Source organism: Bacteroidales bacterium (assembly GCA_041671145.1).
GTDB lineage: Bacteria > Bacteroidota > Bacteroidia > Bacteroidales > JAHJDW01 > JAQUPB01.
Map to the genome: position 1 here is coordinate 1 of JBAZBZ010000006.1, position 57,671 is coordinate 57,671.

Annotated in this window: 53 protein-coding genes (1 of these 53 running past the window's edge); 25 read left to right on the top strand and 28 right to left on the bottom strand. The window is 31.3% G+C overall.

Going from position 1 to position 57,671, the window contains the following annotated elements; all coding sequences use genetic code 11:
• On the bottom strand, positions 1-652 hold a 652-nt coding region (locus WC223_03335), incomplete at its 3' end, for a cytochrome c3 family protein (GenBank protein MFA6923265.1).
• A gap of 316 nt (positions 653-968) precedes the next feature.
• Here WC223_03335 and WC223_03340 point away from each other — a divergent pair.
• On the top strand, positions 969-2,474 hold the full coding sequence (locus WC223_03340; protein ID MFA6923266.1) for a NapC/NirT family cytochrome c: 1,506 nt from the start codon (positions 969-971) through the stop codon (positions 2,472-2,474).
• Positions 2,475-2,519: 45 nt separating this feature from the next.
• Here the strand turns inward: WC223_03340 and WC223_03345 are convergent, their stop codons facing one another.
• Positions 2,520-3,215 (bottom strand): Crp/Fnr family transcriptional regulator, encoded by a 696-nt coding sequence (locus WC223_03345; GenBank protein MFA6923267.1) that lies wholly within the window; start codon positions 3,213-3,215, stop codon positions 2,520-2,522.
• A gap of 381 nt (positions 3,216-3,596) precedes the next feature.
• Here WC223_03345 and WC223_03350 point away from each other — a divergent pair, with 381 nt between their 5' ends.
• Positions 3,597-4,895 carry a hypothetical protein gene (locus WC223_03350; GenBank protein MFA6923268.1) on the top strand — a complete coding sequence of 433 codons (1,299 nt, stop codon included), beginning with the start codon at positions 3,597-3,599 and terminating at the stop codon, positions 4,893-4,895.
• Positions 4,896-4,994: 99 nt separating this feature from the next.
• Positions 4,995-5,390 (top strand): response regulator, encoded by a 396-nt coding sequence (locus tag WC223_03355; GenBank protein MFA6923269.1) that lies wholly within the window; start codon positions 4,995-4,997, stop codon positions 5,388-5,390.
• 300 nt (positions 5,391-5,690) lie between these two features.
• Here WC223_03355 and WC223_03360 read toward each other — a convergent pair whose 3' ends face one another.
• The 4 genes from WC223_03360 to WC223_03375 all read right to left on the bottom strand — a co-directional run bounded on the left by WC223_03360 (position 5,691) and on the right by WC223_03375 (position 8,511).
• Positions 5,691-6,386, bottom strand: a complete 696-nt coding sequence (locus tag WC223_03360; protein MFA6923270.1) for a Crp/Fnr family transcriptional regulator — start codon at positions 6,384-6,386, stop codon at positions 5,691-5,693.
• Between the two features lie 193 nt (positions 6,387-6,579).
• On the bottom strand, positions 6,580-7,551 hold the full coding sequence (locus tag WC223_03365) for a DUF5777 family beta-barrel protein (protein MFA6923271.1): 972 nt from the start codon (positions 7,549-7,551) through the stop codon (positions 6,580-6,582).
• 53 nt (positions 7,552-7,604) lie between these two features.
• The gene (locus WC223_03370; protein ID MFA6923272.1) at positions 7,605-7,985 is read right to left on the bottom strand and encodes a hypothetical protein; all 381 of its coding nucleotides are present in this window, start codon (positions 7,983-7,985) and stop codon (positions 7,605-7,607) included.
• A gap of 136 nt (positions 7,986-8,121) precedes the next feature.
• Positions 8,122-8,511: a cytochrome c gene (locus WC223_03375; GenBank protein MFA6923273.1), complete on the bottom strand. Its 390-nt coding sequence runs from the start codon at positions 8,509-8,511 to the stop codon at positions 8,122-8,124.
• Between the two features lie 389 nt (positions 8,512-8,900).
• Between WC223_03375 and WC223_03380 the strand changes: the two genes are divergently transcribed.
• From WC223_03380 to WC223_03395, 4 genes are all read left to right on the top strand, one after another.
• A complete protein-coding gene (locus tag WC223_03380; GenBank protein MFA6923274.1) occupies positions 8,901-9,359 on the top strand; it encodes an Rrf2 family transcriptional regulator in 459 nt (152 codons plus the stop codon).
• Positions 9,360-9,615: 256 nt separating this feature from the next.
• Positions 9,616-10,923, top strand: coding sequence for a glutamyl-tRNA reductase (gene hemA, locus WC223_03385; protein ID MFA6923275.1), 1,308 nt, complete (start codon positions 9,616-9,618; stop codon positions 10,921-10,923).
• The gene (gene hemC / locus WC223_03390; protein ID MFA6923276.1) at positions 10,883-11,815 is read left to right on the top strand and encodes a hydroxymethylbilane synthase; all 933 of its coding nucleotides are present in this window, start codon (positions 10,883-10,885) and stop codon (positions 11,813-11,815) included. The genes hemA and hemC overlap by 41 nt, the downstream gene beginning before the upstream one ends.
• Positions 11,816-11,874: 59 nt before the next feature.
• On the top strand, positions 11,875-12,642 hold the full coding sequence (locus WC223_03395) for a uroporphyrinogen-III synthase (protein ID MFA6923277.1): 768 nt from the start codon (positions 11,875-11,877) through the stop codon (positions 12,640-12,642).
• 74 nt (positions 12,643-12,716) lie between these two features.
• On the opposite strand, the gene WC223_03400 is transcribed toward WC223_03395, so the two are convergent.
• From WC223_03400 to WC223_03415, 4 genes are all read right to left on the bottom strand, one after another.
• Positions 12,717-14,723, bottom strand: a complete 2,007-nt coding sequence (locus WC223_03400; protein MFA6923278.1) for a (Fe-S)-binding protein — start codon at positions 14,721-14,723, stop codon at positions 12,717-12,719.
• 30 nt (positions 14,724-14,753) lie between these two features.
• A complete protein-coding gene (locus tag WC223_03405; GenBank protein ID MFA6923279.1) occupies positions 14,754-16,079 on the bottom strand; it encodes an FAD-binding protein in 1,326 nt (441 codons plus the stop codon).
• A 12-nt stretch (positions 16,080-16,091) separates the two neighbouring features.
• Positions 16,092-16,880, bottom strand: a complete 789-nt coding sequence (locus WC223_03410; GenBank protein MFA6923280.1) for an electron transfer flavoprotein subunit beta/FixA family protein — start codon at positions 16,878-16,880, stop codon at positions 16,092-16,094.
• Positions 16,881-16,958: 78 nt separating this feature from the next.
• A complete protein-coding gene (locus WC223_03415; protein ID MFA6923281.1) occupies positions 16,959-17,411 on the bottom strand; it encodes a CBS domain-containing protein in 453 nt (150 codons plus the stop codon).
• Positions 17,412-17,630: 219 nt separating this feature from the next.
• Between WC223_03415 and WC223_03420 the strand changes: the two genes are divergently transcribed.
• From WC223_03420 to hemH, 9 genes are all read left to right on the top strand, one after another.
• Positions 17,631-18,086, top strand: a complete 456-nt coding sequence (locus tag WC223_03420) for an Rrf2 family transcriptional regulator (GenBank protein MFA6923282.1) — start codon at positions 17,631-17,633, stop codon at positions 18,084-18,086.
• Positions 18,087-18,159: 73 nt separating this feature from the next.
• A complete protein-coding gene (gene hemB / locus WC223_03425; GenBank protein MFA6923283.1) occupies positions 18,160-19,143 on the top strand; it encodes a porphobilinogen synthase in 984 nt (327 codons plus the stop codon).
• A 171-nt stretch (positions 19,144-19,314) separates the two neighbouring features.
• A complete protein-coding gene (locus WC223_03430) occupies positions 19,315-20,484 on the top strand; it encodes an ATP-binding protein (GenBank protein ID MFA6923284.1) in 1,170 nt (389 codons plus the stop codon).
• 90 nt (positions 20,485-20,574) lie between these two features.
• Complete coding sequence (gene hemL / locus WC223_03435; GenBank protein ID MFA6923285.1) at positions 20,575-21,864, top strand: glutamate-1-semialdehyde 2,1-aminomutase; 1,290 nt, start codon at positions 20,575-20,577, stop codon at positions 21,862-21,864.
• Positions 21,865-21,943: 79 nt separating this feature from the next.
• Positions 21,944-22,390 carry an IS200/IS605 family transposase gene (tnpA, locus tag WC223_03440; GenBank protein MFA6923286.1) on the top strand — a complete coding sequence of 149 codons (447 nt, stop codon included), beginning with the start codon at positions 21,944-21,946 and terminating at the stop codon, positions 22,388-22,390.
• A gap of 133 nt (positions 22,391-22,523) precedes the next feature.
• A complete protein-coding gene (gene hemE, locus WC223_03445; protein MFA6923287.1) occupies positions 22,524-23,561 on the top strand; it encodes a uroporphyrinogen decarboxylase in 1,038 nt (345 codons plus the stop codon).
• A gap of 77 nt (positions 23,562-23,638) precedes the next feature.
• Positions 23,639-26,908 carry a TaqI-like C-terminal specificity domain-containing protein gene (locus tag WC223_03450; GenBank protein MFA6923288.1) on the top strand — a complete coding sequence of 1,090 codons (3,270 nt, stop codon included), beginning with the start codon at positions 23,639-23,641 and terminating at the stop codon, positions 26,906-26,908.
• Positions 26,909-26,996: 88 nt separating this feature from the next.
• A complete protein-coding gene (gene hemN, locus WC223_03455; GenBank protein ID MFA6923289.1) occupies positions 26,997-28,373 on the top strand; it encodes an oxygen-independent coproporphyrinogen III oxidase in 1,377 nt (458 codons plus the stop codon).
• Complete coding sequence (gene hemH / locus WC223_03460) at positions 28,370-29,296, top strand: ferrochelatase (protein MFA6923290.1); 927 nt, start codon at positions 28,370-28,372, stop codon at positions 29,294-29,296. The genes hemN and hemH overlap by 4 nt, the downstream gene beginning before the upstream one ends.
• 145 nt (positions 29,297-29,441) lie before the next feature.
• Here hemH and WC223_03465 read toward each other — a convergent pair whose 3' ends face one another.
• The 10 genes from WC223_03465 to WC223_03510 all read right to left on the bottom strand — a co-directional run bounded on the left by WC223_03465 (position 29,442) and on the right by WC223_03510 (position 37,205).
• Complete coding sequence (locus tag WC223_03465) at positions 29,442-30,005, bottom strand: UbiX family flavin prenyltransferase (GenBank protein MFA6923291.1); 564 nt, start codon at positions 30,003-30,005, stop codon at positions 29,442-29,444.
• A gap of 213 nt (positions 30,006-30,218) precedes the next feature.
• Complete coding sequence (locus WC223_03470) at positions 30,219-30,971, bottom strand: response regulator (protein ID MFA6923292.1); 753 nt, start codon at positions 30,969-30,971, stop codon at positions 30,219-30,221.
• Between the two features lie 224 nt (positions 30,972-31,195).
• Entirely contained in the window at positions 31,196-31,540 is a 345-nt protein-coding gene (locus tag WC223_03475; protein ID MFA6923293.1) for a DUF5011 domain-containing protein, read from the bottom strand.
• A gap of 132 nt (positions 31,541-31,672) precedes the next feature.
• The gene (locus WC223_03480) at positions 31,673-32,017 is read right to left on the bottom strand and encodes a HepT-like ribonuclease domain-containing protein (GenBank protein MFA6923294.1); all 345 of its coding nucleotides are present in this window, start codon (positions 32,015-32,017) and stop codon (positions 31,673-31,675) included.
• The gene (locus WC223_03485; GenBank protein ID MFA6923295.1) at positions 31,995-32,297 is read right to left on the bottom strand and encodes a nucleotidyltransferase domain-containing protein; all 303 of its coding nucleotides are present in this window, start codon (positions 32,295-32,297) and stop codon (positions 31,995-31,997) included. Before WC223_03485 ends, WC223_03480 begins: the two co-directional genes overlap by 23 nt.
• Before the next feature lie 263 nt (positions 32,298-32,560).
• Entirely contained in the window at positions 32,561-32,980 is a 420-nt protein-coding gene (locus WC223_03490) for a PIN domain-containing protein (protein ID MFA6923296.1), read from the bottom strand.
• Entirely contained in the window at positions 32,961-33,194 is a 234-nt protein-coding gene (locus WC223_03495) for a hypothetical protein (protein ID MFA6923297.1), read from the bottom strand. Before WC223_03495 ends, WC223_03490 begins: the two co-directional genes overlap by 20 nt.
• Positions 33,195-33,329: 135 nt before the next feature.
• Positions 33,330-34,808 carry a family 16 glycosylhydrolase gene (locus tag WC223_03500; protein MFA6923298.1) on the bottom strand — a complete coding sequence of 493 codons (1,479 nt, stop codon included), beginning with the start codon at positions 34,806-34,808 and terminating at the stop codon, positions 33,330-33,332.
• Positions 34,809-34,841: 33 nt separating this feature from the next.
• Positions 34,842-36,032 (bottom strand): hypothetical protein, encoded by a 1,191-nt coding sequence (locus WC223_03505; GenBank protein ID MFA6923299.1) that lies wholly within the window; start codon positions 36,030-36,032, stop codon positions 34,842-34,844.
• 480 nt (positions 36,033-36,512) lie between these two features.
• Positions 36,513-37,205 carry a DUF5011 domain-containing protein gene (locus WC223_03510; protein MFA6923300.1) on the bottom strand — a complete coding sequence of 231 codons (693 nt, stop codon included), beginning with the start codon at positions 37,203-37,205 and terminating at the stop codon, positions 36,513-36,515.
• 185 nt (positions 37,206-37,390) lie between these two features.
• On the opposite strand from WC223_03510, the gene WC223_03515 reads away from it, so the two are divergent.
• The 5 genes from WC223_03515 (at position 37,391) to WC223_03535 (ending at position 42,220) form a co-directional block, all read left to right on the top strand.
• A complete protein-coding gene (locus tag WC223_03515) occupies positions 37,391-37,717 on the top strand; it encodes a hypothetical protein (protein MFA6923301.1) in 327 nt (108 codons plus the stop codon).
• A gap of 223 nt (positions 37,718-37,940) precedes the next feature.
• Complete coding sequence (locus tag WC223_03520) at positions 37,941-38,204, top strand: hypothetical protein (protein MFA6923302.1); 264 nt, start codon at positions 37,941-37,943, stop codon at positions 38,202-38,204.
• Between the two features lie 218 nt (positions 38,205-38,422).
• A complete protein-coding gene (locus WC223_03525) occupies positions 38,423-39,631 on the top strand; it encodes an aldolase/citrate lyase family protein (protein MFA6923303.1) in 1,209 nt (402 codons plus the stop codon).
• Positions 39,632-39,653: 22 nt separating this feature from the next.
• Positions 39,654-41,207 carry a citrate lyase subunit alpha gene (gene citF / locus WC223_03530; protein MFA6923304.1) on the top strand — a complete coding sequence of 518 codons (1,554 nt, stop codon included), beginning with the start codon at positions 39,654-39,656 and terminating at the stop codon, positions 41,205-41,207.
• A gap of 215 nt (positions 41,208-41,422) precedes the next feature.
• Positions 41,423-42,220: a succinate dehydrogenase/fumarate reductase iron-sulfur subunit gene (locus tag WC223_03535; GenBank protein ID MFA6923305.1), complete on the top strand. Its 798-nt coding sequence runs from the start codon at positions 41,423-41,425 to the stop codon at positions 42,218-42,220.
• A 30-nt stretch (positions 42,221-42,250) separates the two neighbouring features.
• Here the strand turns inward: WC223_03535 and atpG are convergent, their stop codons facing one another.
• The 4 genes from atpG to WC223_03555 form a co-directional block, all read right to left on the bottom strand.
• Positions 42,251-43,135, bottom strand: a complete 885-nt coding sequence (gene atpG / locus WC223_03540; protein MFA6923306.1) for an ATP synthase F1 subunit gamma — start codon at positions 43,133-43,135, stop codon at positions 42,251-42,253.
• 77 nt (positions 43,136-43,212) lie between these two features.
• Positions 43,213-44,793, bottom strand: a complete 1,581-nt coding sequence (gene atpA, locus WC223_03545) for a F0F1 ATP synthase subunit alpha (GenBank protein ID MFA6923307.1) — start codon at positions 44,791-44,793, stop codon at positions 43,213-43,215.
• A gap of 189 nt (positions 44,794-44,982) precedes the next feature.
• Complete coding sequence (locus WC223_03550) at positions 44,983-46,683, bottom strand: M2 family metallopeptidase (GenBank protein ID MFA6923308.1); 1,701 nt, start codon at positions 46,681-46,683, stop codon at positions 44,983-44,985.
• Positions 46,684-46,866: 183 nt separating this feature from the next.
• Positions 46,867-47,586 carry a 3'-5' exonuclease gene (locus WC223_03555; GenBank protein ID MFA6923309.1) on the bottom strand — a complete coding sequence of 240 codons (720 nt, stop codon included), beginning with the start codon at positions 47,584-47,586 and terminating at the stop codon, positions 46,867-46,869.
• A gap of 175 nt (positions 47,587-47,761) precedes the next feature.
• On the opposite strand from WC223_03555, the gene mnmD reads away from it, so the two are divergent.
• From mnmD to WC223_03575, 4 genes are all read left to right on the top strand, one after another.
• Positions 47,762-48,451: a tRNA (5-methylaminomethyl-2-thiouridine)(34)-methyltransferase MnmD gene (gene mnmD / locus WC223_03560; protein ID MFA6923310.1), complete on the top strand. Its 690-nt coding sequence runs from the start codon at positions 47,762-47,764 to the stop codon at positions 48,449-48,451.
• Positions 48,452-48,469: 18 nt separating this feature from the next.
• Complete coding sequence (locus WC223_03565) at positions 48,470-49,372, top strand: DMT family transporter (GenBank protein ID MFA6923311.1); 903 nt, start codon at positions 48,470-48,472, stop codon at positions 49,370-49,372.
• A gap of 64 nt (positions 49,373-49,436) precedes the next feature.
• Positions 49,437-51,041, top strand: coding sequence for a thiamine pyrophosphate-dependent enzyme (locus WC223_03570; GenBank protein MFA6923312.1), 1,605 nt, complete (start codon positions 49,437-49,439; stop codon positions 51,039-51,041).
• A gap of 3 nt (positions 51,042-51,044) precedes the next feature.
• The gene (locus WC223_03575) at positions 51,045-51,626 is read left to right on the top strand and encodes an indolepyruvate oxidoreductase subunit beta (GenBank protein ID MFA6923313.1); all 582 of its coding nucleotides are present in this window, start codon (positions 51,045-51,047) and stop codon (positions 51,624-51,626) included.
• Positions 51,627-51,664: 38 nt separating this feature from the next.
• On the opposite strand, the gene WC223_03580 is transcribed toward WC223_03575, so the two are convergent.
• The 4 genes from WC223_03580 to WC223_03595 form a co-directional block, all read right to left on the bottom strand.
• The gene (locus WC223_03580; GenBank protein MFA6923314.1) at positions 51,665-52,582 is read right to left on the bottom strand and encodes a PfkB family carbohydrate kinase; all 918 of its coding nucleotides are present in this window, start codon (positions 52,580-52,582) and stop codon (positions 51,665-51,667) included.
• A 289-nt stretch (positions 52,583-52,871) separates the two neighbouring features.
• Positions 52,872-54,677 carry an aconitase/3-isopropylmalate dehydratase large subunit family protein gene (locus WC223_03585; protein MFA6923315.1) on the bottom strand — a complete coding sequence of 602 codons (1,806 nt, stop codon included), beginning with the start codon at positions 54,675-54,677 and terminating at the stop codon, positions 52,872-52,874.
• A 71-nt stretch (positions 54,678-54,748) separates the two neighbouring features.
• Positions 54,749-56,821 carry an OmpA family protein gene (locus WC223_03590; protein MFA6923316.1) on the bottom strand — a complete coding sequence of 691 codons (2,073 nt, stop codon included), beginning with the start codon at positions 56,819-56,821 and terminating at the stop codon, positions 54,749-54,751.
• Positions 56,808-57,671, bottom strand: the 3' portion of a protein-coding gene (locus WC223_03595; GenBank protein MFA6923317.1) for a PorP/SprF family type IX secretion system membrane protein. The gene runs 156 nt beyond the window's last position; the window shows 864 of its 1,020 coding nt (coding positions 157-1,020); its start codon lies beyond the right edge, outside the window — the gene reads right to left on this strand; the stop codon is at positions 56,808-56,810. The genes WC223_03590 and WC223_03595 overlap by 14 nt, the downstream gene beginning before the upstream one ends.

Here is a 57,671-nt window from a genome sequence, read left to right on the forward strand (position 1 = left end):
AAATGGATGAATTAGGGCTCGAACGAGGCAATATCAAATGATTACCATGACAATCGTTGCAGGTCGCAGTAACAATAAGACCGCTTTTGAATAATCCTTTTCCATGAATACCTTCACTATAATTTTCAAGAATATTATGTTCATTAATATTATATGTAAGTGCAACCGGAGCTCCTTCCTTATGGCACTTTCCGCATAAAAACGGAATGTTCATTTTATAAGTAAGCGATTTAGGAGATGAGGATGGTAAAATATCATGTGCTCCGTGACATTCTTTGCAATTAGGAGCATAAGGTGCATTTAATTTCAGTGCTTGTCCATGTATGCCGGCAAAAAATTGTTTCTGAGCCGCCGAATGACAATTACTGCAATTTACGGGATTGAGCTTTTCGGGGTGAGGAAAATCTTTTACTGCAGCATCTTTATGACAAGAAGCACATGTTACATTTTTATGAACAGATTTATTTAAGGTTATATTGTTAACATATAAAGATTTGGTTTTTCCATCTCTTACTGTTTTTAAACTTGGTTCTTCATGACAGGTAAGACAATCACTATTGGATTGAGCAGGCAGTTTGTTCAAAAGTAAAAACAAGCAAACTGAAAAAAGAAATATTCTTTTATATAGAGAAATATTTATTGCTTCATTCATTCGTATAATAGCTGTGCATTTTTGTTGATTACAACATTACAAATAATAAATTATAATCTCACCCTTTCGGTTATACATCTTAATTATTTACGATGTATTCCATTTTTTAATATCATTTTTATCGTATATTATTTGGAATACTCATACGAAAAACAAGCTTCTACAAAGCTTTGCAGGTTAGTATATGGTTTTTATTAATTCTATTTTTGCATACTATATAATAAGAAATAAAAAATCTTTGATAGCTATAAACATATTTTATAAATATTTTTTTCTTTTTAAAATTATTTTTCAAAACATTTAAAAAACCTATGCAATGAAAAAAATAAAACTACCGCAATCTTACTTCAATTACATTTCTTTTCTGGGTACTATCATTGCTTTGATTGCATGGATATCATTTATATTTTTAATTGTTATGGTGGATGTATTTAATTCGGGAAATGTTTATTCCGAATTGTTTACTTATCTCGTTGTTCCCGTATTTCTGGTTTTAGGATTTATTTTGATTTTTTTTGGAATGTTTTTAAAAAGAAGAAGAGACAGAAGAGGACTCAAAGGAACTGATGATAAACTAATAATAAATTTAAAAGATAACAGAAAAAGAAATGCAATATTAATTTTTACAAGCATAACTGTATTATTTGTAATGTCAACTATTGTTAGTACTTATGAAGGGTTTCATTATACTGAATCTGTTGCATTTTGCGGAAAGCTTTGCCATAAAGTAATGAATCCAGAATTTGTTGCATATCAGAATTCTCCTCATGCAAGAATTAAATGTGCCGAGTGCCATGTGGGAGAGGGTGTTAGTTGGCTTGTGAAATCAAAAATATCGGGATTTCGTCAGGTTTTTAAATATTTGAATGAATCGTATCCAAGACCAATTTCAACGCCAATTGAAAATTTACGTCCTGCAAGAGAAACATGTGAAAAGTGCCATTGGCCTCAGAAATTTTATACCGACAAACTGCATCAGGAAAAATATTACCTCGCAGATTCATGCAATACCGAATGGAATGTAATATTAAATATGAAAATTGGTTCAAGCCACGAAGCTTTGGGTCTAAATCAGGGAATTCACTGGCATATAAATCCTGATATAAAAATGGCATATAAAGCAGATAAGAAACGCGAAACTATTTACTGGGTAGAACTAACAAATACTAAAACAGGAAAAAAAACAATTTATAAAGACGAAGAAAATACAATAAATGCAGATTCTCTTAAAAAATTACCTGCAAGGACAATGGATTGTATGGACTGTCACAACCGTCCTTCGCACGAATTCAGGTCTCCGTCTTATTATATAAATAATTTGTTTACATCTGATAAAATATCCACATCAATACCCTGGCTAAAGAAAATTGTGATGGATGCATTAAATGTTACATATCCAACAAAAGAAGCTGCTGCTGCGGGTATAAAAAAACAAATTACGAATTTTTATAAAGAAAAATATCCTTCTGTTTATAAAAAATATGATAAACAAATAGCAAATGCAATTTCCGAAATCCAAAATTCCTATTTTCAAAATGCATTTCCAGAAATGAAAGTAACCTATAAAGAATATCCGCGACATATAGGTCATCTCGAAACAAATGGATGTTTCAGATGTCATAACGACAAGCATAAATCACCTGAAGGAAAAACCATATCTAAGAATTGTTATCTGTGTCATTCAATTTTGGGACAAGGGAAAAAAGACAGTATTGTATTTTCTGATGTTAATAAATCCGTTAAATTTATTCATCCTGTTGATATCGGAAATGCTTGGAAAGAATCAAATTGCATGGATTGCCATTTTGATTTGTATAAATAAATTTCTGAAAAAACTCAAAAAAATTTGTATTACTTTAGGGCATCTTTAACCTTTTTGGCTGATAGTTTCAAGTTGCTTTTGGTTCAGAATTTTGACAGTATTATCAGCAAACTCGATAACTTTTGATTCATGGAGGGAATTTAATATTCGACTGACACTATCTTTACTTAATGCTGTAAGCTCAGCAATGTCGCCTCTATAAAGGGGAAATCCACTTGAATGATTAGGATATACAATGTCTTTATAATATAACAATGCTTCTGCTATACGACCGTGCATTTGTTTTTGTGTTAAACTTATAAATCTATTGAAATTGTATATTCCCTTTTTACTAATATCTTCAATATAACCAAATGCAAATTCAATATTTTTATGCATTAAATTTTTGAAAATTTCTACACTTATCAGACAAGCTGTTGTTTCTTCCATGGCTGCAACAGAGTAATGATGTATTTTATCTGTAAATGCTCCAGGTCCGCCAAGAAATTCGTTTGAGCGTACATATTGCAGGAGCAGGTTTTTTTTACCAAATCCTTCAATATAAATTTTAGCAAGACCTTTTGTGATAGAAACAATATGTGTAATCGGAGTTCCTTGTTTAAAAATAGTTTCTCCTTCGTTATAAATAACTTCTAACCTGTTTTCGTTAACAAGCAACAATTCCTCTTCGGTTAAACGATTGAAAATTTCATGCTTGAACTTACAATCAACACATGTATTTTTTTTGTCTTCCAGTAACATACTTAATATTATTTTTTACAAATTTATATAAAAATCACTATCAATTTCAGATTTGCAGCCAATATTTTTTTCTCTTAAAATCATTGTCCTGTCTTAATTGCCGATAGACATTAATTTTAACGCAAGACATTTATCTGGTTTTTATATGGTATAATCCCACATATTTTATTACAAACATTCATAAAATTAAAGATGTTTTTATTAAGGAAACCTGCTGCTTTCATTGGCTATTAAACTAATCCGTTAATTTCATATTTATATATTTGCCAAAAATAATTTAAACATATTTTTATTAAATATTCATACAAACAAAAAAATTAAATATTAAAACTATAAATAAAATAGAAACTAAATTTAATTAATTACTAAATTTTTAAACAGATGAAAAGAAAAATATTTTTACTAAGCATTCTTGCAATAGCGTTAGTAAGTTGCAAGAAAGTAGCAGGACCAGAAGGTCCCGCAGGAAAAGACGGAACTAATGGTTTAGATGCAAACGCAACCTGCAAACAATGCCACAATGCAACTGTTGTTGATGAAAAATCAACGGAATTCAAATTATCAAAACACTCTTATGGTACAGCTGCTTTTGAAGAAGCCGGAAGCACAGGTTGCGCTCCATGCCACGAATCAGAAGGATTTAAGTATGTATGTAAAAATAACATTCCTGCAACTTTTACTCTTTCCGGCAGTTCGTATGTAAATAATTATGCTGCTACATCTTCTACTTCTTATGGCGAAATTGGTTGTTTTACATGCCACAGCAGTTTACACACTACTTATGGTTATAGCGATATATCACCATTAACAACTACTGCAGCTGTCCCTATGACTATGTGGGGAGGAACAAAAACGATTAATATCACACAGAGCGGAGGTAAAAGTAATTTGTGTATAAAATGCCATCAGCCTAGACCAGTAACAAAATCAACTGATAAAAATGTTATTGACTATGCAGCATTATCCAGTAACCCAACAGCTGTTTTATATGATACAACAACGGGTGCTACAAATGTATTAAAGCCAAGTTACAGAACAGGCATACATTATGGTTCTGTTGGTGCAATTTATGCAGGAATAGGCGGTATTGAATTTTCAGGTTCCCTGAGCTACAGCAATTCTACTCATACAACAGTTGCTTCATGTCAGGATTGCCATACAGCAGCCATGACAGGCAAGGCAGGCGGACATACTTTTGTGGCAAAAGGAAACTTCAATGGTTGTAATGTTTCGGGTTGCCATTCAGCAAGTCCTATTACTGCAACTTCCACGAAATTTACTACTCCAAGAACCAATCATAAAACTTTACTTAACCAGCTGGCTGCAAAATTAAAACAGGATGGCATAGAAATTCTTAACAGAAATCCTGATACAGAAACAAACTTATGGGCAGGTTTAACTACAAATAATTATGATGGTTATTTGAACATTTATGACCCGGCTAGTAATCCCGATGGCGAAACAAATAATGCCGGTCAATTCAGGAATCCAAGCCCAGGTTCTTCGTGGACATCTGCACAAACAGCATATAATCTCACCTTACCTAAACTGAAATTGACAAATGCGCAAATGGGTGCAATCATAAATTTCCAGTTATGTTTGAGAGAATACAGTTTGGGTATTCATAATACTTCATACAGCGAAGCATTATTAACTAACTCAATAGCTGTATTGCCGTAAATACAATATTAATTAAAATAAATATTCTTACAAAAAGCCCGGCACAACTGTTCGGGCTTTTTTAAAAAAATAAGTTAAACTTTTTTAAAACTAATACAAATGCAAAAAAAGATATTAATAATAGATGATGACCATGACCTTGTCAGGTCTTTTCAGGTCATGTTGGAAAACAATGATTATTATGTTATCACTGCTTCAAACAGCAAAGAAGGGTTTGAAAAATTAAAAAATGAAAAACCTGACCTTTTAATTCTTGATGTAATGATGAATACAAACCTCGAAGGTTATAATATGTTGCATACAATAAAAAAAGAACCCGACATGAAAGACCTACCGATTATATTATTAACAGGTATGCTTGATACTATGGGAGTTAATCTGGTTTCAGGTGTTGATGATGAGAAAATGTTTCCTAATGTTACTTTTCATGATAAACCTATATATCCTGCAGTTCTTTTGGAATTGATAAAAGGATTAATTAGAGTTTGTCCATAATGTCCGATTTCTTCGTTATTCTCGTTTCAAAAATCAGTCATTTACTTTAGTAAACTCCTGATTTTTAAACCTCGAAAGCCTCGAACTCGAACATTCTGAACCAAACTCTCGACTTTATATACAGACACTAATTATACTTTAAATGACTACATTGTTAAATTGTTGTTTTAATAACTTACTTATTCTGTTGTTGGTTTATTTATAACAATTTAACAATTTTGTTTAAGCAAAAGCTAAATTTATAACTTCAATCTTCTATTTAAATGTCAACTTGCATTTGACCTGACATTACAATTTCAATTACCCTTTGATGCTGATTTTTTCTAGTTGTTTCCTGTTTAAAATTTTGATTGTACTTTCAGAAATTTCAATGATTTTGGACTCATGAAGGGAATTTAATATTCGGCTGGCACTGTCTTTGCTTAATGCTGTTAATTCAGCAATGTCCTTTCTGTAAAGAGGAAATCCATTTGAGTGGTCGGGATACACAGTATCCTTATAATATAATAATGCCTCTGCTATACGACCATGCATTTGTTTTTGTGTTAAACTGATAAATTTATTGAAATTATATATCCCTTTTTTACTGACATCTTCGATATAACCAAATGCAAATTCAATATTTTTATGCATTAAATCTTTGAAAATTTCCACACTTATAAGACAAGCTGTTGTTTCTTCCATAGCTATAACAGAATAATGATGTATTTTATCTGTAAATGCTCCCGGTCCGCCAAGGAATTCGGTTGGACGTACATATTGAAGTATGAGATTTTTTTTACTGACTCCTTCTATATAAATTTTGGCAAGTCCTTTTGTAACAGAAACTATATGAGTAATTGGTGTGCCTTGTTTAAAAATAACCTCACCTTCATTATAAACAACTTCTAATTTATTTTCATTAATAATCAATAATTCATCTTCTGTTAAATTATAAAAGATTTCGTGTTTGAATTTACATTCAACACATGTGGGACTTTTGTTTATTAATGCCATAGTTTGAAATGTTTTTGAACAAAATTTATTTCATAAGTATTACTAATTAGTGCCTGTCCATAAAGAGTTTGGTTCAGAATGTCCGAGTTCGAGGCTTTCGAAGTTTTAAAAATCAGGAGTTTACTAAAGTAAATGACTGATTTTTGAAACGAGAATAACGAAAAAATCGGACATTCTGGACAAACTCTTCTAATTAAAAGATTCTTGTAATATTAAATCCTATTACCAAATCACTTTTAAACCACCATTCTTTATCACCTTTTCCTATAAAAACATTCTGATTATAAACCATATTTCTTTGATAAGTTATTGCTTCGGCAGTGCTGACGAATAACTGAAATGAATGTGCCGCCGTTGCTTTTTCAAAACCAATAGCAATGTTTGGTTTAGGGTTTTTATAAACTTCAGTTTCTTTTATAAGTTTGGTAAAATTTTTATCATATTCAAACAAAAATGAAATAGTAGATGTAATATTAATTTTTCCCAAAACCGAAAGTCCGAAATTATCATTTCGCCTTATGCGATGAGCTAATGTATCTCCACTTGACGATTGAACAGAATTATTAGTTGTTTCGACTATATTGTAATGAGTGTACATTGGTGCAACCTGCAGATTAAAAAAATTACAGAATTTGTGTGAAACCAAAATTTCATGGAAGTATGAAAAGCGATGTGATTCTTTAAAATTGGGATAATCGAAGCTTTTCGTATCTCGGGCATCATACACAAGTGCTCCATAATATACCACTGAAACCGGAATTTTACCACTAATAGTTTGTTGTATCAGTCGCAATTTTACATTTGCATCCTGTTGTTTGTTGAATTTTGTGGTTCCAATACCAACCTGCAGATATTCAAGAATACTGTAATTTAATCCTATTCGTATGTTTGACGGAGAATAAATGCCCCATGCTTCTTTACTGCCTGTATTGATTTTACCGAATCTGTGATTAATCACTAATTCAAAAGATTTAGCATAATTCATCACGCAAGTTTGATTTTCCAGAAATACACCGCTGTTAAATGTATTATCCACAGATTTGTCAACTTTTTTACTTATTGAATCTTGACCAAATAAAAAGTTGATTCCAAAAATTAACAACATTGCTGCAAATATTACTCTGCTGCAAAAGAATTTACAAATTAATTTTATTAACAGTATCATTTTAAAAAAATTTAGAATTAAATTATTTATTAAACATTATTTTCTGAATTAAATTAATTGTTTTTTGCACCCTGATTGATCCAATTAAGTACTTTAGTTGCAAAACCGGAATTGGAATATGCTTCCATGCTGCCACCAACATTTATTTTTTTATATAATAAACTATTGGATGGAACAAGAGTGTCAATACAACTTTTTGTAAACAAATCATTGTAACAATTAGAAGTTGCCAAATCAACCCTTGCTCCGCCGGATTGGTGACAAATTGCACAATTGCTGGTAAAAAAAGGTTTTATATCATTAGCAAAACTAACTGGTGTAGCATTATTTTCAGGATAAATCACTTTCGGTTTCATTGTATCTTTTGTGCAACTCCCAATAAATCCAACAACAAATAATATAAAAATCAGGTTTTTAACTTTTATTTTTTTCATCCGTTCTTTAATTTTTTAATAAAAAATTTTTAATTTTAGTTTAAAATCATCAGATAAATTTTATTTACAAGAACTTTAAAATACCCTTGGATGCAGCGATGTCCAAGGGTATAATTATATTACAAAATAAAATGAATTAAAGCGAACGCATATAATTTACTAAATTCCATCTGTCATTGTCTCCTTTTATTTTATTTTTATAAGCAGGCATTTTACCAAAACCTTCGGTAGTATAATAAAAAATTTCGCCATCTGTAAAAGCTTTAAATTCTTTGCTTGTAAAATCGGATTTACCTGCCATTTTTCCGCCTTTACCTTCAGCACCATGACACATTTTGCAGTTTTTTGTATATAATTCTTTACCGGAAGCGATAGATTCTTTTTCCGACTTAACCGGATTCTTCATGTTTTTGTATTTTTCAGGTACACCATCTCCTTGATTAATGACTAAAGACATCATAAAAAAAGCAATCACCGGCAATACGGTAATAACAGTAATTTTTTTTACTTTTGAAATTGATTTCATAAGAGTTCCTCCTTTTTAGTTTAATTATTTTAAGACAAATTAGATACCAAAATTATTCTTTTCAAAGCTTTGGTGCAATATTTTGAAGCTTGTTTATGTCAGAAAAAACAAGATATTTAACATAAAAAAAGATGGTTTATATCAAATTGTCATTTTTTTATTAAACTAAAATATTGTTTATAATCATCCCGAAAGAGAAGCAGATAAAGGGAGAAACAAAGTTTTATTCTTCCTTTTTTTAATAATTCCTGAAAATAACCAAAATAATAAAAGAAAAATTTAATAATATATATAATATAGTATTTATAGGATATATTTAAAATTATATTAATTTTGAATTGAAGATTATCATCTGTTTCTGTTTTTTGCCTGCTTAATAATTTAACATAATGAAAATTAATACTAAAGTAAGATATGGTTTGCGTGTGATGATGGAGCTTGGGTTACATGATAATAAATCAGGTATGTATCAGAAAGAAATTGCACATAATCAAAAATTATCCGAAAAATACCTTGACCCCATTATAGCTGCGCTCAAAGTTTCAGGACTTATAATGAATTTCAGTGGCAAAAAAAGTGGTTATTTTATAGGTAAATCAAAGTCGGAAATTACAGTTTATGATATTTACCGAACATTTGAACCTGACTTTGAAATATCACATTGCCCAAAAATACCTGCAACCTGTTTTATTAAAAGAATGTGTGTTGCTAATGAAATTTGGATGGGACTTAACGATGTTATGTCAAATTACCTTAAAAAAATCACCCTGGACGATATTATTAAAAAACACAAAAAAATAAAACGATATATTGCTGAAGAAAACAGAGCTGTTGAGCATCTTAAATAATATCCACTATATAATTTTAGTATAGGTATAATTTATTGAACCATATTTTGATTTACGACTTACATCATAATTTTCCACGATATATTCCTTATTTTATTAAAACTCTTAACATAAAATTTGAGGAGTAATTATTGAAAAAACACACTGTTTACAACACATATTTAATTTATTAATAATTTATACTTGCGTATTTTTGTTAAACTTTTAATAGCACTTAAAGTACCCAATTTCATTTAATAATTTTAAAATCCGATTCATGCATTTTATAGTTGTAGGAATAAATTTTAAGACCGCAAAAGTTGATGTCAGGGAAAAATTTCATTTTGTAAATGAAAGTTTACCTGAGGCATTGGGCATACTTAATAGTTATAGCTCTGTCAAAGGCAGTGTTATACTTTCAACCTGCAATCGCGTTGAAATATATGCTTCAGTTAATAATATTGAAAACGGTTTTGCTGATATAATTGATTTCATAAGTAAATTTCATGAAATTCCTGTTGAACAGGTTTTACAATATATAATTAAAAAGAATTGTCAATCTGCGATTACGCATTTATTCAGGGTTATTGCAAGTTTAGAGTCAATGGTTATTGGTGAATATCAGATTCAGGGACAAGTTAAAAGTGCATACTTTACAGCAAAAGAAAACAATTCAACAAACAGTATGCTGAATAAGCTTTTTCAAACAGCAATTCAAATAGGGAAAAAAGTACGTTCAGAAACAAAAATCGGAGAAGGTTCGGTATCTGTTGCTACACTTGCCGTTGAAATGGTTAAACAAATATTTGAATATAAAAATAATTTAAATATTTTACTTATTGGTGCCGGAAAAATATCTACTCTGACTGCTTTAAATTTTCAGCAGCAATTTAAAAATTGCAATATTACCGTTACTAACCGCTCGGATATTAATAGTTTGGAATTAGCACAAAAATTCAACAGTAAAGTAATTGAATACGGAAAAAGATTCGAGTCAATTATTGATAATGATATAATAATTGCTTCAACAAGTGCTCCGAATTTTATAGTTTGCAAACATGAACTTTTAATGATGAAAGATGAATTAAAAGATAAAACCAGAATATTTATTGACTTATCAATACCAAGAAATATAGACCCTGAGATTAATTCAATAGAAAATTGTTTTGTATATTCTATTGATAATATTAATAAAATTATTGATTCAACTATTGATAAAAGAACCATAGAAATATCAAAAGCCGAAAAAATAATAAATGATATTTCAGAAGATTATTACGAATGGTATGCTAAACAATTTATTGTTCCAACAATGATAGAAATAAAAAAAGAATTAATTGTATTAAAACAAAACACATTATCTTCGTATGAAACTTTTTTAAATAATTTGGATGAAGAACAAAAAGATAATATAAATGAAATTCTTGATTCATATTCCGATAAAATTATTAAAGTTATTATGTTGAACTTTAGAAAAGCAAATTCTAAAGAGGATTTAATTGAAATCACAAAAACATTAAAGAACACATTTACTTTAGAAACTAATGAGCAAGAACAGAAAATACATTGTTGCCACACGTCCTAGCATTTTAGCTTTTACTCAAACACAACAAACAGTTGCGTTGCTTAAAGAAAAAAATCCCGATTTTGAATTTGAAATTATAAAATTTTCTACACACGGAGATAAGGTATCAGATAAACCACTAACAGAATTTGGAGGAACCGGTGTTTTTGTTAAAGAACTTGAAAATGCCATTTTACAAGGCAAAGCTGATTTTGCAATTCATAGTTTGAAAGATGTTCCTTCACTGCAGCCCGAAGAATTGCTCCTTGCTTCTTTTCCTAAAAGAGAAAATCCGCAGGATGTAGTTTTAACAAAAAATAATCTTAGTATTGAAGAAATTAAAGAAGATTGTATTATCGGCACAGGAAGTCCGCGAAGAATAGTTCAAATAGCTGCCATCAAACCAAAAGCAACTTTTAAAGATTTGCGTGGAAATATTGATACAAGAATAAAAAAACTTAACGAAGAACAATATGATGCAATTATTATAGCCGCTGCAGGACTTTTAAGGTTGGGAAAAACTATTCCTGAAAATGCATTTCTGCCAGTTGAAAAATGCTTACCGGCAATTGGACAGGGTACAATTGTTCTGGAATGTAAAAAGGATAATGAAGAATTAATAAAATTAATCAGAACAATAAATCATACTGAAACAGAAATTGCAGCAAAAGCCGAAAGAAGTTTTATGACCACAATTGGCGGTGGCTGCAAGTTTCCTTTAGCTGCTTATGCTGTAGTTAAAAATGATTTTATTTATTTGAGAGCAATGTTCGGAAATCATAAAACAAACAAAATTATCCGGTTATCAGATAAAGCGGATATGAATATGGCAGAAGAACTCGGAAAATATCTTGCAGAAAAAATAAAGGAAGAAGCAAAAAATGTTGGTATAGATTTTTTAACTGAAAATTGAGCGAAGCGAAATCGTTAACAACGAAGCTCGCCGGAACAGGAAACTTTAAACTCTTTTCAATGTCGTCATTAAAAAATAAAGTTATAATTTCCACACGACCGCTGTCTGAAAACGATGCAATGTCCGAATATTTGAAAACAAAAAGTGCGGTTATTCTTGAGTTTCCGATGCTCGAAATTATTCCTGCTGAAATAAATGATAAAATACAAAAATCAATAAATAATATTTCTAATTTCAATTGGCTTATATTTACGAGTAAAAATGGTGTAATTTATTTTTTTAATTTTCTTGAAAAAATAAAAGGAAATAAAATTATTCCTGATGTAATAAAAACAGCAGTTATCGGAAATAAAACTGCAGAGGAACTGGAGAAAAACGGAATTAAACCTTTTTTTATTTCATCAGGAAATACTTCAGAAACTTTTTTAAATGAATTGTTGGAAAAGCATATAAAAACAAATGATAATATTTTACTTGTACTTGGTAAACTTGCCGGAAATACAATAGAAGAAGGATTAAACAAAATTGCTGACATAACAAGAATTGACGTTTATAGAACTATTGAAACTAAAATTTATTCAAAAAAAATTATCGGAAAAATAAAAAGTGATAATTATGATATTATCATTTTTACAAGTCCATCGGGCTTTAATAATTTTATCAGAATAATGAAAGAAAACAATTGTGTGAAAAATTTCAAAATTGCCTGTATAGGTAAAACTACAGAAAAAGAAATTTTAAAACATGGATACAAACCTTTGATTGTACCGTCAAAGCCCGATGGATTGAGTTTAGCTTTGGAAATTGAAAAATATTTTAAATTGTAAAATCAAAATCATAAATAAAATTGTGAATTTGTGAGAATGAAACCATAAATTATTTTACCCTTTTATCTTTTTTATTACCCCAAAGATTCCGCAACTATTTCCGCAATATCTCTTACCGATACTTTTTCAGATGCTTTTTCATCTTTCAAACCATCTTCAAACATAGTAAGACAATAAGGACAAGCAACTGCAACTGTTGATGCTCCTGTGTTAAGTGCTTGCTGAGTTCGTTCAATATTTATCCGTTTTCCGACAGATTCTTCCATCCACATTCTTCCGCCGCCGGCTCCGCAGCAAAAACTATTGGTTCCGAAATCTTTCATTTCCAATATATTTTTTTTGTCAGCACAAGATTTAAGAATATTTCTCGGCTCACTAAAAACATCATTGTAACGGCATAAATAACACGAATCATGAAATACTGTTTTTCCTTCAATTTTTTTCGAGAGTTTTATTTTTCCTTCATTTATTAAATTATTTATAAATTGTGTATGATGAATTACTTCAAGCTCCGCACCGAATTGTCTGTAATCGTTTTTTAATGTTGAAAAACAGTGTGGGCAAGAAGTTATTATTTTTTTTATTCCATATTTATTAAATGTATTGATATTATCGTTAACTAATTTATCAAAAACAAACTCATTCCCAAGTCGTCTGAGCGAATCACCACAACATTTTTCTTCGTTCCCCAAAATAGCCCACGAAATTCCTGCATTATTTAATATTTGTGAAATTGCAACAGTAACTTTACGCGAACGGGAATCGAATGCTCCGGCACAACCTACAAAAAATAAATATTCAACATTTTTATTATTTTGTATTGTCGGAATGTCAATGTCTGTAGTCCATTTATTTCTGTCTGTCGGCGGAAGTCCCCACGGATTAAAACGATTTTCTGCAGATTCGAAAAAGGAAGTAAGTTCTTTTGGAAACTCCGATTTTTCCATAACAAGATGTTGTCGCATCTTTATGATTTTTGGTGTATGTTCAATGAATACAGGACATGCCTGCATACAAGCACCACATGTTGTACATTCCCATAAAGCTTCAGCAGATACACTTTCTTTAGTTTCGCTAATTAATGGAATCGACATTTCAGCATCAGCAGGAGCAGAGGCAAGCATATCGGGAGGACGCGATGCTCGTATTACAGAACCGTTTTTTAAGATATTTTGTTTGCAATGAAGAATCAATTCTTTTGGATTTAATGGTTTGTTGGTTATCGTTGCCGGACATACCGACTGACAGCGTCCGCATTCGGTACAAGCCATAAAATCAAGCAAATCTTTCCATGAAAACTGAACTATTTTTGAAACCCCAAATTCTTCTCCTTTATTAAATTTCATACGATGAACAGTTGAAACAATCTTTGGACTTCTGAAAAAGCAGTTTGGTAAAGCCGTCAGAATATGCAGGTGTTTGCTATAAGGTAAATAATTAAGAAAATAAAGCATAATTAAAGCATGCATCCACCATGCAATTCGGGAAATTACATGAACATCTGATTTATTAATATCATTAAAAAGAAATGTCAACCGGCTTGAAATAGGCAGCCAGTGAATCATTGATAAATTATTTAAATTAGCTTCAGAAATATTTGAAGTAAAATAAGCAATCATCAAAACAGAAATAAGAGATAGAATAAAAAAAGCATCGAATTTTGCTTCAACATGTTTTGGACGGAAAAAAACTTTTCTCATAACTGCAATAAGAACGCATACTATTACAACGAAAGACATAATATCTGCCGTAAAAAGTAATACACCATAAGGTACAGCACCTATAAAACTTAAATTAAATTTTGGAAAAATTCCATTAATAAAAAATTCCAGATAAACACACATAAGAATCATAAATCCCCAGAAAAGAAAAAAATGATTAATTCCAAATTTTCTTCCCACAACACGTGTTTGTCCGAAACCGTATTTTAGCAGTCCTTTTAGTCGAAACCATAAATTATCAAATCTGTTTTCCCAGCGCCCTAAACAAATAATTGCAAATAATTTTGAAATATTATTTAAGAAAAATACGATTGCCGTGATGAAAACTATTGTAAATATTATATGTTCAGTATTGTTCAAGCGATACTCCTTTCTTATGTTTACTAATATTTAATGAACTATTTTTGTATCAGATTGCTTTATTTTTTTTATTAATTCCGGGATAACTTCAAACAAATCGCCTACTATTCCTAAGTTAGCAACACTAAAAATAGGTGCTGACTTGTCTTTGTTTATAGCTATAATATATTCTGAATCCTGCATCCCGACGAGATGCTGTATTGCTCCTGATATACCACAAGCAATATATAATTTCGGATGAACTGTTTTTCCGGTTTGTCCAACCTGTCGGGAATGTTCAAGCCAGCCGCTGTCAATAGCACATCTGGAACCCGAAACTACTCCTCCTATGTTTTCCGCAAATTCTTCAAGCAACTTGAAATTTTCTTTTGAGCGCATGCCTCTGCCGCCTGAAACTAAAATGTTTGCCGCTGAGATATTCACGTTATCATTCTGGACTAATGAAATAATTTCAAGAACTTTTGTAGATATATCAGCTTCAGACATTGAAAATAGTTCTTCAATAAATTCTCCTTTTCTTTCAATTATATATTCGGGTTTTGGCATAACATGAGGTCTGACAGATGCCATTTGCGGTCTTTTTATTTCAGTAAGAATTGTAGCCATGATGTTTCCGCCAAAAGCAGGACGGGTTTGCTCAAGCAGCCGTTTTTTCTTGTCAATAGCGAGAGCTGTACAATCGGCAGTTAATCCTGTCTTTAATTTGGTGGCAACAGCGCCGGCGAGGTCTCTCCCAAGTCCGGTTGCGCCCATTAATACAATTTCCGGTTTATATTTGTTTATAAGATTAACCGTTGCATCAACATAAGCTTTCGTTCTATAATATTTTAGAACAGGATTATCTGTAACGTATACCTTGTCGGCTCCATAACAAAAAGCTTCTTTTGCCAGATGTTTAATATTTTCACCAATAACAAATGCAGAAAGCTCAACATTAAGATTGCTTGCCAACTCTCTTCCTTTTCCCAAAAGTTCCCATGATACATCATGTGCATTTCCGCTCACCTGTTCTACAAAAATCCAAACGCCTTTCCATTCATTAGTTTCATTTGAACCTTCCACCAAAGATTTTTCTGTCTCAGAATTTTCAGGTTGCTCATTAGTTTTTGTTTCATATTCTTTAAGAATATTTTCTTCTTCCGGTGTATAAAAAACTTCTATCGCATCAGACGGACATACTTTAATACATTTTCTACACCCAAAACATTTTTCAATATCAAAAACCGGTTCGCCAAGTTCATTAATTTCAATTGCATCAACAGAACAAGATGTTTGGCATCTTGCACCGCAGGAAATACATTTGCCTTCAATTAGCCGAACCTTTCCTCTCGGTTTCTTTTTAGGTTTTGGACTCATTTATTTTCTCAATTAAGTAGTGATAATATTTTTTTCTATTAATTTATTAAACATAAAATCGGCAGCTTTATGTTTTTGTTCTCCTTCACCTGTGATAGTTTCACCTTTTTCTCTGACTGGTGCAAAAATTCTTCTAACTTGTGTCGGAGAACCAGAAAGTCCGATTTCTTTAACATCAAGCTTTAATATGTCATTTGACCATAGTTTTACGCAATAACTTTCGGCTTCCAATCTGCATGGAACAGTAGGATAACGGGGCATATTAATTTCCCGCTCTACTGTGAGCATCACAGGCATTGATGTTTCAACAATTTCAATATAATTTTCAAGCTTTCGTTTTACTTTAATTCTTTTCCTTTCCAAATCAACATCTAAAATTTCATTGACCAAAGTAAGTTGAGAAATATCTAATCTTTGAGCAATACCCGGTCCCACCTGAGCTGTATCACCATCAATAGTTTGTTTTCCGCAGAAAATTATATCAGCAGGACGGGTTTCATTTATTTTTTTAATTGCAAAACTTAATACCATGCTTGTTGCTAAAGTGTCGGCACCTCCGAAAACCCTGTCGCTTAATAAAATTGCTTCATCAGCACCTATTGAAATTGCTTTTTTTAATACTTTTTCTGCTGAGGGTGGTCCCATAGAAATAACTGTAACATAAGCACCGTATTTATCCTTGAAGCGGATTGCTTCTTCAACCGCATTAGTATCAAAAGGGTTAGTAATAAAGGGAACTCCTTCTCTTATTAATGTGTTGGTCTCGGGATTTATACTCACCTGAGTTGTGTCAGGTACCATTTTAACACATACTATTACATGCATAAATAAACTCCAATTCTATTAATTAGTACATTATTTTTTTCTTTTTGGAAATTTTTATATCGATTCTATATTTACATATCCACCAGTAATGTACTTTTCAAGGTCTTTTATAGTAGCTTCCTGATGATGAATAATGCTGTTTACTATATCGCCAATTGAAACAATTCCAATTATTTTATTCTCATCGAGAACTGGAAGATGACGTATTTTTCTTTTTGTCATTATTGACATACATTCAAAAATGTCTCCTTCCTGAGAAATAGTAACTATTTCTTTTGACATAAAATCCTCAACATAATTTTCTAATGAAAATGATTCTGATTGATAGCTTTTACGCGCATAATCTCTTTCCGAAAATATTCCCAGAATTTTATCATTTTCAATTACTAAAATTGCTCCTATGTTTTTTTCTGCCATTTTTTTTAATGCATCAATAATTTTAGTTTTAGGACCAATGCTATATATAGCATTTCCCTTTTCTTTTAGAATGTTTCTGATAGTTTTCATTTTTTTAGTTTTTTAAATTTAACGTAATTTTTTTATTTATCATATAAATCCTATTCATATTATAGGACAAATATACAACAATAAAAGAGCAAAACAAAATATTTTTATAAATTTTTTACAGGATATTTTTTTAAGAAATAATAGTTTTAACAAACATTTGTTAATTTTGCAGAAAAGCAGCTATAAATATTTAGAGTTTAATTTTTTAAAATAACTTTTATGAAAGTTAATACTAAAATAAGATATGGTTTAAGAACCATGATGGAATTGGGTTGTCCTGAAAATAAAAAAGGAATTCTTCAGAAAGATATTGCTATAAATCAGGAATTGTCCGAAAAATATCTTGACCCGATTATTTCTGCTTTAAAAGTTGCCGGTTTAATCAGCAATGTGGGCGGCAAGAAGAGTGGATATATTCTGAGTAAATCCAAATCAAAAGTTAAAATTCTGGATATATTTAAGGCATTTGAACATGGTCCTTTTATTGTACAATGTATTGATAACCCTTCGGTATGCAACAGGTCGGAAAATTGTGTTGCCAGAGAATTCTGGACAGGACTTAATAATGTCATCATTGAATATCTTAAAAACACATCACTTGAGGAACTTTGTTTACGATGCAAAAAACAAAATACACCCATTAAAAAAAATAAAATCAAGCGTGTTATTAAATAAATTTATATATGCATAGAGCGTTTTGATAAAACCTGTTAATTTTGAAAATTACTAATTATAAATATAAAAATATATGACTTTTCCAGTAACCAGATTAAGAAGATTAAGAAAAAATCCTATTTTAAGAAATATGATTTCCGAAACATCAATCAGTGTTGATGATTTGATAATGCCTTTGTTCGTTTGCCCCGGCAAAAAAGTAAATAACCCGATTTCATCAATGCCTGGGAACTCCCAATTATCAGTTGATTTGCTGGTGGAAGAATGTAAAAAAATATTGGATGCCGGAGTAAAATCGGTTTTACTTTTCGGAATTCCCGAAACAAAAGATGAACACGGACTTGTTGCATGCAGCGAAAATGGTATTGTTCAGCAGGCAATACGTGCAATAAAAGAAAAACTGCAAAATAATTTGCTTGTTGTTGCCGATGTTTGCAATTGCGAATACACAACTCACGGACACTGCGGCACAATTGTTGACGGTGATGTTGACAATGACTTGACTCTCGAAACACTTTCCAAACAATCATTATCGCTTACAAAAGCAGGAGCTGATATTATCGCTCCCAGCGATATGATGGATGGTAGAGTGAAAGCAATAAGAACTATTCTTGACGAAAATGGATTTTATAATACACCAATTTTATCTTATGCTGCTAAGTATGCTTCCGGATTTTATGGCCCTTTCAGAGAAGCCGCTGAGTCGGCACCAAAATTTGGTGACCGCAGGAGTTATCAGATGAACCCTGCAAATTCAAATGAAGCAATGCGCGAAATTCAACTCGACATCGAAGAAGGTGCCGATATTATAATGATAAAACCTGCATTGAGTTATCTTGATATTATTCGCAGAGCAAAAGATACTTTCAACATTCCAATTGCTGCATATAATGTCAGCGGTGAATTTTCAATGGTTAAGGCAGCAGCAGCAAACGGCTGGATTGATGAAGAAAGAATAATGCTCGAAATAATGACTTCTATTAAAAGAGCCGGTGCCGATATTATTATTACTTATTTTGCAAAGGAGGTTGCGAAAATATTAAATAAACAAAAATGACTTCAGAATATTCTTGTAATTATAAGTATTTTGTAAAATCATTTGTATTAACAAACCTTATTGCACAAACATTTTATTTGATTACAAATAGATGCAAATCAATATTATAAGTATTATTCATGTAATTATATAAATATTACATATATTTGCATGGATAATTTTAAATAACTTATGTTTAAAAGAAAAGATACCGATTTTATACTTCAATTATTGGAGATTTTGCCTTCAGTAGCTTTGTTAGGACCACGTCAGGTCGGAAAAACAACATTGGCAAAGCAATTAATGCACAACATGAATAAACCATCGGTTTATTTGGACTTAGAATCACCAGATGATTTAAGGAAATTAGAAAACCCGGAATTATATTTTAAAACAAATCAAAACAAATGTATTATTATAGATGAAATACAACGAATGTCCGAATTGTTTCCAATTCTTAGATCTGTAATAGATAAAAATCCTTTAAAAAAACAATTTATTTTATTAGGAAGCGCTAGTCCTGAATTATTACATCATTCATCCGAAACACTTGCTGGAAGAATAGTTTATCATGAATTAACTCCGCTTTTATTAGAAGAAATATCGAAAAAATATAATTATCAGGAACACCTTATCAGAGGAGGATTTCCGACACCTTTGCTTATTGAAAATTCTAAAATACGCAAAGAATGGTTTGCTTCATACATTAAAACTTATGTGGAAACTGAGCTTAGAATGCTTGGGATGAAAGGAACAAGTATTCAATTACAGCGGTTAATTTCCATGATTGCTCTTATGCAAGGCGGTATTCTTAATGTAGCATCGCTTTCTAAATCGTTAGGGGTTAATCAACAATTAGTAAGCACTTTTATTGATTATTTGGAACATGCTTTTATTATTAGAAGACTGCACCCATGGCTTAATAATGCAAAAAAACGCATTGTTAAATCACCAAAAATATATTTGAGAGATTCGGGACTTGCAAATTATTTGAACGGAATAGAAAACATGGATGATTTTTTATCTCATCCACTTGCAGGAACATTGTGGGAAAATTATGTTATAGAACAAATAGCATCGCAATTTAAAAGAGAATTGCAAGCATATTATTACAGAACAACTAATCAGGCAGAATGCGATTTGGTGTTAATCAAAAATAATATTCCTTTTATTAGTTTAGAAATTAAATTATCACAAAATCCTAAAACAACTAAAAGTATAACAATGTCTCTTCAAGATTTGAAAACACAATACAACTATATTGTAATTCCCGAATGTGATGAAATTTTTTATATTAATGAAAAGCTAAAAGTAGGCTCATTAGAATTAGTAATAGAAGAAATAAAAGGAATTATTAAATAAATACAATGACGTAAAAATTTATTTTATAGAAAAATAGAATATACCAAATTTGTTTAGAAATTTGCAAAATTAAGCTATAATCAAACAAGAATGACCACCGAAAAAAGCAACTCAGAATATTCAAAAGCATGCGGATTAATACCGGGTGGTGTTAATTCACCGGTCAGAGCTTTCAAAAGTGTAAATTGTAATCCTGTTTTTATCAGTCATGGAAAAGGTTCAAAAATAACAGATATTGACGGAAACACTTATATTGACTATGTTAGTTCTTGGGGACCTTTGCTTTTAGGTCATGCACACGAAAGCATTGTTGAAGCAATAAAAAAAGCTGCGGAAAAAGGGACAAGCTATGGTGCGCCTACAATTCAGGAAACTGAAATGACAGAATTAATAATTCAAATGGTTCCATCAATAGAAATGGTGCGAATGGTAAGTTCGGGAACAGAAGCGACAATGAGCGCAATACGTTTGGCAAGGGGCTACACAGGAAAAAATAAAATAATAAAATTTGCAGGTTGTTACCACGGACATAGCGATAGTTTTTTAATTAAAGCCGGCTCAGGTGCTGTTACTCTTGGTTTACCCGATAGTCCGGGAGTTACCGAAGGAACAGCAAAAGATACATTAATTGCCGAATACAACAATGTTTCTTCTGTTGAAAAATTATATAGCGAATCCGGAAAAGATATTGCTGCAATAATTGTAGAGCCAGTTGCAGGCAATATGGGCGTTGTGTTACCAAAAAATAATTTTCTTGAAGATTTAAGGAAAATCACTCAGAAAAATAATTCATTATTAATTTTTGATGAAGTAATCACCGGCTTTCGACTTGCAAAAGGTGGAGCACAGGAATATTTTAAGGTTATTCCGGATATTACAACACTCGGAAAAATTATTGGCGGTGGTTTACCTGTTGGTGCTTATGGTGGTAAAAAAGAAATAATGCAAAAACTTGCACCAGTTGGTCCGATTTATCAGGCAGGAACATTATCAGGAAATCCTTTGGCAATGGCTGCCGGAATTGCGATGCTGAAATTCATAAACGAAAATCCAAATTTTTATAATGTTTTGGAAAATAAAACTTCAAAACTTGTAAACGGATTAATAAATAATTTGCAGAAAACAGGTGTGAAAGCGGTTATAAACAGAATCGGTTCAATGTTCACTTTATTTTTTAATAATTCCGGAAATATTGAATCCTTTGATGCTGTTATGAAATCCGATAAAGAGAAATATGCAAAATATTTTAAACTTTCTCTTGAAGCGGGAATTTATCTTGCTCCTTCACAATTTGAAGCTGCATTTGTTTCTTATGCCCACACCGATGAAGATATTGAAAAAACTATAGAAGCAAGTTTTAATGGATTAAGTAAATTATAAAAATGACCCGAAGGGTCAAATATGAATAGAAAAAAATTAAAAATCCACTAAACCCTGAAAGGGTTTAATAAAAAAACAAATGAGCACATATACACAAATATTATATCAGATAGTTTTTTCGACATATTCTCGTGAAAGAACGCTTAACGAAAATAACAGAGAATTACTATTTAAATACATATATGGAATTTTAAAAAATAAAAATTGTCATCTTTATAGAATAAATGGAATCGAAGACCATTTGCATATTGTAACACATATTCATCCTACAATTGCCACTGCAAATCTTATTAAAGATATAAAGCTTGCCAGCTCTTCCTGGATTAAAGAGAATAAAATTTTTAAACATTTTAATGGATGGCAGGAAGGATATGGTGCTTTTACTTATTCAATAAAAGAAAAAGATAAATTAATTGAGTATGTTAAGAATCAGCAAAATCATCATAAAACAAAAACTTTTAAAGAAGAATTTATTGATTTGCTAAAAGAACATGGTGTGGAATTTGATGAAAAGTATTTGTTATAAATGTATATTATTCAACTCCTTTGGAGTTGTTTTCAATGTTCATATTTTTATCTATTCACATTTATCTGCCTTTGGCAGATTGAAAAAAGACAATTGATAACGAAAATCCTGAAAGAATTTAATAAAATAAAAAATGCAAAATTCAATTTTACTCGATACAATAAAAGGAACAAAAAGAGAACGTCCGCCTGTGTGGTTTATGCGACAAGCCGGAAGAGTCCTTCCTTCGTATAATAAATTAAGAGAAAAATACAGTTTCAGAGAATTAATGCTGAATCCCGAGTTGGCAGCACAGGTAACATTGCTTCCCGTAAATGATTTAGGTGTTGATGCTGCAATTTTATTTTCCGATATACTTGTTATTCCCGAAGCATTAGGAATGAAAATAAATTTTACCGATAAAGGTCCTGCTTTTGAAACTCCCTTATCTGATGCGATAAATCAAATTCCATATTTGAATCCCGATTCATCAAAACTTGAACATATTTATAAAACAATTGCTCTAATCAGAAAACAAAAACTCGCAAATATCCCGCTGATAGGATTTTGTGGTGCGCCATTTACAACTTTTTGTTACATGGTTCAGGGAAACAGTGCTAATCACAATTTTTCTGATGCAATAAAATTATTTTATAACGATAGGGAAACAGCAATAAAACTTCTCGAAATTATAACTGAACTTTCAGTTGAATATGCCGTTTCTCAGGCAAGACACAGAATTGATGTTTTTCAGCTATTTGAATCGCATGCCGGACTTTTACCTTCTGATTTATATATTGAAGTGATTTTGCCTTTTGTTAAAAGAATTACTTCTGCGGTAAAATCAAAAGAAGTTCCTGTAATATTTTTTCCGAAAGGATTGGGGCATGCAATTTCCCGCCTTCATCCCGATGTTGCCGATATCGTAAGTATTGACTGGCAGTTTTCAATTGTTGAAGCATGGGAAATTATCGACAGCAAAATTGGCTTGCAGGGAAATCTCGACCCGCGAATTCTTTCAGTTGACAATAAAGAAATAATCGTTAAGGAACTTGAAAAATTTGTTCCTTTCGGAAGAAACGAATATAAATGGATTTTCAATACAGGTCATGGTGTTTCGCCTGATAATACTTTTGAAAATGTAAAATTTGTTGTTGATTGGGTGAAGAATGCTAATTGGTACAGGAATTAAGAGATTACTTAGTAAAAATTTGTCTTTAAGCGTACAAAAAATATGTACATTTGGAGAGAAAAAATTTAATTTATTTTATGTTGCAACAAAATATATTCGGTGATAAGAATTTTAAACAAAAGTTAGCTTTATTCAACTTAAATGAAATTGAAAACCTCGAAGCAAAAACAAATACTATTACCAAATATATCAAATCTCTTGAAAGCGGACGCATTGAAAAAACAAAAGAAAAATCCATACAAGCTGATTTTCTGAATAATTTTTTTGGTGATGTTCTTGAATACAATTACAACGAACCTAAACTCTGGAACCTCGAAAAAGAATGTAAATCATTTACAGATGGCACTGTTCCCGATGGTGCATTGGGTTTCTTTTCAATGGATGACAAAAATATTAATTATGATGTTAGAGTTGTTATTGAATTAAAAGATGCTTTAACCGACCTTGATAAACCACAAAACCGTCTGGCTGATAAACGTACACCGGTTGAACAGGCGTTTACTTATTCATCAAAAGCAGGTGGACATTGCAAATGGGTAATCGTTTCAAATTTTAAAGAAATTCGATTATATCATGTATCAGACCAGAGCCGCTATGAAAATTTTATCGTACAGGAGTTATTAAATGCCGATAATCTTCATCGTTTTTTATTTTTATTACAAAAAAAACATTTAATTTCAAAAGAATCTGAATCGTTCGTTGATATTTTGTATCGCGAAAGACAGGAAGCTGAGCAAATAATATCAAAACAATTTTATAATCAGTATAAGAACCTTCGCATTGAGCTTTTTGAACATTTAAAGCAAAACAATTCCGATAAAGACGAACTTTTTCTTTTAACAAAATCGCAAAAATTACTCGACCGTTTTATTTTTATATGTTTTTGTGAAGACACAAACCTATTGCCTACCCACACTTTAAATAAAATAAAAGATATTTTAAAAAATGCTTTCGATTTTGAACCCAATAAACTTTGGCGTCAACTAAAAGGATTATTTTGCAGTATAGACATTGGGAATCCGCCTTTAGATATTAATAAATTCAATGGCGGATTGTTCTCAAAAGATGATGAACTCGACAATCTATTAATTAAAGATGATATTATTTTAAAGCTCATAGATTTGTCAGAATACGATTTTGATAGCGACCTTAACGTAAATATTCTTGGACATATATTTGAACAATCTCTTTCCGATATAGAAGAACTTCAAGCTAAAATAGGTAACGGGAACAAGTTATCTGAAGAAGAAAAAACTGAAGTACGCAAAAATGGCAAACGTAAAAAAGATGGAATTTTTTATACTCCCGAATACATTACGCGATATATAGTAAAAGAAGCTATTGGCGGATGGCTCGAAGAACAAAAAAAAGAATTAGGTTTTTATAATTTGCCTGAATTAAATTCAGAAGATTTTCAAAGTATAAAAACTGAAAAAAAACAAAATAAAACAACAAAGAAATACGAAAATGTTCTGACCTGCAACAGCAATGTTGAAACACATTTAACATTTTTGGAAGCATACAAAAATAAATTGCGAAACATAAAAATACTTGACCCTGCTTGTGGTTCGGGTGCATTTCTCAATCAAGCATTTGATTATTTATTCACCGAAGGACAAAAGGTAAACGATGAATTAAGTCGTTTGCGTTTAGGGCAGCGTGAAGTATTTGAACTCGACCGGCATATTTTAACAAACAACATTTTTGGCGTTGACCTAAATCCCGAATCAGTTGAAATTACAAAACTTTCGCTTTGGCTTAAAACTGCCAATCGCGGAAAAGAACTTACAGCACTTGATGAAAATATTAAATGCGGAAACTCATTAATTGACGACACCAATGTTGCAGGCGAAAAAGCTTTTAACTGGTTTTTAAATTTTCCGACAGTTTTTCCTAGTTATAGAAAACCTGTTGAACAGGATAAACAAAATGATTTTGTAGAAGAGCCAAGTTATAACTATGGCAACCCAAACAGCAAAGGATTTAGTAAACATGGTTTTGATATTATTATTGGAAATCCGCCGTATGGAACTACTTTTAATAAAATCGAAAAAGATTATTTGACTAAATTTGATTCGCTTGTTCCTGACTTTGAAATTTATATTTATTTTATTTCTAGAGGAATGAACTTACTTAAAAATAAAGGGGTTTTAAGTTATATTTTCCCAAATACATTTTTATCAATTCTTTACGGAAAATCCTATCGCCAGCATATTCTTGATAATTTTCAAATACTTTCAATAACTGATTTATCTAACGACCAAACATTTGAGGATGCTTCTGTTCGAACATGTATTTTTTCTGTCAAAAAAGAAACATCTGTTAATTATAATTTAGTTTTAAATGCAATTCAGCAAAAAACCAAAAATATTATTTCATTCACACAATCAACATTTGAGATACTTTCATCAAATGTTGATAATTGGCTAAAATTATTTCATTATTCAAAAGAGAAAGAAAGTATTCTTGATAAAATAAAAAATCATTTTTTATTAGAAGAATTATGTGAAGTTTCGCAAGGTTTAATACCTTATGATAAATATAGGGGGCATGATGAATATACTATTAAGAATCGTATTTGGCATTCCGATAAACAAAAAGACAATTCTTTTAAAAAAGAACTTAAAGGTGGAGATGTTAGCAGATATTCTATTAGTTGGAATGGTAACCTTTGGATAAGTTACGGCGATTGGCTTGCTGCTCCGAGAGAACAGAAGTATTTTACTCTGCCAAGAATTTTAATTCGTGAAATAGTAAACTCATATTTGTTTTGCTCCTACGTAGAAGAGGAATATTATAATACCCCTTCAATTATTAATGTAATTCAGAAAAATGTAGATTTTTCATTAAAATATCTTTTAGCTATTTTAAATTCAAAGCTTATTGTATGGTATCATTATCATACATCTCCTAAAGCAAAAAAAGGATTGTTTCCTAAAATATTAATAAATGATGTTCGTAATATTCCTATTCCAGCAGCCACAAAAAAACTACAGCAACCTTTCATCGAAAAAGCCGAAACTATGCTTTCTAAAAACAAGCAATTGCAGGAAATACGACAGGCATTTATTCAATTAATAAATAGCAAATGGTCAAATATTAAAATTACCGGTAAACTTGATGAATGGTATAAATTATCGTTTGAAAATTTTAGAAAAGAACTTGAAAAACAAAAAATAAAACTAACATTACAAGAACAAGCCGAATGGTTGAAGTATTTTAACGAGCAAAAACAAAATGCCGAAGAAATTTATAATACGATAACTAAAACAGACAAAGAAATTGATAATTTAGTTTATAAATTATATGAATTAACAGCTGAGGAAATAAAAATTATTGAAAGTTGAAAATTACAAGCAAATACAGGAAAATACAATTATTCGGATTGTAAACAAGGGGTTGCAACCCCTTGTTTTTAGAAAATTAAAATGTTCAATGAAAATCACAACTCAATTTCTCGAAAAATATAATAAACCCGGACCGCGATACACAAGTTATCCGCCTGCAACTTCATTTACAACTTCATTTACAAAAGATGATTATTTAAAATCTTTAATAAATTCGAATAAGCAAAAACCCGAAAATATTTCTATTTACATTCATATTCCTTTTTGTCCGCAGCGTTGTTTTTTTTGTGGTTGTAATACAAGTGCATTTGAGAGTGAAGAAAAAATAAAAAAATATGTTGAATGTATAATTAAAGAAATTGAAAAAGTTTCCGAACAAATTGTTAAAACGAGAAAAGTAACGCAAATTCATTTTGGCGGCGGAACTCCTAATTCAATAAAATTTGAATATTTAAAAAATATTATTGATAAAATAAAATCAATTTATATTTTAAGTTCAGATTGCGAGATGGCTATTGAATGTAATCCGGCATATCTGGAATTAAATGATATTGATGAACTGGCAAAAATCGGATTTAACAGAATAAGCCTGGGAATACAGGATTTTAATAATAAAGTTTTGAATGCGATAAATCGCAAGCCGTCAAAAGAGCCCATTGAACACTTGCTCGAAAGGGCAAGAAAAAATAATTTCAAAGGCATAAATTTTGATTTGATTTATGGACTGCCAATACAAACAATTGAAAGCTTTGAAAACACAATTAAAAAAGCAATCGAAATTTCTCCCGACAGAATTGTAACTTTTTCTTATGCCCATGTTCCATGGTTTAACGAAGAACAGAAAAAACTTGAAAAGTTCAAGCTTCCTTCACCTGAAGAAAAATTAACGATGCTGGTAAATTCTTTAAACATTCTTACACAAAACGGATATGAATTTATAGGCATGGACCATTATGCAAAACCAAGTGATGAACTTGCTGTTGCAAAAAAAGAAAAAAAACTCCATCGTAATTTTCAGGGATATTGTACAAAAGAAACTACAGGACAGGTTTTGGCTTTCGGAACTTCGGCAATAAGTCAGCTTGCTGATGCTTATTCACAGAACTTTAAAAATACTGCTCAATATATTTTTCTTATCGAAAATGATGATTTCGCAACTGAAAGAGGTTCTGCTCTCACAAACCAAGAAAAAATAATAAAAGAAGTTATAGATGAAATAATGTGCAATGGCTACCTTGATTTTACAGAAATTGCAGAACTTTTTAATACATCAATTGAAAAAATAAAAAATATTATCGAATTTAATCCTATTAAATTCAAAGAATTTGAAAATGACGGATTGGTCAGCATAAAAGAAAATATAATTCAGGTAAGTGAAACAGGAATGTTGGTTGTAAGAAATATTGCAATGGCATTCGACCCGTTCTTAAAAGTTGAAAACAACAAATTTTCAAAAACAGTATGAAAGGAATATTGCTTGTAAATATGGGTTCTCCGTCATCTCAAATAGAAATGAGAAAATTTTTATACAATATGTTTTCTGATTTTGCAATAATTCCGTTGCCCGAATTTACTAGAAAAACAGTTGCTTTTATAATCAGCAGAACAAGATTTAAAAAATCTTGGCAGAAATATGAGAAAATAGGCGGCTCACCAATGAAAAATTCTTCAAAAATTATTGAAGAAAATTTGCAAAATGAACTTGGGGAAAAATTTTTGGTTTATACATGTTCTTCTTATTTGTCGCCAAATATTAAAGAAGGAATTGAATATTTAAAAAACATTGGAGCAACGGAAATAAAGGTAATTCCTATGTATCCTCATTCAAGTTTTTCAACAACAGAAAGTATAAAAACAGAAATAAAAAAAAATAAAAACCTATATGAAAATATTTCTGTTAAAATAACCGGTGAATTTTATAAAAACAAATATTTTATTTTATTCTGGAAAAATTTAATAGAAGAAACGATTAAAAAAAACAATTTAAATAAACCCATTCTTCTTTTCAGCGCTCATTCAATTCCCAAATATCAGGTTATGTTCGGTGATACTTATGTTCTGGAAATCGAGGAATCGTCTCGATTTATAGCAGATAGCACAGGGCTGGAATATAAAGTATCATATCAGTCGAAAATGGGAAAAATGAAATGGGCAGAACCGGATACAAAATCAGTTCTTGCAGAATTAGCTAAAAAAAAGCATGAAGATATTATTATTGTTCCTATCAGTTTTATCAGCGAAAATCTGGAAACACTTTACGATTTGGATTTTGATATTATTCCTTATGCCAAAAATGAACTTAAAATAAAAAATATTTACAGGGTGAAAATACCAAACTCGCATCCTTTGTTAGTTCAAACATTAAAAGATATTATCATTTCTAATTAGAGTTTGTCCATAATGTCCGATTTCTTCGTTATTCTCGTTTTAAAAACCAGTCATTTACTACAGTAAACTCCTGATTTTTAAAACTTCGAAAGCCTCGAACTCGAACATTCTGAACGAAACTCTCGACTTTATGGACAGACACAAATTAGTTTTCCCATCGTTTTGACTTATTTTCAAGCAAAGCCAAATCAATTACTCTGTCAATAACTGTTGTAGCGAGTTCTTCTATTGTTCCGGGCTGGTTATAAAATGAAGGAGAAGCCGGGCAAATAATACCGCCGGCTTCGGTTACGGTTTTCATATTATTTATATGAATCAAGCTAATGGGCGATTCGCGGGTAACAAGAATCAATTTTCTTCTTTCTTTTAAAATAACATCAGCGGCTCTTGTGAGTAAATCGTTGGAAATGCCATTTGCAATTCTGCCGAGTGTTCCCATTGAGCAAGGACAAATGAGCATTGTATCAAACCGTGCAGAACCCGAAGCAGGTGAAGCAAAAAGATTATCATTTTCAAGAATTTCAAAAGAAATATTTTCGTAAGGTTCGCTTTGCAATTCGTACTTCCATACTTTTTTCCCCGTTTCGGAAAAAATAACAACAACCTTTTCTATTTGCTCTTTCAACAGAAAAAGTTTTTCGAGTAAAATTTTTGCATAAATAGAACCAGATGCTCCGGTAATTCCAACTATTATTTTCTTTTTTATCATTATTTTTTAAAAATTAATGTCAGATGTAATAATTTTTTCGTTCAGAGTTTAGTATTCAGCGATTTTTGCTTTATACCTTGTGCCTTATTTTTCTTATGACTTACGACTAAATTCTTATGACTTTTTTCGGGTTAGTGTTTTTGAGAATCCATTATTTGTGAAATAAAAAAGTCCCGAAAAAACGGGACTCTAAAAATATTTATTGCCCATTTATTAAATAAAATTCAAACGGTTGTACAATTCTTTTTTATATAATCCGCCGATAGGAAGAACTTTCTTTTTATCTTCTATAACCAAATCGGGGTATTTTATTGAGAAAATTTTATCCAAACGAACAATGAAAGACCTGTGAACTCTGGAAAAATCTTTTGGCGGAAGAATTCCTAATATTTCTTTCATTGTTGTATGTGTTGTGTAACTATTGTCTGTAGTATTTATTATCACATAATCTTTTAATGCTTCAATGTAATAAATATCTTCAAATTTAATTCTGTTCAATCTGTAATCCGACCTTACGTAAATGCTGTCTTTAATATCTTTGTTTTCAATAATGGCATTGTAAAAATCTCTTTCTTTTTTTATTTCAGATACTTTTTCATGTTTGTAAAGTATCATTTCAATTGTGGTCTGAAGTTCCTTTTCCCTGAACGGTTTAATAATAAATCCATAAGGTTCGGCAAGTTTTGCTTTGTTGATAATAGCATCATCGGCATTTGCTGTAAGAAAAACAACAGGTACATTATATTCTTCCTTTATTTTCTTTGCTGCTTCAATTCCGTTCATTTCGCCTTTAAGAACTATATCCATCAATACCAAATCCGGCTTATGTTCTTCAACTGCCATAATTGCCTTTTCCCCTGTATTTACAATGTCGGGAACATTATAATTTAAATTAAGCAAACTGTTTTGAATGTCTTTTGCTATTATGCTTTCATCTTCAACTATAAGAATTTTTGCTTTAGCCATAAGTTAAATTTTTTTTTAGAAAAGAAAGATTGATAACTAAAAAAGTGGTCTAAATTAAGTTTATTTATATTAATAACCAAATTTATATTAAAATTCATATTTTATGATTTTATAAATTGTAAATAATCAGTAGCTAAAGCTTTTTAATGACTTAATGACCAATGGCATTTTACACATAGCCGCATAGAACATGCCATAAGATGGAAATGCAATTGAAAAAAATTTCATGGAATATTAACAGTAACCGTTCTGCTGGCTTCAGGAGCTTTGTTTCCCGCAGCATCGCTAACATTGTATTTTACTTTATATGTTCCCTCTACATGAATATTTACTGAATTGGCAACTTGAATTTTACTTGTAATATTTCCGTCAATATTATCGGTGGCGGTTGCTCCTGCATCGACATATACAGAATCTTTCGATGAATAAACTGAAGCATCTCCTATAAGCGCTATAACAGGCGGAGTGGTATCTTTCGGTTTTTTGTCTTTTTTCTTACAGGAAAATAAAATAAATGTAAAAGCCAAAAATATAACTGTTGTCATTAAAATATATTTATTGGTTTTCATGAGAAAAATTTAGTTTAACAAATGTAAAAAAAAGATGGGGTAAAGCAAATAAAAAAGAAAATTATTTTTATCAAAACAATGAGGTTTCTTTTGAATATTACGGAGATTGCAAGGAGAAGGGCAGGATAATACTTATTTTTTATTTATAATAGCAAGTATTTTATCTTTCAATGGTTGAAGTTCGGTTTCAATTGTTGCCCAAACTATCTCATCGCGTATTTGATAATATCCATGCACCAGAATATGACGCATACCAATCATATCATCCCATTGAATACTATTATGTTTTATTTTAAATTCTTTAGTTAATAAATATGCGGCTTCGCCAATTATTTCAAGATTTTTTATTACAGCAAATCGCAATATTTTGTCGCTTTTAAAAACTTTAAATGATTTACCTTGAGTAAATTCAAATATATTATCAATTGCTTCAATAATATGCTCAAGCCGTTTGTTATCTCTTGGCTTTTCTCTCATAAATCAATATTTTATCGGTATCGGCACTTTTTAAAGCAAATTGCTTTAACTGACCATCTTCCACCAAATCTACTTTCTTACCGGTCAATGCCTGCAAATCATTTAAAATATGAATGTACTGAAATAATGTAATTTTAACATCGGGTGAAAAATTAACTAAAATATCAATATCACTTTTTTTGTTATCTTCGGCTCGGGCATAAGAACCAAAAATCCATGCCTTTTCGATAGGTTGGTTGGCGAAATATTTTGAAATTATATTTGCAATTGTTCGTTTCATTAATATAATTTTCAGCAAAGATAATCAAAAATTAAAAAAAATTGAAATTTGATTTTGAAAAAATTACATACTAACTTATATGGGGAAAGTAAAATATTCTCGGAAAACTCATTCTTTTATTAAACGAAAAAAATCTTTCAGTGAGGTTTTATGAATATCAAGTATTTTCAGCAAACTCATTATTGTTATATTAGCTCCATTTATACCTGACATAATAAAATAAACACCACCATTTGTGTCGGAAAAACAGGTTGGCTATAATTTTATTTAAATGGATTAATAATGGTCAGAGAATTTTCGATAATTTGTTTATGTTGCAAATCTTCGGAATAAAGGATTTTACAATTACATTCCAAAGCAGCAGCAACAATAAGCGAATCGTAAAAAGAGAATTTATGTTTATGTTTAATATTATTAGCTTTTCTAACAGTGTTTATGCTGTTCGGATGAATATAAAACAATCGTTCAATTTCAGCCAAAGCAAAATTAACATCAATATCATCGGCATGAAAATTTTTATGAGCTACATTGCAGAACTCATGTAAAACCTGCGAGCTTATAAAAAGAAACTTGCAATTATCAATAATACCGAAAACCTTTTTTTGCTTATCAGGTTCAGTTTTGGAATAACAGTAAACAATAATATTACTGTCAAAAAAAGAATTAACGGCTGTTTGCTTCATCACGATTAAATTTAAAACCACGAGTATCGAATCTTAAAGCTTTAAAAATATCTTTAGCAGAATCTTTATTGCTTATTACATCAACCTTTACCTTATCCTCACTTTCTTTTCTTTCGAGAAGTTTAGCAAGTTTTTTTCTTTCCGAATAAGACAATTGTTGTTGCAAGATGAATAAAAGCTGGTTAAAGTCAACAGGTATGTTTAAAATATTCATAATAAAAAATGGTTATAATAATTATACAGAAAGTTGCTGTTGAAAACAAATTCTTAAACTTTTCAAATGTACAACTTTTTACAACAAAAAAAAAGAACCACAAAATTTTGCGGCTCTTTTTTAAAAAAACTTTTTTTATTTTACCAGTACAATTTTTTCTGTTTTCTTGAAACTATCTGTTTCTATTGTACAAAAATAAATACCTTTTTCAAGATTTGAACCATTAAAAATAAATTGATATTCGCCTGATTGTTTTGTTTCATTAACCAATTCAGCAACTTTTTTATTCATTACATCATAAATGCATATTTTAACATTGCTTTGGTTTGTTAAACTATAATTAATGGTTGTTGTATTTTCAAATGGATTTGGTGATATTCTAATTGAATTATTAATAGTTGTAATTGTTTTAACATCATTGGCTTTAGCAATATTACTTTCTGCTTGGTTTGAAGAAGAACCTCTGGAAATCTCTTTATTAATAGTTTCTGCATGATTAGAAGAACCACCGGGAGAATATGTAAGAGGTGGTGCATTGTTTATATCATCAAGTGTAGCGGAAAGAAATCCTCCTGGGTTCACTGAAAATCCAGGATTGAACCTAATACTTTTCTGGGCGTTGAGTGTTAAATTTCCTCCGGTTGTTCCGTTTCCGTTTACAATAAAATTTGAATTATCGCAAGTAACATTAATATTACTGCGGTTTGCAATATTTATACTTTGTCCTGCATTAAGTGTTTGATTATTCAGACAAGTATTTATTCCGTAAACACGAACATAATCAACAAACATAGTAGATGGAAATACGGTTGTAGAATTAGGTGGATTCCATGAATCAACTACCAGATTAAGTATTATTCTAACAGGGTCAATAACACCAGGATTTGGAAATGCTCTTACCAAAAAATCATTCACATACCAGTATATAACACTGGGAGACCAATAAAGACCGTATTTTGTTGAAACCCAAATATCATTTGAAAGGTTTATCATTTGTCCATTGCAAGGAATGCCGGGGCAATAAGAGCCAAGGTTATCAGAACATTGAGGGGAACCACCAGGACAATACTGAAGATGAACATTTGTTGATATTGTATTAGAATTCCAACTACCAAGTTCTTCAAAAATATCTATTTCTGCTGCATTATGTAAGTTCGGAATTCCATCTGCCTGATATACCCAAAATGCAGGAAACAAACCATATTGCCACGGTAAATGTATCATTGACTCAATATAACCATATTTAGAATTTTTGTTTCTATTAGTTTCAACATATCCTGATGTGTAATGATAAGTATAATTATCACCAGCTAACCATTGCGATTTACAATCCCATTCCGATGCAGGTATTGGGCAAGTATAATCCTCTCTCATTGTAGTAAGTTTCAAATAGCCGCCAGATACAGAAACATTTTTAGCCAAGCTTACTGCTAATTGTGCATAATGGTCATTATTATTATAAACTTTCCACAAATCAGTATTTAAAGTTGTTCCGCTAAATTCATCACCCCATATTTGCTGCCATGTTTCACCGCTTCCAAGTACAGAAGACGGCTGTGCTTTTATAATATTATTTAAAGCAAATAATATTAATATTAAATATATCTTTCTCATAAATTTTAATACTTAAGAATAATTTATTTACTTTTATTTATTTTCAATTTGTTTTTTCAACTCATCAATTTCTTTTTTCATATCATTCATTTGTTTATTTTGCTCAATAACATAAAGTGTAAGCTCCTCAACCTTTTGTAGTAAAGTAGTGTTTATTTTTCCCAAATCCATTCCGTTATCTTTTACTTCATTTGCAGTTGGAACATTTGGTAAATGTTTATTTTTTGTAACATATTTTTCGAGTTCTGTTAAATTCATTAAATTATAATTTTTTTCAAAAACAAAATCGGGAAATGTGCCTGTTTGAACATTTACACTGCGGGCATAAACACTGCCATCAGGTTTTACCTTAAAATTAATAGATCCCGTTGTATTTCCACTTTGCGAAGTATATTCACCATCGGTAATATAAATACCTTTCCCAAAGATGCCGTTACCATTAGCACAAAAATAATAGCTGCAATCATTATTTTCCATTGAACCAGTAGAACCTGGTATAAAATAACTTGTAGAATAAACTTGTCCACCTGCATTTACTATAAATGTTGGGCTATACCCCCAATCATATCCTCCGACTACTCCTCTTCCATTATGTATCATAATTACTTTATTTCTGAAATCTTCCATGGTTACTCTAAAATGTAATTTTGCAACTGGATCATTTATTCCAATTCCTATTTTCCCATCATTTCTAAAAGTCACTAAATTAGTTCCACTTGAATTATTAATATTTAAAGCATTAGCGGTATTATCGGAAGTAGCACCTTGTAATGTGAGGCGGGAGTTGGATATAGTGGGGGTACCAATGCCTATATTGCCATCGGTAGTTATTCTCATTCTTTCTGCAAAACCCGAGCCGCCAATATATGTTTCATTGCCAAAAACCAAATCGGCTAAACCATAAGCTAATTGAATTCCTCCATTTGAATTTAATCTTGGTCTTATTTCAAAGAATCCTTCAGTTGCAGCGTCAAAAAGTGCACTCATGTTAGATGTTGCTTTAACGTGAAGTGTTCCTGATATTGACGTTCCTGTTCCAATACCTACCTTTCCGGCTGAAGTTTGATAAAGAGCACTGTTAATAATTGTACTTGTTCCCGAAAATCGTGGAATGTAACCTGCACTTGAAGTACCTGTTCCTCCGGTTGTAGTAACAGTAGTTTGGCTATACACATAAGTTGTTAGCACAAAAAATGCTGATAAAATTAAACTTTTCTTTTTCATAAAATTGGTTTTAAAGAGTTAATAAAAAATTGAATTATTACATATTAATTCTACACTTCCTGAATATTAGGAAATATAAATTTTTGTTTTGCTGATTAGATGTGGGAATAAGACATAACAAGTTTATAAAACCTGTTATGTCTCGTAATACTAAAACTTATTTTTTGAGGGGTGATATTTATAGAGAACCTAAAGAAAGCGTGGAGCTTAAACTTACCCGCATCTGAGGTCTCGTAACCTGTCAAACAAATAAGTTAAGCCCACGCTAATCTTGGGCTATCACTTATTATTCCTGTTTGACAATAAATCTACGAGATTCGGATGCGCAGGAAATGCAATAGCTATTAATTTCCGTAAAGAACTTTTATTCTATTTTTCTGACTTGAATTTTAAAACTTTTCAAATGTACTGTTTTTTGCAATAACAAAAAAAGAGACACAAAATTTTGCGACTCTTTTTTTATAAAAAAATTAGAAAGTTTTATTGCTTTGTAAATACAGCATGTGAATTATCAGTTTGTCCATTATATGTTCCTGCAGTATATACCATGGAGTAATTAATAATTATATGAGTTCCATCTGCACTCACACTTCCTGTTCCAGAAACATTTCCTTGTTCGCTTCCTCCTAAAATTGCCTGGGAAGATATAGTAATTGCACCAGAAGAAGTAAAATGCATTTCGATTAAATTTGTACCAGTAAAACCACCAAAATTTGATACCAATACTTTTGTAGAATCAGATGATGACTTAGACATTACGCAGTTATTCCAATCAATTACTGAAGGAAAACTTGGTCCAGAAGTGATAGAATCGTGTACAAGATAATTATTTCCACTTCCTGTTCCAGCTAAATTCTCGTCACTCAAATAAACCTCAACAGTACGTGTTTTGGTTGCTTCATTTCCAGCTTTGTCGGTTGCAGTATATGTTAATGTGTAAGTTCCAAGTTGTGTAGTAGTAACAGTTCCGGAAATAGTTGGAGTAATATCACCATCTTGGTCGTCTGTTGCTGTTGCACCAGGGTCAGTAAATGTTCCACCAAGAACTACTTTCATGTTTTCGCTTCCGTTAAGAGATATAACAGGAGCCGTTGTATCATCTTTTTTACATGAAGTAAAGAAAATACCCGCAGCAATAAATAAAGCCGCTAAAATTAAAGTTAGTTTTTTCATAAATTTTTAAGTTTTTTTTTGTAAAGTTAATATTTTAAGTTTTTAAAAAATCATTTTAACAATTATTAAGCAAAATTATAAAAAAATTGCATAAAAAACTTTTATTATACAAAATAATAAGTATAAATTTGCCACCAATTAATAATACCAACTCATAATATTACTAACCAAAAAATAAAAAAAACATGAAAAAATTAATTACACTATCATTAATTGCAGCAGCATTTGCATTTGCATCATGCGGCGGAGCAAAAAAAGATGCTGAAAAATTAAAACAAGATTCAATAAAAGTAGCCGATTCATTGGCAAAAGTTAAGGCAACTGAAGATTCAATAAAAGTAGCCGATTCGCTTGCAAAAGCAAAAGTAAAAGAGGACTCAATTAAAAAAGCCGATTCGTTAGCAAAATGCGAAAAAAAATGTGAAAAAGGAAAGAAAAGCGAAGGGAAAAAGAAATCAACAAAAAAAGAAGAAGCAAAACCAAAAAGAGGTGGTGCAACTAAAGTAGGTTAAAGTAAACCTGAAATAATAAAAAAGCTGTCACAAACAATGGCAGCTTTTTTTATTCAAAGTTTTTAGTACTTTCACCAACAGGTTTTGCTCATGATTTTTTTTATTCAATATCAATAGTGTTCACATAATATTCTTAAAATTTGTTAAAAAAAATATTATATATAAATAAATATATATTTTTGCGGCTTGAAAGGTTAACCAATTAATTAAAAACTATTAAAACATGAAAAAATTATTATCACTAACAGTTGTAGCTGGAATGGTTGCATTCGCAGCATGCAAAAGCGGCGGAAACGCTGAACAAAAATTAAAAGATTCTTTGATGAAAGATTCTTTAATGAAAGATTCAATTGCGAAAGTTGAAGCTGAACAAAAAGTGAAAGATTCCTTAATACAGGATTCAATTACTAAAGTAAAAGCTGATTCTATCAAGAAAGATTCTATTGAAAAAGCTGGAAAAGCTCCAAAGAAAAAAGGAAAAAAATAAGACAGAATCTTAATTTTTAAAAAAGAGAAGTTTTAAAAAGCTTCTCTTTTTTTTGTTGTACTGAAATATCGAAGTAGGAAGTATGAAGTAAGAATTCATATATCATACTTCTTACCTCCTACCTTAAACTTCATACCTCATTATTCATTATTAATTATTCATTAATTAATTAATTTTTTTAATTTTACGTTTAACTAATAGATTAAAAAATATACAGCGTGAACAAAATTGCAAAAGCCGGAAATTCGGGCAAAGGAGTTCGCTCCGATTGTTCTGTAACCCTCGAAATAACAAAAAGCAATGGTATTGAAATTGCACTTCAGAGCAAAGTAAAAGTTTTATATGGTGAAAGCATTGTAAAACTTTGTAACAATATTTTAAAGTTCTATAATATAAAAAATGCAAAGGTTACTATTGAAGATGCCGGAGCACTTGATTTTGTGATAGCAGCACGAATTGAAACTGCTATCAGGCAATGTATTTCCACAAACAAAGAATATCTTCCCGCTCTTATTTCCGAAAATAAAGAGCATACAACAAAAGAAAGAAATAGAATTTCGCGGCTTTATTTGCCCGGGAACAGTCCTAACTTTATGCTCAATGCAGGTGTTCACAAACCCAATGCAATCATTCTTGATTTGGAAGATTCTGTTGCTCCTTCGAAAAAAGAAGAAGCACAATTGCTTGTAAGAAACGCATTGCGGCAGGTTAATTTTTACGGAGCCGAAAGAATGGTTCGCATAAATCAAATACCAAACGGCTTAAATGACCTTGATTATATTATTCCTCATAATGTAAATTTAATTTTAGTTCCAAAATGCGAAAGTTCGGAACAGATTCAAAAAGTTAACGCAAGAATAAAAGATATTTCAAAAAAATACAACATTAAAAATCCGGTATGGCTTATGCCGATAATTGAAAGTGCACTCGGAGTGGTTAATTCATATAAGATTGCAACTGCTGCCGATAATATTGCTGCATTGGCAATTGGATTGGAAGATTACACTGCCGACATTGGCGTTAGGAGAACAAAAGAAGCCACCGAAAGTTTTTTTGCAAGAAGCATGGTTGTGAATGCTGCACGTGCTGCCGGCATTCAGCCAATTGATTCGGTGTTTTCCGATATAGAAGATTTGGAAGCATTAAAACAAAATGTATTGGTTTCAAAAGGGCTCGGATTTGAAGGAATGGGCTGCATTCATCCCCGACAGATAAAAGTTATTCATGAAAATTATGCTCCCGGAATTGATGAAATTGAAAAAGCAAAAAAAATAGTAGCTGCATTTAATGAAGCACAGGAAGAAGGATTGGGCGTTGTTGCACTCGGTTCAAAAATGATTGATGCACCGGTTGTTAAAAGAGCGCTGAGAACAATAGATATTGCAATAAATTTTGAAATAATTTCTAATAATTGGAGAAAAGAATAAAAGTAATTTTAAAAAACACATAATGATTAAACTTGTTAAAAATGCAATAGGTCGTATGGTTCCTGTTGGAATTAATGGACAACCAGTTATTCCATATAAGGGAGTTGGCAAATATAAACCATCGGGATTTAAGTTTGCTCCAAAAATAGTTTCCTGTGCCGATTATCCTAATGACGGAAATAAACTTATTTCATCATTGAAAGAGGCATTAAAAAAAGCAGGATTAAAAAACGGAATGACAATTTCCACACATCATCATTTTCGCAATGGTGATTTAATTGCAAATGAAATTTTTGAAATTGCATCCGAACTCGGAATAAAAGATTTGGTTTGGTTTCCATCGGCATCATTTGAATGTCATTCACCGCTCATTAAATATTTAGAAAACGGAACCATTCATCATATTGAAGGCAGCATGAATGGTGCTTTGGGAAGATTTACTTCAGAAGGTAAAATGAAAGGTGTCGGAGTTTTACGTTCGCACGGCGGCAGATACCAAGCAGTTCAGGATGGTGAAGTGAAAATTGACATTGCTGTTATTGCCGCACCAACTGCCGATTCATTCGGAAATGCAACAGGCGACAGAGGTCATGCTGCCTGCGGATTACTTGGCTTTGCTCTTGCCGATTCGCAATATGCCGAAAAAGTGATTGTAGTTACTGATAATTTAATTCCATTTCCTTGCATTCCTTGGCAAATTCAGGGGAATTACGTTGATTATGTTGTGAAAGTTGATAAAGTGGGTATTCCTGAAAAAATTGTTTCGGGAACAACTGAAATCACTAAAAGTCCCGACAGATTGCTAATTGCCGAAATGACAGCAAAATTTTGTGATGAAGCCGGAATTATTCATGATGGATTTTCATTTCAGGCAGGTGCCGGTGGTACTGCTTTATCAATAGGTGTTTATTTTGCAGAAATACTCAGAGAAAAAAATATGAAAGCGCGTTTTGCACGCGGAGGCAGCAACAAGTATCTTGTTCAAATGCTCGAAGATGGTTTGGTTGAATATATTCTTGATGGACAAACTTTCGACTTGGAGGGTGTGCGTTCGATGCGTGAAAATCCAAATCATGTGAATACAAGTCCGTTTACAAGTTATAATTATCACGGCAAAGGAAATTTTGCTTCGATGCTCGATGTCGTAATTCTTGGTGCAACGGAAGTTGATGTTAATTTTAATGCAAATGTTGTTACTCATTCCGATGGTACATTATTGCATGGCATTGGTGGCTGGCAGAATTGCCTGTTTTCAAAATGTACAATTTTACCTGTACCTTTATTTCGTGACAGAATACCTATAATAAAAGATGAAGTAACAACATTATGCGGACCCGGAGAATTGATTGATGTAATAGTTACAGAACGCGGTATCGCAATAAATCCTTTAAGAAAAGATTTATTGAAAAAATTAAAGAATTCCAAGCTGCCGATAAAAACAATACAGGAGTTAAAAAACGAAGCAGAAAAAATATGCGGTAAGCCGGCAAAACCAAAGTTCGATTCTCAAATTGTTGCCATAGTTAAATGGGTTGATGGTACCGTGATTGATGTGGTGAGGAAATTGAAGAATTAGATAATTTTTTAATAAAAAAATATTTTATAATTTTACAAATATTGATAGAAAACATTATATAAATTAATTTTAAAAAAACAGAACGCAGATTTATTATGATAATTATGATTACATTAAGATTTAAAATCATAATTAATCATAATCTTTCAGCAAGAATCAGCGTCTAAGCTAATTTTATCTTACGACTTTTTACTTACGACTAAATACTAAATAAAATGAATATAACTTTAAAAATATGGCGACAGAAAAACGCAAAATCAAAAGGTAAGTTTATAATCTATAAGATGGAAAACATTTCTCCGGAAAGTTCATTTCTTGAAATGCTCGACCAGTTGAATGAAAAACTTATAATTGAAAATGGGGATTCCGTTGCATTTGACAAATGTCCTGTTACATTCGACCACGATTGCCGCGAAGGTATTTGCGGAATGTGCGGACTATATATAAACGGCAGACCGCATGGTCCCGGAAAAGGAATAACTACATGCCAGTTGCACATGCGTTCATTTAAAGATGGTGATACAATTGTTGTGGAACCATGGCGTGCCAAAGCATTTCCTGTAATTAAAGATTTGGTTGTTGACAGAACTGCTCTTGATAAAATTATTCAGGCAGGCGGTTATATTTCAATGAACACAGGTGGTGCTCCCGATGCAAGTGCTATTCCGGTGAGTAAACATAATTCCGATTTAGCAATGGATGCAGCTTCCTGTATTGGATGCGGTGCATGTGTTGCTTCATGTAAAAATGCTTCGGCAATGCTTTTTGCTGCTGCAAAAATTTCACATCTTGCATTGCTTCCACAAGGAAAAATTGAAGCAAAAGAAAGAGTTCAAAAAATGGTGGCAGAAATGGATAAAATCGGTTTTGGAAACTGCACCAACACTTATGCCTGTGAATTTGAATGTCCGAAAGAAGTTTCTGTTTCCAATATTGCAAGAATGAACAGAGAATATTTATCTGCAAAATTCTTTTATGAAAATGAAAAGAAAAGAATCGGGGGAGGTTCTTAGTAAATCATTGAAAAGGTTAGTTAATTTTTATTAACCTTTTAATGCATTTGCTCCGCTTACGATTTCGAGAATTTCTTTTGTAATGCTTGCCTGACGCACTTTGTTATATGCCAAACGAAGTTCTTTCAGTATTTCCGTGGCGTTGTCGGTGGCTTTGTGCATTGAAGTCATTCTTGCTCCATGTTCGGAGGCGAGGGAATCAAGGATAACTTTATAAAATTGTATTTTAAGTGATTTGGGGATAAGTTCTTTTACTATTATTTCTTTTGATGGTTCAAGGATATAATCGGCTTTGAGTTTGCTCTTGTTTGCTTGAGTTATTGCCTGAAGTGGCAAAAACTGCTCTTCGGTTACATACTGAACTGCGGCATTTTTAAACATATTATAAACGATTTCCACTTTATCATACTTGGCAGTTCTGTAGTCCTTCATAATTCCTTCAGCAATATCAACAATCTTTTCATATTGCGGTGCATCAAGTAATGAATTATAATTAGTAATAACTTTGTAATTTCTTTTTACAAAATATTCATTAGCTTTTCTGCCAATGCAAATCAAACTAACATTTCCTTTTTTATTTTGTTCGGCATATTTGAAGTTGATAAGAGATAATGTTTTTTTAATTACGTTCGAATTAAAAGCCCCACAAAGTCCTTTATTTGAAGAAACTGCAATAATAAGTATTTTTTCAATTTTCTTTCTTTCTTTTGAATACGCATCAAATCCGCTTATATCAACGCCTTCGGATAAGTTGCCGAGTAATTCTTTCATTTTATTGGCATAAGGTCGTAGTTTTAGAATGGAATCCTGAGCTCTTCTGAGCTTGGAAGCAGATACCATTTTCATAGCACTGGTAATTTGTTGTGTTGAAATTACCGACTTTATTCTAATCCTGACATCTTTTAAACTTGGCATATTTTCAGTTTACAGTTTTCAGTTTTTTGTTTTTTCTTACGACTTACGACTTACGACTTTTGTCTTACGACTGTTATTTATTTTACAAATCTTTTCAAGACCTCAGTTGCTGCATTCTCAAGGGTTTTCATTATAGCATCGTCAATCACCCCTTTTCTCAATGAGTCCAGAATATCTTTATGACTTATTTCAAGAAAATCCAGAAATTCTTTTTCAAATTCCGTAATTTTATTTACCGGAAGTTTCATTAGCAAACCTTTTGTTCCGCAATATATAATTGCAATTTGCTTTTCAACAGAAACAGGAGAATACTGAGGTTGCTTAAGGATTTCAACATTTCTAGAACCTTTTTCAAGAACTGCCTTTGTAGCGGCATCAAGGTCGGAACCGAATTTTGAAAATGCTTCAAGTTCGCGGAATTGTGCTTGGTCTAATTTCAAAGTTCCGGCAACCTTTTTCATTGCTTTGATTTGAGCATTACCGCCCACACGTGAAACAGAAATACCAACATTAATGGCAGGTCTTATTCCTGAATTAAATAAGTTTGATTCAAGAAAAATTTGTCCGTCAGTAATAGATATTACATTTGTAGGAATGTAAGCAGACACGTCACCTGCCTGCGTTTCAATAATAGGTAAAGCTGTAAGAGAGCCGCCGCCTTTGACAAGCGAACGAATTGATTCGGGAATGTCATTCATTTGGCGTGCAACATCATCGGAATTGATTATTTTTGCAGCTCTTTCAAGCAAGCGTGAATGTAAATAAAACACATCACCCGGATAAGCTTCACGCCCCGGAGGTCGCCTCAACAAAAGAGAAACTTCGCGGTATGATACTGCTTGTTTTGAAAGGTCGTCATAAATTAATAATGAAGCCCTTCCTGTATCCCTGAAAAATTCACCTATTGCAGCGCCGGAATACGGAGCGTAAAACTGCAATGCAGCAGGGTCGGAAGCAGTTGCTGAAACAACAATTGTATAATCCATTGCTTTACGTTCTTCCAATGTTTTTACAATATTTGCTACAGTAGAGCCCTTTTGTCCGATTGCAACATAAACGCAATAAACAGGTTTTCCTTGTTCAAAAAATTCCTTTTGATTAATTATTGTATCTATTGCAATGGCTGTTTTGCCTGTCTGGCGGTCGCCGATGATAAGTTCGCGTTGACCTCTTCCTATTGGTATCATTGCATCAATAGGTTTTATGCCTGTTTGCAATGGCTCGTTCACAGGTTGGCGAAAAATTACACCGGGAGCTTTTCTTTCGAGAGGCATTTCATAAGTTTTACCTTTGATGGGACCTTTGCCGTCAATAGGTTCGCCCAAAGTATTAACAACTCTGCCAAGCATTCCTTCGCCAACTTCAATTGATGCAATTCTGCCGGTTCTTTTTACAATATCACCTTCTTTTATATGTTCGGAATTTCCGAGCATAACAGCGCCAATATTATCATCTTCAAGGTTAAGAACAATGCCTTTTAGATTACCTTCAAATTCAATTAATTCGCCGGATTGAACGTTTGTAAGTCCATATATGCGGGCAATACCATCGCCTATTTGCAGGACACTCCCGACTTCTTTCAATTCCGATTCGGTTTTAAAGCCAGATAATTGTTGGCGAAGTATAGCAGATACTTCAGCAGGTTTTATTTCAGCCATTGGGTTATTTAATTAAAATAATTAAATTATTTAGATTTACAAACCTAAATTAATTTTATTAAAATCGCAAAAAAATATTTAAAGTTAAAAATTATGCCACGAGTTTCACAAATTTAAAATTTAATTTGTGAAACTCGTGGCATAATTTTTTTAAATTGAATTAACCCCGATATTATATACGGACACCAATTAATTCACAAATTGTTTTGCATAATATTTTGCAGTAAGTTTTTCTCCTGTAGCTTTTTCAATCATATCATTCCAATAATATTTCAATCCGGGAGTAAAAACTTTTTGCTTTAAATAATCACCAACCTCTTTTTTACCAACGAAACTAATATTTTTTTCGATTGATTTAAGAACATTAACTTTTATGTAATTATACAATTGAGAAGCTAATAGCTCTCCCATCAAATAATTGTGATAATAGCAAGGAACAGTTGCAATATGAATTTTTGTAGCCCAATCCGGTTCATTTCTTCCTTCAGGACATTTTATCATTTGATATTTTTCAACTAAGTTCCACCATAATTTATTCAGGTCCTGGTCAGGATTTTCATACATGCTTTTTTCAAATCTATACATTACCTGTGCCCAACGGCTAAAAACGAGTTGTTCTAATTTTAATGATTTGAAAACTTCGTCGGCAATTTTATTTTTTTCTTCATCTTTAATGCCAATCATATCTTGTATCCATTGAGCATTTACAGATAATCTTCCGAAAAACATTGCAATAGCTTCTGTTGTAAAAATACATGCAGGGTCCTGAAGAACATACGGAAGATTTTTATCAATGTATTTATCGTAATCAGCATGTCCGAATTCGTGAAGCATTATACTCATCCATTCAACATTTGGTTTGATATTGCAAACAACTCTAATGTCGCCTTTTTTATCAATATTCGTGCAATAAGCATGTTGATTTTTACCCGGTTTTTCAAACAAATCACTTTTCTTAACCATATCATCAATTGGCAAATCTATTCCCGCATAAAATTTTTCGGCTAAAGCAACAATATCTTCATTCTTATAAATGCTGTCTAAATCAACTTTGTAAATTCTTGGCGCTGCCTGAAAGTATCTATTTTGATAATGCCATGGCATCAATTCTTCTTTTTTTACTTTATCTTTTTTAGAAAGAAAGTTGTCAACGATATCTTTTTGTTTTTTAAATTCATTTTTTGTAAGCTCATCAAGTTCATCGAAAAGTTTTTCTATTTCCTTCGGATTTTCCTCATTGCTGCTCAAAGACATTTCATGATAATTATTAAATCCTGCTTCTTTAGCTATTTCATTACGCAGTTTTACAAGTTTCTTTATATCTTCCGCCACCGTAGGACCAATTTTTTTATGAGCCATCCACGCTTCTTTTAATTCATCGGAATTTGTTGAATTTTTCAAAATATTTTCCACATCGTTATCTGTAATTTCTTTGCCTCCCACTTTTGCCCTGTATGTTGAAAATTTCTTTTCGATATTGGTTTCTATTTTAACTATTTCTTCAAGCTTTTTTTCATCACCCTGATTTCCTGCAAATGAATTGTAAATTACTATTAATTCTCTTTTTAAAATCTCGTCTTTAACAGCATTTGATTCTTTTATTTTCCTGAGCTTTGCAAAATTTTCTTTGTTTGCAAAAAGTTTTGTGATTTTTATATTCAACTCTTCACTTTTTTTGTAGTCCTCTTCTTTGCCAGTAATTGAAGCGTTAAAGTAAGCAAGGTTTGCTTCTTTTTGTAAGGGAATAATTTCCCCTTCAAAATTCTTAATAAATGCTTTTAATTCATTTTCCATTTTTTCGGTTTGTGTTTGGTTGCAACTAAAAAAAATAACAGTTGAGAATCCCAGCAAAATTAATGTTGAGATTGAATTTAATAATTTCCTTTTCATTTCTTTCTTGATTTATATTTATAAATATTGTTTTTAGCTGCAGCAAATATAAATTCTTTTTTTTATTTTAAAATACATAACCGGCAAAATATATTATTTAATCGGTATTTTGATAGTAATGTAATGTGAATGTTTTTGTTATATTAAAATTGCACGATATTAAAAAAAGAGTTGCAAGATTTTTTATGAAACAATAATATTTTCAGGTTCAATAATTTCTTCGCCTTTGTATTTTAGAAAAATCTGTACAATGGCGGCAACGTCTTTCTGGCAATAATCAACAATTCGCTGAAGGTTGTTTTCTTTCCAGTAAACATCGGCAACCATGCTTCCGTCAATATCATCTTTGGGGGTTGGAATATTAAAAACGGCAGTCAACAAAGCAAGAGAAGTATAATTTTTATAATCGCCGAATTTCCACAATTCCATAGTATCAAGATGGTTTATTTCCCATGGTTTTTTTCCGCTGATGTCGAGAATATTAGGAATTTTTAAATCGTTTATTAAAATTCTTCTTGCAATATAAGGGAAGTCAAATTCCTTACCATTGTGGGCACAAAGAAGATTTTCGGATTTATTGAAATGTTTTTTTAGCAATTCAATAAAATCAGCGAGAATAATTTTTTCATCATGTCCGGAAAAAGATTTTATACGTAAAATATTTTTCCCGCTTTGCTTTTTCACTATACCGGCGGAAATGCAGATTATTTTACCAAACTCAGCGTAAATGCCGGCTTTATTATATATAATTTTAGGTGTGTCATTTTCATTTTTTGCAATTCGTACGGCTTTTTTATTCCATAATTCTTTAAAAGCATCGGATAATTCTTCATATTTGCTGCAAACCGGTACAGTTTCCACATCAATAAACAAAATATTTTCTATATTTACATTTTCGAGCATTGTGAAATAGTTTAGAAAGATTAAGATTACAAAGTTAGAAAAATAGTAGTAAGACACAAGTCGTAAGTCATAAGAAAAATTGCTTTATTGTTAAATGGTTGAATTGTTAAAACACCCTATAATAATTATATCTTATAAATTTTTGTTAAACAAAGTGATTAAAATTAAATATAAAATGAACTCTGAACTGAAAACTGAAAACAGGAAACTAATAATATCAGAAGACGGTTCGCATACGGTTTTTGATGAGAATGTAAAAGAACATTTTCATTCAACATTCGGGGCAATAAATGAGTCGAAGGAAATATTTATTAAATACGGATTTAAAGAAATTTTAAATTCAGAAGCAATAAATATTCTTGAAATTGGTTTTGGTACAGGGTTAAATATTTTTCTCACTTTTCTTGAAAACGTAAATTATAATAAAAATATTTTTTACTCAGCAATTGAGCCGTATCCGGTTGATGAAGGTATTTATTTGAATCTTAATTATCCGCAAATTTTGAATATTTCAGAAAATCAAAAAGAAGTTTTTCATAAAATACATAAGAGTTCTTTCGGAGAAAAAATAAAGCTTTCTGAAAATTTTACTCTAATAAAAGAAAAAATAAAATTTGAATGTTTTGAAACAGAAATGAAATATGATTTGATATATTTCGATGCTTTTTCACCCGATGTGCAGCCGGAATTATGGACACAAAATATTTTTAAAAAAACATTTGATTATTTAAATAATAACGGAATATTGACGACATATTCCGCCAAGGGTGAAGTAAAACGAAATTTGAAAAGTGCCGGTTTTTCAGTTGAATCGCTTCCCGGACCAAAGGGAAAAAGAGAAGTAACAAGAGCAATAAAAATTTAAAACTACCATTTATAGTTCATGAATAATAAAAGCAAAATATATTTTTACATTGTAGCTATTCTTCCTATGTTTTTTTGGGGGATGTCATTTATTTGGTTCAAAATTGCCAATAAATATTATCCGCCAATAACAATTGTTTTTCTGCGACTTTTAATTTCATCGGTAATTATGCTGGTTGTTTTAATACCTCTCGGAAAGATTCAAAAAATCAAATCTGTCGATGTTAAGCTTTTGTTTATTGTTGCAATGTGCGAACCGTTTTGTTATTTTATCGGAGAAAGTTTTGGACTATCACTTATTCCGGCATCAATGGCTTCGATAATAATTTCTACAATACCTGTTTTTACACCAGTTGTTGCTTTTTTTATGCTTAAAGAAAAAGTTACTTTAACAAATATTATAGGAATTATTATTTCGTTTCTGGGAATATTGGTGATGGTTCTGAAAAAAAATTTTTCTTTTTCTGCTTCTCCCATTGGCGTATGTCTTTTGCTCTTTGCAGTTCTTTCGGCATTATTTTATACGGTTTTCGTAAAAAAACTTTCGGTTAAGTACTCGTCATTCACAATAATTACATACCAGAATATTATCGGGATGTTTTTATTCATGCCTATTTTCCTTATTTTTGATTTCAATAAATTTATTCAGGTAAAACTAAATACAGAACTTTTAATCTCTTTACTGTTGCTTTCTGTTTTTGCATCATCACTTGCATTTATAATGTTTATTTTTATAATTAAAAGAATAGGAGTAAGCAAAGCAAATGTATACACAAATCTTGTTCCTGTTTTTACAGTTGTGTTTTCTCATTTTATTTTATCGGAAGAAATAACTGCAGGAAAAATTGCCGGTATGCTTCTTATATTGGTAGGTCTGATAATTTCACAGACGAAAAAACCCGTAATAAATATTTTTTGGTAATTGGTTACAAATTTATTAAATTTACATTAAAATATTAATTTTAAATTTTAACTAAAAAATCAAAATGAAAAAACTGTTATTGTTAGGAGATGAGGCAATAGCGCAGGGAGCAATGGATGCCGGCTTGTCTGGAATTTACGCTTATCCCGGAACACCTTCGACTGAAATCACTGAGTTTGTACAACATTCCAAACAAGCAAAAGAACTGAAAATTCATTGTACTTGGTCGGCAAATGAAAAAACAGCAGTTGAGTCAGCTCTTGGTTTATCATACACAGGCAAGCGTGCAATGGCTTGTATGAAGCATGTAGGATTAAATGTTGCAGCCGACCCATTTATTAATTCCGCTTTTACCGGTGTTAATGGCGGATGTATTATTGTTTCCGCAGATGACCCGTCAATGCACTCTTCGCAAAATGAACAGGATTCGAGATTTTACGGAAAGTTTTCTTTAGTTCCTGTTCTTGAGCCTGCCAATCAGCAGGAAGCTTATGATATGGCTTTTTATGGATTTGATTTATCCGAAAAATACAAACTTCCTGTTTTAATGAGAATAACCACAAGAATGGCTCATTCCAGAGCAGGAGTTCAACAATGCGAAGTCAGAAAACAAAATAATTTGAAACTTCCTGATGACCTTGTACAATTTGTTTTGCTTCCTGCAATAGCAAGAAAAAAATATAAAAAACTTCTCGAAGTTCAACCTTTGCTTGAAGAAGAGTCAGAAGATTCGCCATTTAATTTTTATAAAGATGGAAGTGATAAAAAACTTGGAATAATTACTTGTGGTATTGCTTACAATTACTTGATGGAAAATATTCAAAACACTAATATTAATTACCCTGTTTTAAAAATAGGACAATACCCACTTTCAAAAAAAATACTCGAAAAAATTTATAATGAGTGTGAAGAAATATTAATTATTGAAGAAGGAATGCCTCTTGTTGAAGAAATGCTGAAAGGGTATCTTGCAAAAGGTAAAAAAATAAAAGGACGTTTGGATGGTACGTTGCCGCGTGATGGTGAATTAACTCCGAACCTTGTTGCTGTTGCGTTGGGTTTGACGGATACTAAAGGTAAAGATGTTCCGCAGGTGGTTGTTCAGCGTCCTCCATCATTTTGCACGGGTTGTTCGCATAGTGATACTTATATTGCATTGAAGGAAGCATTGATAGGATACAATAAATATGCTGTTTTTTCTGATATCGGCTGTTATACGTTAGGTGCTTTGCCTCCATATAATGCAATTAACAGTTGTGTGGATATGGGAGCATCAATAACTATGGCAAAGGGAGCAGCAGACGGAGGTTTGCATCCATCTCTGGCAACAATAGGCGATTCAACATTTTCCCATTCAGGAATAACAGGATTGCTTGATGCATGCAATGATAAATCTCACGTAACAATTTTTATTCTTGATAACCTTACGACAGCAATGACCGGTGGTCAGAATACTCCGGGATTTGGTAAAATTGAAGAAATTTGTAAGGCAGTTGGTGTTGAACCGGAACATATTCGTGTTATTAAACCGTTAAAAAATCAACATGAAATAAATGTTAAAATCATAAAAGAAGAAATTGAATATAAAGGTGTGTCAGTTATTATTCCACGAAGAGAATGCATTCAAACATTAACTAAAAAAAATAAAGAAAAATCAAAAAACAAGTAATAAATGAAAAACGATATAATAATTTCAGGTGTTGGAGGACAAGGAATAGTTTCTATTTCCGCAATTATTGGTTTTGCTGCACTTGATGCGGGATTATTTCTAAAACAATCGGAAGTTCACGGTATGAGCCAAAGGGGAGGTGATGTGCAATCGCATTTGAGAATTTCCAATAAGGAAATTTATTCTGACATTATTCCTAAAGGAAAAGCAGATATGATAATTTCTGTTGAACCTATGGAATCATTGAGATATTTGCCATGGCTTTCTCCCGAAGGATGGCTTATTACAAATATAAATCCTTTTATCAACATTCCCGATTATCCTCCAATAGAAAAAATAATGACAGAAATAAAATCGGTTAAGAACAATATTGCCATTGATGCCGATGCAATTGCAAAAGAAATAGGTTCGGTAAAAGCCGCAAATGTTGTTATTCTTGGTGCTGCATCTCCTTTTTTTAATTTATCTTATGAAAAATTTCAGAGTGCAATTAAATTTATTTTTGGACAAAAAGGGGATGATATTGTAAATTTGAATCTTGCTGCACTTGAAGCAGGAAGAACGTTTTCGGAAAAGAATAAATAATTTTTTAAACTCTGACAGATATATCGACTCTGTCAGGTTTAAGTTTTAAAAACAAATTCCTTAGAAATATAATTTTCATAACTCAAACAAACATCGGTTGCAAAATCAATTGAAGTTTTAATCACTTCATTCCACATTTCAGGTTTTATTGAATTTATTTTTTCTAATGAAATTTTATTTTTCAGAATCGAATAAATTAAACCTGCATTAAAGCTATCGCCTGCAGCAATTGTACTTACGGGTTTTATTGTCGGAACTTTATATTTTTTGGAATAATTTTTTGTGTGCAATGAAACACCATTTTTATTTGCGGTGTAAATAAGATTTGAACAATTATTTTTTTGGATGAAATCAAAAGTTTTTTCAGAATTAGTTGTATTAAAAATATGGTTGAAATCCTCATCAGAGCCGCGAATAATATCGGCAAGAGAAATACTTTTTAGAATATACGGTTTGATTTTTTTTATATCAAGCAAGTTGGAAATTCTGTAATTTGGGTCATAAATAATTATTGCTTTTTTCTGTTTGGCTTTTTTTAAAAAATCATTAATTATATTCCAAATTTCTTTTGAAATTGCATATAAAGAACCGAACAAAATAATATCATCTTTTTTTATTTCAGGAAAATTAATTGCTAATCTTTTTTCTGGATAATTTTTGTAAAAAGAATAATTTGCATTATTTTCTTCATTGAGAAAACCTAAAGCTAAAGGAGTTTTCCCATTATCAAATTTGTAAACGTGGTCAATATTTACACTATTATTTTTTAAAAACAAATCAATTAATTTGCCGACAGAATCTTTTGAGTATTCGGAAATAAGATTTACAGGAACTTTAATTCTGCCGAGAGAAACAGCGGTATTAAGCATTGAACCGCCGGGTTTTGCTTCAATGGGCTTGGAATTTTTAAAGATTATATCGAAAACTGTTTCACCTACACAATAAACTTTTCTCATAAAAAAAACTTCAGAAACCGGATGCTGGAAGTTAGAAAAAAAGCTTCTAATATCCAACTACTAGCAGTATGTACTTATTAGACACTATGTTTGTAAAGTATAAGTTCGGTGCCTCTAAAATAATAAATAAATTAGAGGCACAAACTAAAAATACAAACATATGGAAAACAAAAGTAATAAATTAGATTTTAGCAATCAAGAAGTATATGTCGGACTTGATGTTCATAAAAAAGGGATCAAGCAAGAAAGTTGAGGAGGTAAAATAAAAACATCATATTTTATAGCAAATCTAAAGCAATCCGCCATTTCTGTATATTTCAATTTGCACTTCAGAAAATTTATTTATAAAAGCAGATTTTTCATTTTTAAGATTTGTTATTTGTCCTGTTTCAAAATCCACTTTTATTCTGTCACCGTCCTGCAAATCAATTGTAGCAAGTATTTCGGTGTTGTACGTTAAAATAGGTAACGCCGCGTTAATTGCATTTCGTTCATAAATTGCACCGAAAGATTCTGCTAAAATACAGGAAATTCCTAGTGAAAGAAAACAATCAACAGCTTGCTGACGTGAACTGCCTGCACCAAAATTTTTCGATGCAATAACAATATCTCCGCTTTGTGCTTTTTTCGAAAAATCTTCAAAGCCGCTAAGATTACCGAAAGTATATTGTCCCATTTCTTTAACATCGGTAATTGCGATATATCTATTATGATAAATCATATCTGTGTCAATATTATCTTTTTTTACAAGCCAAACTCTGCCTTCAACTAAAAGTGATTTATTTTTATCTGTTGTTTTCTTTTCTTTTATTTCGCATCCTGTAACACCTGTTGATTCAAACATTGCAGGAATTTCAGGAATATCATCGGGAGTGGTGATATAGCCGGCAACAGCAGATGCAGCAACTACTTCGGGTGATGCAAGATAAACCAAACCCTTGCCTTGTTTTCCTTCAAAATTTCTGTTGCCTGTGCTTATTGTAACTTCACCGGGTCCGTTCTGACCAATTTGTCCTGCGGCGCATCCAGCGCATCCAGGATTTGATACCATTGCTCCGGCATCTTTAAATATAGTAACCAATTTTTCTTTTAATGCCTGATTCCATATTTCATCGGTTGCAGGAACTATTTTTAAAACAACACCGGGTGCAACTTTTTTACCTTTAAGAATTTTAGCAGCAGCACGTAAATCTTGCATTCTGCCATTTGTACAACTTCCGATAAATGCAGAATCAATTTTTGTTTTCTTGATATCAGCAACAGGAGAATTATCATGGGGATGTCCTGGTTTTGCAACCATCGGAACAAATTTGTTAACTTTTATATCAATTACTTTCTCATAAACTGCATCAGAGTCGGCAATTATCAAATCAATTTTTCTTCCTGTTTTTAATTCGCAATAATTTATTATTTCAAGCGATGGAGTAAAGAAAATAATTATTGCTCCCATTTCCGTTGCCATTGATGAAATTGTTATTCTTTCGTCTAGAGTAAGTTTATCCGATGCTTCACCGCATATTTCAACAGAATAACCAAGAAGTTTATTTGCTCCGAAAATTGACAAGAGATTTAAAGCAATATCTTTTGCAGTAATATTTTTTTTCTTTTTACCAATAAAATTTATTTTTACAGAATGTGGTACTTTAAACCAAACTGCACCTTTTGCAAAGGCGGCAGCAATATCCTGGTCGCCCATACCTTGTCCGAATGAGCCAATTGCACCCATTATATTTGCATGCGAGTCGGTGGAAACAAAGGTGCTTCCGGGCCAAACCAAACCATTATCAATTGCAATGTGAGTACCAATTCCTGTATTCACATCATATATTTTAATATTATTTTGCCTTGCATATTGGCGACAATATTGTTGGTTTGCTGCATAATTCTGGTCAGAACCACCGGGATTGCAATCAAAAGTAAAAATAGTTTTTAAAGGATTTTCAATAGCAAGACAATTGTCGGTTAAGTTTTTTACAACATTTGCCCCGCCAAAATCTCGTGCTGCACGTATATCTATTTTTACATCAATAATTTCATCGGGTTTTACAATAGTTTTACCGGAATGAAATGCGAGAATTTTTTCAATAATGGTCATGAATATTTAGTTTTAGAAAGTTTGTTGCAAAAATATTTATTTGAATTCGGTATTATGGAATTTATCATAAATTATTCCTTGTATTCAATAACAGGTTCTTTATCATTTTTAAGTTTACCTATTACTCGGAATTCTGTTCTGCGATTTTTCTCTCTTCCTTCTGGATAGTCCTTACCATCGGGAGTTTCGTTTGGTGCAATAGGTTTTGATTCTCCATAACCTTTTGCAATTAATCGGTCCTTTGATATTCCTTTACTTGTAAGGTAATTAACAACACTTTCGGCTCTTCTTTGTGACAGGGTCATGTTATATTTATAGCTTCCTTTACTGTCGGTATGTGAACTTATTTCAACAATAAGGTCGGGGTTTTCATTTAATAAAGTAAGTATAGTAGTATCAATAACAGATGTTGAGCTTGAAATAAATTTTGCTTCATCAAAATCGTAATAAATATTTTTAATAATAATAGGTTTTTCGGGAATTGGAGTAAGTTCAACTTCCTTTTTAAAAGTTTGTGAAATATTACAATTTTTCGTTGTTAATTCAAACTTATTATTAAAATATCCGTCTTTTGAAATTATAAAAATATATTCATAGTTAGTTTCCAGTTTGGTTGAAAAACTTCCATTTTTATTTGAAGTGAGGTTTTTAATAAGTATATTTTCTGAATTATTATTACCTTTTATATAAATAGAAATATTAGCACTATCAATCAGCTTAACAAAATTTGAAATAGAATCTTGTTTTTCTTTTACAATACCTTTCAAATCGAGATTAATATATTCTATTCGCTTAAAAGAATAAATATCATCGCAGCATGTTTCATTTTTTAAAAAAGTTCCTCCTTTTCTATTTGAAACAATAAAACCATTTTCACGATTTTTACTTTCCGAATAATATATATCATCAGCGCTTGAGTTTATTGGTAACCCTACGTTTTCAGGAGGAGAATATTTATTAAGGTCGCCGATAGACCGGAAAACATCCATGCCACCTATGCCCGGCAAACCATCGGAGCTAAAATAAAGCGTATGTGTTTCATTATCGTAATAAGGTGAAAGTTCATTCTCTTTAGTATTTATTTTTGAACCTGCATTATGTGGAACTGAATATGTTTTTTTAACTTTATCATAAACGGAGTACCATATATCGAATTTCCCTTTTCCTTTAGGGTTATCGGAAATAAAATATAAAACATCGTTGCCTTTTTGAGACTCGGTGCCAACAGTCGGCATTGTACTTGTATATTTAGGATTATTTATTTTTTCATCAAGCATAACTGGTTCTGACCATTTTCCTTCTTCGTCAATTTTACTAACATATATAGCACATATTATTTTATTTTGCCAGTTTATTTTGCAGCGTGTAAAATAAAATCTTTTACCATCAGGTGAAAAGGCGCCGTTGCTTATATTATATCCTTCCTTGTTTACAGGAATATCGTTAAACTCACCTTCAAAAACCCATTTATCTTTATTCCAAAATGCCTTATAAAACTTTTTTAAAGGAATATTAGCAGTATCATTATCATAAATATATTCTTTTTTATTAGTTCTTAGCGAAGTATAAATAAAAGTTGAATCATTTATAGAAACAGGAGAATGTTCAAAATATATTTTATTTATATTAGTATCGAGATGTGAAATCAGAATTTTTTTTGGCGAATCAACCCATTTAAAAGTAGAATCGCAAGCTGAAAGTTCGGCTTTAACATTTTTTTTAAGCTCCTGATATTTTTTTGATTTTTTTAATTCATTTAAAACTTCAGAAAATTTCTTTTTAGCTTCCTTATAATCACCGTTCATCTTTAGCATCAATGCGTGATTATATAAAGCTTCTAAATTTTTCTGCCCGCTTTTTTCATACGCTTTAAAATATGCTTCTTCTGCTTTTTTATAATCTCTTAAATATTTATAGCTTTCACCAAGACAAAAATATCCATTTTCGTTTTCGGGTTGAAGTTTAACATAGCGTTCAAAACAGCATGCAGCAGTTGAATAATCGGATTGTTTTAAAGCATTATTTCCAAAAGTATTTAATTTATAAATCCAAAGTTTGTTAATAAATGCCGTATCTTGTGCCTTAAGCCCAATCGGAACTATTAACAAAATAAAGTATAAATAAAACTTTTTAATATCTATCACAGGGTATTTCTTTTTTTGTAATATGAGTACTTAATCCTGTCCAAATTAATGAAATTTCAAAACCTCCCTGATAATTAGTAGCTACATGCAATTTCGAAACATTTATATCATAACTAACGCCAACTTCAACTCTATTAAATATAACCCCTAAGACTAAAAATACAGCATCATTAAGATTGTTAATGCCAGTGCGTGTATGTATTCCCGAAAATAAAGAAGTAGGACCTGTTTTAGCATCCCCATTATTGGTTTTGAAATTTGTATTAAATCCTAAATTTAACTCATTTGCTTTTGTAGTTCTCATAAAAGAAAACCTTGGAATAAAAGTAACAACATCACTGAAAAACCATTTAGTTCCTCCCGAAAAAAGCAAGCGTGGTTTTAATATGAATTTATCATTGTTAAATGATTCATTCGGACAATTAAGGTGAAATATTGCAAAAGAAAAGAATGGTTCGATTTTTTTTAATTGTATGAAATTCCATCCAAAACCCATATTAAAGTCGAAATATTTTAATTTGTTTTGAAGTTCATTTTCATTATTTGGCAATGTTTTATCGAAATGTCCGGTTTCCCAATTAAGTTGATTGGGAAATGTTTCATCTGGTGGCGTAACCTGTTTGTTAACTAATCCAAATTGAATACCTGCATGAATAATATTTCTTTCGATTTTTTTATGATATGCTGCTGAAGCCAGTATTTTTAATACTTTTAGGTTTATACCCGATTTATCATTAACTATAATAAAACCGCCACTGAATTTCTCATTAAAAATATAAAATTGTCTATCATAACCAATGGAATTAGTTATATAAGGTTTTGAAATTTCCTTCCATTGCGACCTGTAATT

Excerpts from the sequence above, each read along its gene's own strand:
- WC223_03340 (MFA6923266.1), top strand. The coding sequence starts at position 969 with ATGAAAAAAATAAAACTACCGCAATCTTACTTCAATTACATTTCTTTT.
- WC223_03345 (MFA6923267.1), bottom strand. The coding sequence starts at position 3,215 with ATGTTACTGGAAGACAAAAAAAATACATGTGTTGATTGTAAGTTCAAG.
- WC223_03350 (MFA6923268.1), top strand. The coding sequence starts at position 3,597 with ATGAAAAGAAAAATATTTTTACTAAGCATTCTTGCAATAGCGTTAGTA.
- WC223_03355 (MFA6923269.1), top strand. The coding sequence starts at position 4,995 with ATGCAAAAAAAGATATTAATAATAGATGATGACCATGACCTTGTCAGG.
- WC223_03360 (MFA6923270.1), bottom strand. The coding sequence starts at position 6,386 with ATGGCATTAATAAACAAAAGTCCCACATGTGTTGAATGTAAATTCAAA.
- WC223_03365 (MFA6923271.1), bottom strand. The coding sequence starts at position 7,551 with ATGATACTGTTAATAAAATTAATTTGTAAATTCTTTTGCAGCAGAGTA.
- WC223_03370 (MFA6923272.1), bottom strand. The coding sequence starts at position 7,985 with ATGAAAAAAATAAAAGTTAAAAACCTGATTTTTATATTATTTGTTGTT.
- WC223_03375 (MFA6923273.1), bottom strand. The coding sequence starts at position 8,511 with ATGAAATCAATTTCAAAAGTAAAAAAAATTACTGTTATTACCGTATTG.
- WC223_03380 (MFA6923274.1), top strand. The coding sequence starts at position 8,901 with ATGAAAATTAATACTAAAGTAAGATATGGTTTGCGTGTGATGATGGAG.
- hemA (MFA6923275.1), top strand. The coding sequence starts at position 9,616 with ATGCATTTTATAGTTGTAGGAATAAATTTTAAGACCGCAAAAGTTGAT.
- hemC (MFA6923276.1), top strand. The coding sequence starts at position 10,883 with ATGAGCAAGAACAGAAAATACATTGTTGCCACACGTCCTAGCATTTTA.
- WC223_03395 (MFA6923277.1), top strand. The coding sequence starts at position 11,875 with ATGTCGTCATTAAAAAATAAAGTTATAATTTCCACACGACCGCTGTCT.
- WC223_03405 (MFA6923279.1), bottom strand. The coding sequence starts at position 16,079 with ATGAGTCCAAAACCTAAAAAGAAACCGAGAGGAAAGGTTCGGCTAATT.
- WC223_03410 (MFA6923280.1), bottom strand. The coding sequence starts at position 16,880 with ATGGTACCTGACACAACTCAGGTGAGTATAAATCCCGAGACCAACACA.
- WC223_03415 (MFA6923281.1), bottom strand. The coding sequence starts at position 17,411 with ATGAAAACTATCAGAAACATTCTAAAAGAAAAGGGAAATGCTATATAT.
- WC223_03420 (MFA6923282.1), top strand. The coding sequence starts at position 17,631 with ATGAAAGTTAATACTAAAATAAGATATGGTTTAAGAACCATGATGGAA.
- hemB (MFA6923283.1), top strand. The coding sequence starts at position 18,160 with ATGACTTTTCCAGTAACCAGATTAAGAAGATTAAGAAAAAATCCTATT.
- WC223_03430 (MFA6923284.1), top strand. The coding sequence starts at position 19,315 with ATGTTTAAAAGAAAAGATACCGATTTTATACTTCAATTATTGGAGATT.
- hemL (MFA6923285.1), top strand. The coding sequence starts at position 20,575 with ATGACCACCGAAAAAAGCAACTCAGAATATTCAAAAGCATGCGGATTA.
- tnpA (MFA6923286.1), top strand. The coding sequence starts at position 21,944 with ATGAGCACATATACACAAATATTATATCAGATAGTTTTTTCGACATAT.
- hemE (MFA6923287.1), top strand. The coding sequence starts at position 22,524 with ATGCAAAATTCAATTTTACTCGATACAATAAAAGGAACAAAAAGAGAA.
- WC223_03450 (MFA6923288.1), top strand. The coding sequence starts at position 23,639 with ATGTTGCAACAAAATATATTCGGTGATAAGAATTTTAAACAAAAGTTA.
- hemN (MFA6923289.1), top strand. The coding sequence starts at position 26,997 with ATGAAAATCACAACTCAATTTCTCGAAAAATATAATAAACCCGGACCG.
- hemH (MFA6923290.1), top strand. The coding sequence starts at position 28,370 with ATGAAAGGAATATTGCTTGTAAATATGGGTTCTCCGTCATCTCAAATA.
- WC223_03465 (MFA6923291.1), bottom strand. The coding sequence starts at position 30,005 with ATGATAAAAAAGAAAATAATAGTTGGAATTACCGGAGCATCTGGTTCT.
- WC223_03470 (MFA6923292.1), bottom strand. The coding sequence starts at position 30,971 with ATGGCTAAAGCAAAAATTCTTATAGTTGAAGATGAAAGCATAATAGCA.
- WC223_03475 (MFA6923293.1), bottom strand. The coding sequence starts at position 31,540 with ATGAAAACCAATAAATATATTTTAATGACAACAGTTATATTTTTGGCT.
- WC223_03480 (MFA6923294.1), bottom strand. The coding sequence starts at position 32,017 with ATGAGAGAAAAGCCAAGAGATAACAAACGGCTTGAGCATATTATTGAA.
- WC223_03485 (MFA6923295.1), bottom strand. The coding sequence starts at position 32,297 with ATGAAACGAACAATTGCAAATATAATTTCAAAATATTTCGCCAACCAA.
- WC223_03490 (MFA6923296.1), bottom strand. The coding sequence starts at position 32,980 with ATGAAGCAAACAGCCGTTAATTCTTTTTTTGACAGTAATATTATTGTT.
- WC223_03495 (MFA6923297.1), bottom strand. The coding sequence starts at position 33,194 with ATGAATATTTTAAACATACCTGTTGACTTTAACCAGCTTTTATTCATC.
- WC223_03500 (MFA6923298.1), bottom strand. The coding sequence starts at position 34,808 with ATGAGAAAGATATATTTAATATTAATATTATTTGCTTTAAATAATATT.
- WC223_03505 (MFA6923299.1), bottom strand. The coding sequence starts at position 36,032 with ATGAAAAAGAAAAGTTTAATTTTATCAGCATTTTTTGTGCTAACAACT.
- WC223_03510 (MFA6923300.1), bottom strand. The coding sequence starts at position 37,205 with ATGAAAAAACTAACTTTAATTTTAGCGGCTTTATTTATTGCTGCGGGT.
- WC223_03515 (MFA6923301.1), top strand. The coding sequence starts at position 37,391 with ATGAAAAAATTAATTACACTATCATTAATTGCAGCAGCATTTGCATTT.
- WC223_03520 (MFA6923302.1), top strand. The coding sequence starts at position 37,941 with ATGAAAAAATTATTATCACTAACAGTTGTAGCTGGAATGGTTGCATTC.
- citF (MFA6923304.1), top strand. The coding sequence starts at position 39,654 with ATGATTAAACTTGTTAAAAATGCAATAGGTCGTATGGTTCCTGTTGGA.
- WC223_03535 (MFA6923305.1), top strand. The coding sequence starts at position 41,423 with ATGAATATAACTTTAAAAATATGGCGACAGAAAAACGCAAAATCAAAA.
- atpG (MFA6923306.1), bottom strand. The coding sequence starts at position 43,135 with ATGCCAAGTTTAAAAGATGTCAGGATTAGAATAAAGTCGGTAATTTCA.
- atpA (MFA6923307.1), bottom strand. The coding sequence starts at position 44,793 with ATGGCTGAAATAAAACCTGCTGAAGTATCTGCTATACTTCGCCAACAA.
- WC223_03550 (MFA6923308.1), bottom strand. The coding sequence starts at position 46,683 with ATGAAAAGGAAATTATTAAATTCAATCTCAACATTAATTTTGCTGGGA.
- WC223_03555 (MFA6923309.1), bottom strand. The coding sequence starts at position 47,586 with ATGCTCGAAAATGTAAATATAGAAAATATTTTGTTTATTGATGTGGAA.
- mnmD (MFA6923310.1), top strand. The coding sequence starts at position 47,762 with ATGAACTCTGAACTGAAAACTGAAAACAGGAAACTAATAATATCAGAA.
- WC223_03565 (MFA6923311.1), top strand. The coding sequence starts at position 48,470 with ATGAATAATAAAAGCAAAATATATTTTTACATTGTAGCTATTCTTCCT.
- WC223_03570 (MFA6923312.1), top strand. The coding sequence starts at position 49,437 with ATGAAAAAACTGTTATTGTTAGGAGATGAGGCAATAGCGCAGGGAGCA.
- WC223_03575 (MFA6923313.1), top strand. The coding sequence starts at position 51,045 with ATGAAAAACGATATAATAATTTCAGGTGTTGGAGGACAAGGAATAGTT.
- WC223_03580 (MFA6923314.1), bottom strand. The coding sequence starts at position 52,582 with ATGAGAAAAGTTTATTGTGTAGGTGAAACAGTTTTCGATATAATCTTT.
- WC223_03585 (MFA6923315.1), bottom strand. The coding sequence starts at position 54,677 with ATGACCATTATTGAAAAAATTCTCGCATTTCATTCCGGTAAAACTATT.